Source organism: Ohtaekwangia koreensis, from assembly GCF_900167975.1.
Lineage (GTDB): Bacteria > Bacteroidota > Bacteroidia > Cytophagales > Cyclobacteriaceae > Ohtaekwangia > Ohtaekwangia koreensis.
Genome location: NZ_FUZU01000004.1, coordinates 115,343 through 173,013, shown reverse-complemented (window position 1 = coordinate 173,013; position 57,671 = coordinate 115,343). Strand labels below are relative to the sequence as shown.

The 57,671-nt window shown below is 43.3% G+C and carries 39 protein-coding genes (2 of these 39 running past the window's edge); 30 read left to right on the top strand and 9 right to left on the bottom strand.

Annotated features, from left to right (window positions below):
• Both B5Y40_RS24125 and B5Y40_RS24120 read right to left on the bottom strand, forming a co-directional pair.
• Positions 1-877, bottom strand: the 5' portion of a protein-coding gene (locus B5Y40_RS24125) for a transketolase family protein (RefSeq protein ID WP_079689439.1). 80 nt of this gene lie to the left of the window's left edge; only the first 877 of its 957 coding nucleotides appear in the window; the start codon lies at positions 875-877; the stop codon falls past the left edge of the window.
• A gap of 342 nt (positions 878-1,219) precedes the next feature.
• A complete protein-coding gene (locus tag B5Y40_RS24120; protein WP_079689438.1) occupies positions 1,220-2,620 on the bottom strand; it encodes a vWA domain-containing protein in 1,401 nt (466 codons plus the stop codon).
• Between the two features lie 640 nt (positions 2,621-3,260).
• On the opposite strand from B5Y40_RS24120, the gene B5Y40_RS24115 reads away from it, so the two are divergent.
• The 14 genes from B5Y40_RS24115 (at position 3,261) to B5Y40_RS24050 (ending at position 18,823) form a co-directional block, all read left to right on the top strand.
• Positions 3,261-3,701: a CBS domain-containing protein gene (locus B5Y40_RS24115; protein WP_079689437.1), complete on the top strand. Its 441-nt coding sequence runs from the start codon at positions 3,261-3,263 to the stop codon at positions 3,699-3,701.
• A gap of 166 nt (positions 3,702-3,867) precedes the next feature.
• Entirely contained in the window at positions 3,868-4,242 is a 375-nt protein-coding gene (locus tag B5Y40_RS24110; protein WP_079689436.1) for an NADH-quinone oxidoreductase subunit A, read from the top strand.
• Positions 4,239-4,877: an NADH-quinone oxidoreductase subunit B gene (locus B5Y40_RS24105; RefSeq protein WP_079689435.1), complete on the top strand. Its 639-nt coding sequence runs from the start codon at positions 4,239-4,241 to the stop codon at positions 4,875-4,877. Before B5Y40_RS24110 ends, B5Y40_RS24105 begins: the two co-directional genes overlap by 4 nt.
• A gap of 21 nt (positions 4,878-4,898) precedes the next feature.
• Positions 4,899-6,647: an NADH-quinone oxidoreductase subunit C/D gene (nuoC, locus tag B5Y40_RS24100; protein ID WP_143785923.1), complete on the top strand. Its 1,749-nt coding sequence runs from the start codon at positions 4,899-4,901 to the stop codon at positions 6,645-6,647.
• A gap of 65 nt (positions 6,648-6,712) precedes the next feature.
• On the top strand, positions 6,713-7,177 hold the full coding sequence (nuoE, locus tag B5Y40_RS24095) for an NADH-quinone oxidoreductase subunit NuoE (RefSeq protein WP_079689434.1): 465 nt from the start codon (positions 6,713-6,715) through the stop codon (positions 7,175-7,177).
• Positions 7,178-7,251: 74 nt separating this feature from the next.
• Positions 7,252-8,574 carry an NADH-quinone oxidoreductase subunit NuoF gene (gene nuoF, locus B5Y40_RS24090; RefSeq protein WP_079689433.1) on the top strand — a complete coding sequence of 441 codons (1,323 nt, stop codon included), beginning with the start codon at positions 7,252-7,254 and terminating at the stop codon, positions 8,572-8,574.
• A 48-nt stretch (positions 8,575-8,622) separates the two neighbouring features.
• Positions 8,623-11,361, top strand: a complete 2,739-nt coding sequence (gene nuoG / locus B5Y40_RS24085) for an NADH-quinone oxidoreductase subunit NuoG (RefSeq protein ID WP_079689432.1) — start codon at positions 8,623-8,625, stop codon at positions 11,359-11,361.
• Positions 11,362-11,371: 10 nt separating this feature from the next.
• Positions 11,372-12,319: an NADH-quinone oxidoreductase subunit NuoH gene (gene nuoH / locus B5Y40_RS24080; RefSeq protein ID WP_079689431.1), complete on the top strand. Its 948-nt coding sequence runs from the start codon at positions 11,372-11,374 to the stop codon at positions 12,317-12,319.
• A gap of 61 nt (positions 12,320-12,380) precedes the next feature.
• Entirely contained in the window at positions 12,381-12,896 is a 516-nt protein-coding gene (nuoI, locus tag B5Y40_RS24075; RefSeq protein WP_079689430.1) for an NADH-quinone oxidoreductase subunit NuoI, read from the top strand.
• Between the two features lie 141 nt (positions 12,897-13,037).
• Entirely contained in the window at positions 13,038-13,559 is a 522-nt protein-coding gene (nuoJ, locus tag B5Y40_RS24070; RefSeq protein WP_079689429.1) for an NADH-quinone oxidoreductase subunit J, read from the top strand.
• On the top strand, positions 13,556-13,864 hold the full coding sequence (nuoK, locus tag B5Y40_RS24065; RefSeq protein WP_079689428.1) for an NADH-quinone oxidoreductase subunit NuoK: 309 nt from the start codon (positions 13,556-13,558) through the stop codon (positions 13,862-13,864). Before nuoJ ends, nuoK begins: the two co-directional genes overlap by 4 nt.
• An 86-nt stretch (positions 13,865-13,950) precedes the next feature.
• On the top strand, positions 13,951-15,837 hold the full coding sequence (gene nuoL, locus B5Y40_RS24060) for an NADH-quinone oxidoreductase subunit L (RefSeq protein WP_079689427.1): 1,887 nt from the start codon (positions 13,951-13,953) through the stop codon (positions 15,835-15,837).
• An 11-nt stretch (positions 15,838-15,848) separates the two neighbouring features.
• The gene (gene nuoM, locus B5Y40_RS24055) at positions 15,849-17,396 is read left to right on the top strand and encodes an NADH-quinone oxidoreductase subunit M (protein ID WP_079689426.1); all 1,548 of its coding nucleotides are present in this window, start codon (positions 15,849-15,851) and stop codon (positions 17,394-17,396) included.
• On the top strand, positions 17,393-18,823 hold the full coding sequence (locus B5Y40_RS24050) for an NADH-quinone oxidoreductase subunit N (RefSeq protein ID WP_079689425.1): 1,431 nt from the start codon (positions 17,393-17,395) through the stop codon (positions 18,821-18,823). Before nuoM ends, B5Y40_RS24050 begins: the two co-directional genes overlap by 4 nt.
• A 125-nt stretch (positions 18,824-18,948) precedes the next feature.
• Here the strand turns inward: B5Y40_RS24050 and B5Y40_RS24045 are convergent, their stop codons facing one another.
• Positions 18,949-19,800, bottom strand: coding sequence for a transketolase (locus B5Y40_RS24045; protein ID WP_079689424.1), 852 nt, complete (start codon positions 19,798-19,800; stop codon positions 18,949-18,951).
• 81 nt (positions 19,801-19,881) lie between these two features.
• Positions 19,882-20,559, bottom strand: a complete 678-nt coding sequence (locus B5Y40_RS24040; protein ID WP_079689423.1) for a peptidylprolyl isomerase — start codon at positions 20,557-20,559, stop codon at positions 19,882-19,884.
• Positions 20,560-20,668: 109 nt separating this feature from the next.
• Here B5Y40_RS24040 and B5Y40_RS24035 point away from each other — a divergent pair, with 109 nt between their 5' ends.
• The gene (locus B5Y40_RS24035; RefSeq protein WP_159453804.1) at positions 20,669-21,574 is read left to right on the top strand and encodes an EamA family transporter; all 906 of its coding nucleotides are present in this window, start codon (positions 20,669-20,671) and stop codon (positions 21,572-21,574) included.
• 195 nt (positions 21,575-21,769) lie between these two features.
• On the opposite strand, the gene B5Y40_RS24030 is transcribed toward B5Y40_RS24035, so the two are convergent.
• From B5Y40_RS24030 to B5Y40_RS24020, 3 genes are all read right to left on the bottom strand, one after another.
• Positions 21,770-24,244, bottom strand: coding sequence for a transglycosylase domain-containing protein (locus B5Y40_RS24030; RefSeq protein WP_079689421.1), 2,475 nt, complete (start codon positions 24,242-24,244; stop codon positions 21,770-21,772).
• 668 nt (positions 24,245-24,912) lie between these two features.
• On the bottom strand, positions 24,913-28,431 hold the full coding sequence (locus B5Y40_RS24025; protein ID WP_159453803.1) for an Ig-like domain-containing protein: 3,519 nt from the start codon (positions 28,429-28,431) through the stop codon (positions 24,913-24,915).
• A gap of 22 nt (positions 28,432-28,453) precedes the next feature.
• Positions 28,454-29,995 (bottom strand): hypothetical protein, encoded by a 1,542-nt coding sequence (locus B5Y40_RS24020; RefSeq protein WP_143785922.1) that lies wholly within the window; start codon positions 29,993-29,995, stop codon positions 28,454-28,456.
• Positions 29,996-30,530: 535 nt separating this feature from the next.
• Here B5Y40_RS24020 and B5Y40_RS24015 point away from each other — a divergent pair.
• Together B5Y40_RS24015 and B5Y40_RS24010 are read left to right on the top strand one after the other, a co-directional pair.
• The gene (locus B5Y40_RS24015; RefSeq protein WP_079689418.1) at positions 30,531-31,319 is read left to right on the top strand and encodes an isocitrate lyase/PEP mutase family protein; all 789 of its coding nucleotides are present in this window, start codon (positions 30,531-30,533) and stop codon (positions 31,317-31,319) included.
• 30 nt (positions 31,320-31,349) lie between these two features.
• Complete coding sequence (locus B5Y40_RS24010) at positions 31,350-31,826, top strand: YybH family protein (protein WP_245840745.1); 477 nt, start codon at positions 31,350-31,352, stop codon at positions 31,824-31,826.
• Between the two features lie 195 nt (positions 31,827-32,021).
• Here B5Y40_RS24010 and B5Y40_RS24005 read toward each other — a convergent pair whose 3' ends face one another.
• Together B5Y40_RS24005 and B5Y40_RS24000 are read right to left on the bottom strand one after the other, a co-directional pair.
• Positions 32,022-34,934, bottom strand: coding sequence for a cellulase family glycosylhydrolase (locus tag B5Y40_RS24005; protein ID WP_079689417.1), 2,913 nt, complete (start codon positions 34,932-34,934; stop codon positions 32,022-32,024).
• Between the two features lie 187 nt (positions 34,935-35,121).
• Positions 35,122-39,291 carry a hybrid sensor histidine kinase/response regulator transcription factor gene (locus B5Y40_RS24000; protein WP_159453802.1) on the bottom strand — a complete coding sequence of 1,390 codons (4,170 nt, stop codon included), beginning with the start codon at positions 39,289-39,291 and terminating at the stop codon, positions 35,122-35,124.
• A 499-nt stretch (positions 39,292-39,790) separates the two neighbouring features.
• On the opposite strand from B5Y40_RS24000, the gene B5Y40_RS23995 reads away from it, so the two are divergent.
• The 13 genes from B5Y40_RS23995 to B5Y40_RS23935 form a co-directional block, all read left to right on the top strand.
• Complete coding sequence (locus tag B5Y40_RS23995) at positions 39,791-40,207, top strand: hypothetical protein (protein ID WP_079689415.1); 417 nt, start codon at positions 39,791-39,793, stop codon at positions 40,205-40,207.
• A gap of 189 nt (positions 40,208-40,396) precedes the next feature.
• Positions 40,397-42,817, top strand: a complete 2,421-nt coding sequence (locus B5Y40_RS23990; protein WP_079689414.1) for a glycoside hydrolase family 95 protein — start codon at positions 40,397-40,399, stop codon at positions 42,815-42,817.
• Between the two features lie 26 nt (positions 42,818-42,843).
• The gene (locus B5Y40_RS23985) at positions 42,844-44,235 is read left to right on the top strand and encodes a sialate O-acetylesterase (protein WP_079689413.1); all 1,392 of its coding nucleotides are present in this window, start codon (positions 42,844-42,846) and stop codon (positions 44,233-44,235) included.
• Positions 44,236-44,293: 58 nt separating this feature from the next.
• The gene (locus B5Y40_RS23980; protein ID WP_079689412.1) at positions 44,294-45,634 is read left to right on the top strand and encodes a sigma-54-dependent transcriptional regulator; all 1,341 of its coding nucleotides are present in this window, start codon (positions 44,294-44,296) and stop codon (positions 45,632-45,634) included.
• Between the two features lie 273 nt (positions 45,635-45,907).
• On the top strand, positions 45,908-45,985 hold the full coding sequence (kdpF, locus tag B5Y40_RS30140; RefSeq protein WP_079689988.1) for a K(+)-transporting ATPase subunit F: 78 nt from the start codon (positions 45,908-45,910) through the stop codon (positions 45,983-45,985).
• A gap of 2 nt (positions 45,986-45,987) precedes the next feature.
• On the top strand, positions 45,988-47,682 hold the full coding sequence (gene kdpA / locus B5Y40_RS23970) for a potassium-transporting ATPase subunit KdpA (RefSeq protein WP_079689411.1): 1,695 nt from the start codon (positions 45,988-45,990) through the stop codon (positions 47,680-47,682).
• Between the two features lie 22 nt (positions 47,683-47,704).
• Positions 47,705-49,771: a potassium-transporting ATPase subunit KdpB gene (gene kdpB, locus B5Y40_RS23965; protein ID WP_079689987.1), complete on the top strand. Its 2,067-nt coding sequence runs from the start codon at positions 47,705-47,707 to the stop codon at positions 49,769-49,771.
• A gap of 5 nt (positions 49,772-49,776) precedes the next feature.
• On the top strand, positions 49,777-50,346 hold the full coding sequence (kdpC, locus tag B5Y40_RS23960) for a potassium-transporting ATPase subunit KdpC (protein ID WP_079689410.1): 570 nt from the start codon (positions 49,777-49,779) through the stop codon (positions 50,344-50,346).
• Positions 50,347-50,377: 31 nt separating this feature from the next.
• The gene (locus B5Y40_RS23955) at positions 50,378-51,508 is read left to right on the top strand and encodes a histidine kinase (protein ID WP_079689409.1); all 1,131 of its coding nucleotides are present in this window, start codon (positions 50,378-50,380) and stop codon (positions 51,506-51,508) included.
• The gene (locus tag B5Y40_RS23950; RefSeq protein WP_079689408.1) at positions 51,505-53,211 is read left to right on the top strand and encodes a HAMP domain-containing sensor histidine kinase; all 1,707 of its coding nucleotides are present in this window, start codon (positions 51,505-51,507) and stop codon (positions 53,209-53,211) included. Before B5Y40_RS23955 ends, B5Y40_RS23950 begins: the two co-directional genes overlap by 4 nt.
• Before the next feature lie 117 nt (positions 53,212-53,328).
• Positions 53,329-55,581: a heavy metal translocating P-type ATPase gene (locus B5Y40_RS23945; RefSeq protein ID WP_143785921.1), complete on the top strand. Its 2,253-nt coding sequence runs from the start codon at positions 53,329-53,331 to the stop codon at positions 55,579-55,581.
• 119 nt (positions 55,582-55,700) lie between these two features.
• Positions 55,701-55,907 carry a heavy-metal-associated domain-containing protein gene (locus B5Y40_RS23940; RefSeq protein WP_079689406.1) on the top strand — a complete coding sequence of 69 codons (207 nt, stop codon included), beginning with the start codon at positions 55,701-55,703 and terminating at the stop codon, positions 55,905-55,907.
• Between the two features lie 289 nt (positions 55,908-56,196).
• On the top strand, positions 56,197-57,671 hold the 5' portion of the coding sequence (locus B5Y40_RS23935) for a sensor histidine kinase (RefSeq protein ID WP_079689405.1). It continues 1,672 nt past the right edge of the window; 1,475 of the gene's 3,147 nt are visible here — the first part of the coding sequence; it begins with the start codon at positions 56,197-56,199; its stop codon lies off the right edge, out of view.

Here is a 57,671-nt window from a genome sequence, read left to right as displayed (position 1 = left end):
TTGGCGTTCCGCTTTCACCGAATGAATCATTCACGGCTACCATTTCAATAGGAGATGGGTTGAAACGTGCGAGTACTTGTGCTACACTGTCTCCCAAACCTCCGTTGATCTGGTGCTCTTCACATGTAACAGCACATCCTGTTTTTGCTACCGATGTCAGAATCGCTTCAACATCAAGTGGCTTGATTGTATGGATATTGATTACCTCAGCACTGATTCCTTTTTCAGCAAGTGTAGCTTCGGCTTCAACAACCTGCCAAACCATATGGCCACACGCAAAGATCGTTACATCTTTACCTTCAATAAGTTTATCAGCTTTACCAATGGTAAAAGGTCTGTCAGCAGCCATAAAGATAGGCCAGTTCGGACGACCAAAGCGCAGGTATGCAGGGCCTATGTGAGAACCCAAAGCAATCGTAGCAGCTTTCGTTTGGTTATAGTCACAAGGAACAATTACCGTCATGCCCGGAAGCATTTTCATCATCCCTATATCTTCAAGGATCTGGTGCGTAGCGCCATCTTCACCGAGCGTTAAGCCAGCATGTGAAGCACAGATCTTTACATTCTTGTTTGAGTATGCTATGGATTGTCTGATCTGATCGTATACACGACCTGTAGAAAAATTAGCAAAGGTACCGGTGAATGGAATTTTACCACCGATGGTCATACCTGCAGCAAGACCCATCATGTTTGCTTCAGCAATTCCGATCTGATAGAAACGTTCCGGAAAATCTTTCTTGAAAGCATCCATCTTTAAGGATCCCGTAAGGTCAGCACAAAGTGCTACTACATTCGAGTTGCTTTTGCCAAGCTCATGCAAGCCCACGCCAAAACCTGAGCGTGTATCTTTTTTTTCTGTAAAGGTGAATTTGGTCATATAAATTACGAATACGAATTACAATATTAAGGAGTGCCTCTTCATATCAACACTGCGCGAGCCAGCACGTGAGCACTTTTAACCGGTGCGAAAGTCGTAAATAAATTTGGTTCTTCCAGCACACTCCTCCATAAACTGTTAATGATTTGTTAAAGAATGAAAATACCCCAGAGGCATAAGAACATTCGTTTACCGCGATCCGTAAAGGTGCTTGTTATACATTCCCTATGCACCACCAATCAGCCTCATCATCAGACGAAAAGAAGTCTAATCGAAAACTTGTGTTCTGGTTTATTATAGCGCTATTGCTCGCGCTGCTGCCCTGGATCCTTCTGGCCTAGGTCAGTTAAAGACGTTGACCATTTTCGTTTCGCCCGATGCCAGGTCAAAAGTTTTGAACCCGGTAAACTTGCTGCCGGAAGTATTGCGTACGCGAAACACAATCTTATACCGACCCGGTAACATCGTAAAGGTGAAGTTTGCTTTTTGGTTATCCAGGTTGCAAACCCATTGTTGTGTACCGTCTGCGCGGACCTCGTACAAGCTGCCGTATCCGGAAGATATAGTATTGAAATTTACTATACCGGGCGATGGCAGGTAAATGTTCTGCGTTTTGTTAGCCTGTACATCAACCGTAAATTTTCTTCGCGGAAGCGTAAGTGTTTCTATTTCATATTTACCCGTCAGGTAACGAAACGTTTCATTGCTACGCTGTACATTGATCACATCGGTTTTATCTTTTTCGCGAATGATCGATTCGAGCCCATTATCTTTTCGCCCTTCTTGTTGAATGACTATATTTCCTTGTGGCACCGGTATACGAATGGTATTATGCTTACCGATCTCGATCGCTATATTCTTTTTTACCACCGGTGGTACTGTGTTCACAACCAGATCATAGTCAACCACCGGATCTACTTGTACGGAGTCAGGTTTACCTTGCGCATCACGGTAGTGAACAAAGTCATACATACTGATGCCGGTAAGTGTATTGACGAAGCTCACATTCACATTTGTTTCTGTAGGTTGATTACGTGCGTCCAGCAGTTCAACGCTCACCGTAGTTTTAGAGAAAGCTGTTTGAATCGCTTTGTTTAATTCCTTGTGAAATTCATTGGGAGTTTCAGCACTTATATATTTACCGGCACAGTCTAATGTTTTCTCAGCACGCAATCCCAACCCGATGATATAGGGGCGAAGGAAAACGCCTTTCTTCTGAAGCTCGCGAGAGGTAGCACAAAGATCACCACCACACGACTCGATACCGTCGGTGATCAGGATGACTATATTTCGATATCCTGCACCGGCAGGAAAATCTTTTGCTGCCTGCTCGAGCGAATACGTAATAGGCGTAACTCCTTTCGGTTTTATTTCATTGATCTTTTCAATGATGAGTTTGTGATTCTTAGGCTTGAAAGGAACCTCGAGCCACGTGTCTTTACAATTATTGGCTTCGCGTGGAGAGCGATGTCCATAGATACGGAGTGCTAATTCCAGCTTATCATTTTGCTGAAGTGAATCGACAATCTGTGTGAGTATAGATTTGGCAATGTTGATCTTGTATTGATTTGCTCTTCCCCACGACTCGAGCATACTGCCGGAACCGTCAAACAAAAAAAGTATACGCGTCTTCTCGGGTACTTTTTGCTGAACTTTTTTCTGACCAAAAGATGCAGTGAAACAAAGCAGGGTGATAAAGAGTATGGATGCTGATGCCTTGTATGATATACTTGTAAAATTCATGTGTAGTAATAAACGGTGCAATGTCGGTGAGATTGTTTGATAAAAGAAGATTTTGGATAAAGGTTTTTAGATTAACGAACAGATTTCTTACAATCAGACTTACAGTATCGCACTTTCACTTTATATCTATACTTTTTTCATGTTGTAAAATATAGGGTATATCCAGTAATACGAAAGACAGCGTAACCCTTGACTTACATTTATACTTCGATAGATTAAACCCGGTGGTGGACTTATAAATCTTCTCGTACGTCATGCGTCTGCTAACACATAAGGACAGCCAGTAATGATAAGTTACAATGCTTGTAACACCGCAAGTATAGAAAGCAGGCATTATGGAATTATACCTTTCGCTGCGGTATATGAAAATACGGGTGACTGCTGCAACGGGACAAGTGCGATTGCGGTTCTTTTTTGCCAGAGAAAAGTTAATCAGAGAGAAGGTAATAGTTTGAACATAGATATATTGTGCTATATAAATACAGTATAGCTTTACGTTGAACCGCTAAAAAGTATAAAGCGTGATTGGACGTTATCCAGGCCGTATACTCTAAAAGATTGAAATTTTTATACTTCAATCGCTTGCATTAGTCTGTTGAAAAGTGTTATCTTCAATTACTCCAATCAAACAGACACTCGTATGGGAAAAGTTAGAAACATCCTTCAGGGCAAGGGAAATGTTGTCTTTTCCGTTGCACCCACGGTAACAGTCTATAAGGCTATCGAGCTAATGTCACTCAAAAATATCGGTGGACTTTTGATCACCGATGCGTATGGAAAATTACTTGGCATTTTCACAGAGCGTGACTATGCACGTAAATTAATCCTGAAAGGTAAATCTTCGAAAGACACATTGATAGGAGAGATCATGACGGAAAATCCCGTTACTGTATCTCCTGATAACAGCATCGAAGATTGTATGAAAACAATGACCAATCGTTTCATCCGCCATCTACCGGTAGTAGATGATGGGGAGCTCGTTGGTATGATCTCGATCGGTGACGTTGTTCGTTACATCATGGATGAACAACGGGGAATCATCGAAGACCTGGAATTCTATATCACAGGTCATCATCAGTAAGAATGACATAGCGCGAGTAGTAAATTACTCGCGTTTTCTTTTGCACTTCTTTGTGCTGTTCTTACCGGCATAAAGTAAAGTATTCGGTTTAAGGTTCTTTAAAGCCACTACGTTGGATACTCCAACTGAAAATAGTGTTCCGCTTTGGCCTTTATTCCTATACGGAATGATCGTACTGAGTCTGGTAGGCGTTATGCTCGGACTTTCGTATGTGTTAGGACAACGCCATAACGAGCGTGCCACCAACGAACCATACGAAGGTGGTATACTTAGCGCAGGCTCTGCGCGCATCCGTTTCTCTTCTCAGTTTTATCTAGTAGCCATGCTCTTCGTCATCTTTGATGTCGAGACTGTATTTATTTTCTCCTGGGCTATAGCATTCCGTGAACTGGGCTGGTATGGATATGCCGGTGTCATGGTATTTATTATACTTCTGGTAGTCGTACTTATATATGAGTGGCGTGCCGGTGCATTGGACTTTGGTCCGGACGGAAAGAAAATATTGAAGGCCTATAAACGCATAACCAAACAAACAACATGAACTGGTGGCTCTCGCATACGAATGGTTCCGCTGAAGCCGTAAAGGGAACGAGCTCAATGGAAGAAGCTGTACAACAAAGTGTCATGCTTACAAGTGTGCAGAGTCTGGTGGCATGGGGAAGAAAAAATTCGCTGTGGCCTTTTCACTTTGGCTTGTCGTGTTGCTTTGTAGAGATGGCCACCAGCATGACGCCTAAATATGATGTTGCACGCTTCGGTGCCGAAGTAATTCGTGGTACACCGCGCGAAGCAGACGTCATGATTATAGCAGGAACTGTATTTATAAAGATGGCCCCGGTAATTAAACGCTTGTATGAGCAAATGATGGAACCTCGTTGGGTGATTTCCATGGGATCATGTGCAAATTCAGGAGGCATGTATGATATATATAGTGTTGTACAAGGCGTAGATAAATTTATGCCGGTAGATGTATATGTACCCGGTTGTCCTCCGAGACCAGATGCTTTTATGGAAGGCCTTGTATTGCTTTCGAAAAGTGTAGGTAAAGAACAGCGTCCACTCAGCTGGGTCATCGGCGAGCAAGGTGTGATACGGCCTGAAAAGATTTCAATGAAAGAAACAAAGCGTGAGCAGCGGCAACAAATGGTAACATTTCGCACTCCGGAAGAAATATAGGTCATTGCTATAGCACTAACTATGGAAACAATGCTTGATCCAACAGAACGCCTGAGACAAAAATTCGGCGAATCATCTTTCGTGACTCAGCCTGCAAAAGATGGTATTACGACACTATGGCTGGCATTGAGTAAAGTAAAGGATGTACTGCTATACCTGAAAACTGAAATTGAACATCCCTATATATTATTGTTTGATCTTTCTGCGATTGATGAACGAAGTCGTAAAAAAGATCCGGATTATCCTTCTGATAATTTTACATTGCTATACCACCTTTTTTCATTTGAGCGAAACAGTTTTATCAGACTGAAGATTGCATTGCGTGGAGAATTTCCTACGGTGCCCAGCATTACGAAACTGTGGGCCAATGCAAACTGGTATGAACGTGAAGTGTTCGACATGTTTGGTATTCGCTTCGAAGGACATCCGCACCTGAGAAGAATTTTAATGCCTGAAACATGGCAGGGAAATCCATTACGAAAAGAACACCCGGCACGTGCTACCGAGATGGGGCCATTTCGCTTGTTCGATGAAAAGCAGGATCGGGAGCAAGCAGCGTTACAGTTCCGTCCGGAAGACTGGGGACTGGAAACGCAAAGTGAAGATTCTGATTTTATGTTTCTCAACATTGGTCCGCAGCACCCTGGTACGCATGGCGTATTACGGATCGTGTTGCAGCTTGATGGTGAAGATATAGTCGATGCTGTACCAGATATAGGCTTCCACCATCGCGGAGCAGAAAAGATGGCGGAGCGACAATCGTGGCATACCTATATACCCTATACCGACCGTGTAGATTATTTAGGAGGTGTAAATAATAACCTGGCGTATTTGCTCGCTGTAGAAAAGCTGGCGGGTATAGAAATCCCCGAGCGTGCGAATGTAATTCGCGTGATGATGTGTGAACTATTCCGTATAGCGAGTCACCTGGTGTGGTACGGAACCTTTGCACAAGATATAGGACAGTTATCTCCGGTCTTCTATATGTTTACCGACCGCGAGAAAATATTTGATATAGTAGAGGCGATTTGTGGAGGACGCATGCATCCCAACTGGTTTCGTATAGGGGGTGTGGCACAGGATCTTCCGAAAGGCTGGGATATACTGGTTAAAAATTTTATTGACTATTTTCCAAAGCGATTACGCGAATACGATGCGATGGTAATGAAGAACAGCATCTTCAAAGCGCGTACTGTCGGCATCGGCATTTTTACCAAAGAAGAAGCTATAGAGTGGGGTGTTACCGGGCCCGGACTTCGCGCGTGTGGTTTCGATTGGGACTTCCGGAAAAAACAGCCGTATTCCGGTTATGATAAATTTGATTTTGATATACCAATAGCACACCACGGAGATTGCTACGATAGAGCCGTTGTGCGCGTTGAAGAAATGCGGCAAAGCCTGCGCATCATTGAGCAATGCTGGAAGTATATGCCGGAAGGAGAGTATAAAGCGGACCATCCGCTTACCACGCCTCCTGTGAAGAAACATACCATGCAGGATATCGAAACACTCATCACACATTTTCTCGGTGTGAGTTGGGGACCTGTTATACCTGCCGGTGAGGCCATGAGTTGTGTAGAAGCAACGAAAGGCGCCAATAGTTATTACGCAATTAGTGATGGGAATACATCACCTTATCGCGTACGCGTGCGTACTCCGTCATTTCCCCACATGCAAATGCTGCCCTATATCAGTAAAGGATATACCGTAGCGGATATGCTGAGTATACTGGGAGCGATGGACTATGTCCTTGCAGATATTGACCGATGAGTGCGATGTCGTGCTATAGATCACGGTAATTGAATATACTATATCAAAACGTAAATACATACCAAATGCTTACGCTCGAAGAAGTACATGAAATAGATGAAGCGGTAAAAGTTGTTCCCTATAAAAAAGCAGCTTGCATTGAAGCGCTCAAAATTGTACAGGAACATCGTCGTTGGATTTCGGACGAAAGTCTGAAAGAAATCGCGGCACACCTCGATATGTCTGCAGAAGAGCTCGACTCCGTTGCTACATTCTATAATATGATCTATAGGAAGCCTGTTGGCCGACACATCGTATTGCTGTGTGATAGTATATCATGCTGGGTGATGGGATATGAGAATATCCGCGATGCGGTAATACAACGCCTGGAAATTAATTATGGTGAGACCACTCGAGACAGTCGCTTTACGCTATTACCTAATCCTTGCCTCGGCACTTGCGATCACGCTCCTGCACTCATGATCGACCACGATCTTTACCGTGATGTAACCATTGACCAACTGGATGATATTTTGGATCGATATACATAGCCTCACCCGAAGTCCCTCTCCTCTGGGGAAGGGTTTGGGATGAGGCCAATTAAATATAGTATAAACGGAACTCTATGGAACGCCCACTCACAGAACATATCCGCAAAGACCACCGGCCGTTAACGCTCCGCGAATACGAGCAAACCGGAGGATATCAGTCTGTGAGGAAAGCACTGAAGGAGATGACTACGGCCAGTATCCAGTCCGTTGTAAAGGAATCAAATTTGCGTGGCAGAGGTGGAGCCGGTTTTTCAACCGGATTAAAATGGAGCTTCGTTCCAATGGATGCTCCTAAACCCAAATACCTTATTGTAAATGCCGATGAGATGGAGCCCGGCACTTTCAAGGATCGTTTGTTACTGGAGAGTGCACCACACCAATTAATCGAAGGGATGATTGTATCGGCCTTTGCGCTTCAGGCCGATACCTCCTTTATCTTTTTGCGCTGGGCCTATAAAGAAGCAGCACGCAACATTCGGTTCGCGATGCAGGAAGCTTACGATGCAGGATACCTGGGAGTAAATATACTGGGTTCAGGCTTTGACCTCGAAATGCATTTGCATACGGGAGTAGGACGCTATATGTGTGGTGAAGAAACTGCATTACTGAATTCACTCGAGGGAAAGCGTGCTACACCTCGCGCGAAACCACCGTTTCCGCAAGTGAGTGGTTTGTTCGGTAAACCCACGATCGTAAATAATGTAGAGACGTTGAGCTGTATACCGCACATCATTAATAAAGGTGCAGATTGGTTTCAGAAATTAAGTCGCACGAGTGATGCAGGCACAAAACTCTTTGGTGTAAGTGGTAAAGTAAAGCATCCGGGATTGTGGGAGTTGCCCATGGGTATAACAATGCGTGAACTCCTGGAAGAACATGCCGGTGGTATGCAAGCCGGACTAAAATTCAGAGGTGCATTACCCGGTGGTGCCTCTACAGATTTTCTTGTAACGGAGCACCTTGATGTAAAAATGGATTACGCATCTATAGCAGCAGCCGGAAGTAGATTGGGCACAGGCACCATGATTGTACTCGATGATAAAACTTCTGTTGTTGGTTTTGTTCGGAACCTGATTCAATTCTTTGCACAGGAGTCGTGTGGATTTTGTACACCGTGTCGCGAAGGTTTACCATGGATTGAAAAAATACTGCGATCGCTGGAAGCTGGCGATGGTGAACAAAATGATTTGCAGCTATTGGACTTTCATACTAAATATTTAGGGCCGGGAAATACATTCTGTGCGCTTGCACCCGGTGCAATGGAACCGCTGCAAAGCGCGTTGAAATATTTCCGTTCGGATTTTGAGCAATATATAGCAGCCGAATTGCAGACGCTTGCGCAAGGGCTACCTGCCGAACGAAAGCAACGACTTATAACCGATATATCTAAGTTTTAAATCATCACACGTACACACTGACATGTATATCAACTGACACGTAACTTCATGGCAATCCTATACATCGATAACAAACCTTACGAAATCCCGACTGGTAAAAACCTATTGGAGACTTGTCTTACCCTGGGATTTGACGTTCCATATTTTTGCTGGCACCCTGCAATGGGTTCTGTCGGTGCATGCCGACAATGCGCGGTGAAGGTATATAAAGATGAGAACGACAAGAAAGGCAGGCTGATCATGTCATGTATGGAACCTGTTGCAAACAATCAACGCATCTCGATAAGCGATCCTGATGCAAAGGAATTCAGAGAGCAGGTTATCGGATGGTTGATGACGAATCACCCGCATGATTGTGCCGTATGCGATGAAGGTGGTTCCTGTCATTTGCAGGACATGACTGTGATGACTGGTCACAACTATAGAAAATTCAAGTATAAAAAACGTACCTATAACAATCAATACCTCGGCCCGTTTCTGAATCATGAGATGAACCGTTGCATCCAGTGCTACCGTTGTGTCAGGTTCTATAAAGACTATGCGGGAGGTAAAGATCTGGATGTATTTGCCTCGAAGAACAATGTATACTTTGGCAGAGCAGAAGATGGTGTGTTGGAAAGTGAATTCAGTGGCAACCTCGCGGAAGTTTGTCCTACAGGTGTATTTACCGACAAGACGCTGAAACAGCACTATACACGCAAGTGGGATCTAACGATGGCGCCATCTGTTTGCCAGCATTGTAGTATAGGTTGTAATACAATAGCCGGAGAACGCTATGGTTCTTTGCGCATGATTGCAAACCGGTATCATGGAGAAGTGAACGGTTACTTCCTCTGCGATCGCGGAAGGTTTGGTTATGAATTCGTGAATGCAAAGGATCGTATTCGTAAGCCGATGATACACCATCAGGAAGTAGATCATACGGCGATCATTCATGAACTATCTATACTCTTGAAACAGCCCGGTGTAATTGGTATAGGTTCACCACGTGCTTCGCTGCAATCAAATTTTGCATTGAAGGCATTGGTTGGTGAACATAATTTTTATCATGGTGTTTCAGATAATGAACACGACCTTGCTGAGTTAGCCGTAAAAATTATGAATGAAGGACCTGTACGAACTCCGTCTACAAAAGAAGTTGAAACCGCTGATGCAGTTTTTATTTTAGGAGAAGATTTAACCAATACAGCACCTATACTTGCGCTAGCCGTTCGGCAGTCCGTAAAACAGGAACCATCAGCACAAGCCGTGCAGGTAAATATACCGCTATGGAACGATGCTGCGGTTCGAGGCATCGTACAGGATAGAAAAGGCCCGCTATATATAGCGAGTATACACGCCACAAAACTGGATGAATTAGCAGCCGCTACTTATCGTGCTACTCCCGATGATATTGCACGCCTCGGCTTTGCGGTAGCACATATACTGGATGAATCTTCGCCTGTCGTTGAAAATCTCACTGATGACCAATATCAACTCGCAGAACAGATTGCCCGGGCATTACTGGCAGCGAAGAAGCCGGTGATTATCTCTGGAGCAGGCTGTGAGAGTGATGCTGTGATGAAAGCTGCTGCCAATATATCCTGGGCGTTACAAAAGAGAAACAAACAGACCGGCCTTGTATATACTATGCTTGAGTGTAACTCGATAGGACTTGCCATGATGGGTGGCCATCGTCTTCAGGCTGCCTTCAATGCGGTTTTGAATGGACATGCACATAGCGTAATTGTGATGGAGAACGATTTATACCGGCATGGAAGTAAATCGGATGTTGATGCATTTCTGGCTGCGTGCAAGAATATAATTGTACTGGATCATTCCATGCATGCCACTTCGTCAAAAGCGCACGTCATTATACCGGCTGGTACATTTGCCGAATCCGATGGTACTTTGGTGAACAATGAAGGAAGGGCGCAACGCTTCTTCCAGGTATATGAAGCAAACGAGGTGATCCGCGAAAGCTGGCGCTGGCTGCTAAATATAGGAGCAGGCATTGGCAACATGCGAATGAGCGCTTGGAATAATTTCGAAGATGTAACCCACGCTATAGCCAACGAGGAACTTTTGCTGAAAGGTATAGACAAGGTAACGCCATCGCCTCAATTCAGATTAGCAGGACAACGTATTCCCAGAGAACCACACCGCTATAGCGGTCGTACTTCCATGCATGCGAAAGACAATGTCAGCGAACCTAAACCACCTGAAGATCCTGATTCACCATTGTCCTATACAATGGAAGGCTATCGTGGTGCCGCACCATCATCTATGATCCCATTTTTCTGGTCTCCGGGTTGGAACTCTGTACAGTCTGTGAATAAATATCAGGAAACAGTAGGCGGGCCGTTGCGTGGTGGTGATCCGGGCCTGCGGTTACTGGAGCCGGATGCAACGAAGCCTGTTCTATATTTCCAGGGTATACCCGAAGCCTTTAAGCCATTGGAAGATCATATTTGGATTCTTCCGCTCCACCATATATTTGGATCAGAAGAATTGAGTGCTAAGTCGCCATCGGTCGAAAAACGCATTCCTAGCCCCTATATATTAATCCATGCAGAAGATGCAGCAAATCTGACACTTCATGAAAACGATCCGCTTACATTTTATATAGGACACCATCCCTATAGCTTACCGGTAAAGATAACGACTGCCATTCCGCATGGAGTTGCAGCGGTGCCATACGGCATCAAGGCTATACCTTGCTCCGAACTTCCCGAATGGGCAACCTTAAAAGATGAATCAAAGATCAATGTATATACACACGGACGTGTAAATATTAAACAGACTTAAATAAAAGAACATGTCTCCACTACTGATTGTAATCTGCGTCTTAGGTGGTCTGCTACTGATCGCTCCCGGGTTAATCTGGGTGGAGCGAAGATTACTGGCTGTATGGCAAGATCGCTATGGTCCGAATCGCGCAGGTCCGTTAGGACTGCTGGTAGTCCTGGCCGATACGTTAAAATTATTTTTCAAAGAAGACTGGATACCACCGTTTGCTGACCGAAAAGTTTTTGTGCTGGCACCCGCTATTGTAGTCATCACGGTGTTGATGAGTTTTGTCATTGTCCCGTTTTCACCAGGTATTATAGTCGTTGACCTCAATATAGGTATCCTGTTTTTTCTGGCGATGTCATCTATGGGAGCCTATAGTATAATTCTTGGAGGATGGGCATCCAATAATAAATATTCACTGCTCGGTGCTATGCGGGGTGCAGCGCAAATGATTTCGTATGAAGTGTTCATGGGGCTGTCACTGATGGGAGTAGTATTGATTACCGGATCGTTTAGTCTGCATGATATTGTAGAGGCACAACGAAACATGTGGTTTATTATACCACAGTTTCTGGGCTTTGTTATTTTTCTGATAGCAGGGATTGCCGAAACACATCGCTTGCCTTTTGACATACCAGAAGCGGAGAGTGAACTTATTGCAGGGTTTCATTCCGAATATTCGGGAATGAAGTTCGGAATGTTCTTCGTGGGCGAATATATAGGCATCATGCTCATCTCATGCATGGTAACGTGTTTGTTCTTAGGAGGCTGGCTTGGACCTGCTTTTCTTCCACCCATCGTGTGGTTTGCTTTAAAGATGTTCGCATTCATTGGACTGTTTATTTTACTCCGCGCGTCTCTTCCGCGACCACGCTATGATCAGTTAATGGAATTCGGATGGAAAATATTATTACCACTCTCCATCCTGAACCTGGTAGTAACAGCCGGTATCATTCTTTGGAATGAAAGCTAATAGACTATACTTATATAGTGTATGAAAGTAGATTGGTTAAAGATGTATTAAGTAAAATATCATGATCAGCATCATTCGCACCATGTGGCTTACGTTTCTGCACATGTTTCATAAGCGCGCCACCATTCAGTATCCGGAGGAGAAAGTAAAACTCCCGGCACGATGGCGTGGCCGTATTGTGTTGACGCGTGATCCTGATATGGGCGAGCGATGTGTAGGGTGCTATCTCTGCGCTGCAGCGTGCCCGGTAGATTGCATTTCGCTGCAGGCAACCGAAGATGAGCACGGGAGAAGATACCCAGAATTTTTTCGGATAAATTTCTCGCGGTGTATATTCTGTGGCTACTGTGAAGAGGCTTGTCCAACGTATGCTATACAACTTATACCGGATTTTGAGATGGGAGAGTATAACCGTCAGAATCTCGTGTATGAAAAACAAGACCTGTTGATTAATAGTGAAGGTAAATATCCAGGCTATAACTACTACAACGTAGCTGGTCTTGCTGTTAAAGGTAAAGACAAGGGTGAGGGTGCAAACGAACTGGCACCTGTTGATGTGCACAGCTTGTTGCCGTAGCAGTAAATCCCTTGCACAAAGGGCGCAAAGAAGACACGGAGGTACATATTACAAGACGCTATAGATATTATGAGCTTTGTTTTGCGCTTTAAGGACCACGAGTGACAATTGACAGACATCAATAATAATTAACCAAACAATATGGCATTCTACATCGCATCCGCCATCGCTATACTTGCCACGATCATGGTGATTACCCGGTATAATATGATTCATGCGTTGCTATACCTGGTGGTTTCATTTCTTGCAGTAGCGGTAATTTTCTTTATGTTGGGTGCGCCATTTATGGCTGCGCTGGAAGTAATTATATATGCAGGGGCCATTGTAGTACTTATCATTTTTGTGATCATGATGCTGAACCTGAAAGAAGAATCTGTTGAGCAAGAGCGTAAATGGTTTACCAGGAATATATGGATCGGTCCGGGTATATTGGCGTTTATTTTATTGGGTGAGCTAATTTATATACTGGTCTCCTCCGAAACCGTGCTGCTGAATAATACAGTAGTAGATGCAAAAGAAGTTGGGTTGTCCTTGTACGGTCCCTATATAATTGGTGTAGAGCTGAGCGGACTACTGCTGATGGCGGGCATTGTCGGAGCCTATCATTTAGGAAGACAGAAAAGAAAAGTACTTCATCGTTTCCTTCAAAGTACAGAAGAATGAAAACATTACCCATTGAATCCGGTTTGTTGCTGGCTGGCGTTTTGTTTACGCTGGGCTTGATCAGCGTATTGGTCAGACGCAACATTATATTCATGCTGATCTCTGTGGAGATCATGCTCAATGCCGCAGGTCTTGCATTTATTGTTGCCGGCTCACGCTGGGCGCAAGCCGATGGACAAGTGATGTTCATTTTTATATTGACGATGGCGGCTGCAGAAGTTTCCGTAGGCTTGGCGCTGATTCTTCAGATATACCATCATCTTAAAACATTGGACAGCGATGCTGCCGATCGGATGAACGGGTGAAAAAATTCAAGATAATTATAGTGTATACATACGGTATACAAAGCGAGCTCTTCTCGGTATGTCACACACACTAAACAAAATATAAAATGCTTAATTCACTCTGGCTCATACCAACGTTTCCTTTTCTCGGGGCTTTGATCCTGGTGCTGGTGGGATCGCGTTTATCGCGACAGGTTGCTGCGCGAATAGGTGCAGGCAGTGTAGGCCTCGCTGCTTTATTAACCCTGGCGGTGGGGTATGACTTTTTTAATTCGGGTGTGGGCTCCTATCAATATACAGCCTGGAATTGGTTCGATGTAGCAGGACTGTCAACGTCCTTTGCGTTCTATCTCGACCCGTTGTCATTGATCTTTATCTTCGTGATTACGTTCGTTGGATTTCTGATCCATATATACTCTATCGAGTTCATGAAAGAAGATGCAGGCTTTTCACGTTTCTTCGCATACTTGAACTTGTTTGTCTGCTCCATGTTAATTCTTGTCTTGGCGGATAATCTTGTGCTGCTATATCTGGGATGGGAAGGTGTCGGCTTATGCAGCTACCTGTTGATAGGCTTCTGGTATAGCGAAGCGAAAAACGGTTATGCCGCACGCAAAGCATTTATCATTACCAGGGTAGGAGATACCGCGATGGCAATCGGCTTGTTTATGTTGTTCAGTATTTTTCATACACTGAATATACAGGATATACTAACGCAGGCTCCGCAAGTATGGGTGGCGGGTACATCCACGGCGGTTGTGATTGCATTTTTGTTATTGGGAGGCGCAGTAGGAAAGTCAGCACAGTTACCCTTGCAAACCTGGTTGCCGGATGCTATGGCCGGGCCATCACCTGTAAGTGCATTGATTCATGCTGCTACCATGGTAACAGCAGGCGTATACCTGATCACACGCATGCATACTATATATGAGCTTGCCCCTTTAGCACAGCTCTGGGTCGGTATCATTGGAGCCGTTACATTACTACTTGCAGGCTGTAGCGCGCTTACACAATTTGACTTGAAGCGTGTACTGGCGTATTCAACCATTAGCCAGATCGGGTATATGTTTCTCGCCATGGGTGTTGGTGCGTGGTCGTCAGCTGTATTTCATTTTATGATCCATGCATTCTTCAAGGCACTTTTATTCCTGGCTGCAGGTGCAGTGATCATGGCGTTGCATCATGAGCACGATATGTTCCGCATGGGCGGATTGAAAAATAAATTACCCGTTATATATTGGACGTTCTTAATAGGTGCATCATCCTTGGCTGCATTGCCGTTTATTACTGCGGGGTTCTATAGTAAAGATCAGATTCTCTGGCTGGCATGGGCTGGTGAAAAAGGAAACGTGTGGTTTTTTCTGGCAGCATTAACAGGAGCTTTCATCACCGCTATCTATAGCTTTAGAATGGTATTCATTACGTTCTTTGGGAAAGCCAAAACACAGGTAAGCCATGTTCCCGGAAAGCGCATAACCATACCGTTGGTCGTGTTGTCAATATTGTCAGTGTTCGGTGGATTTATCGAACTGCCTCATACCTTAGGACATTTTACACTGTTCTCAGATTTTCTTTCTCCGCTGCTTCCTTCGGTTTCCTTGCGGGAAGGTGTGGAGAGTAGTGAATGGATTCTGCAAGGTATAGCAGGCTTGCTGGCATTGACCGGAGTATATATGGCTTATATCTTCTACATCCGCTCGCCCCGGATTTCCGATGAGATTAAAAGTTCAACGTATGTCTTGCACCAGTTCTGGTTACGCGGCTGGGATATGGATGCGCTGTATAATTTTCTCTTCGTGCGGCCTTTTGTCTATATATCTACAATTAATAAGAATGATGTAATCGACAAGTTTTATACGATGCTGGTGCGCGTAACAGAATTCTTCAATGGCGTATTTGTAAAAACGCAAAGTGGTATACTACGATGGTATGTGATGGGAATTGTGGTCGGGGCAATCTTGATTATTACCATCAGTTTGTTTGTTCAGCCTTAAACTATATATAGATGCTGCCATTATTGATCATTATACTTTTGACTGGGGGAATCGCTGCCGGAATTATAGCGTACTGGAATCAGGCGGCCTGCAGGTGGTTATCGTTGATCACTGTGGTGGTTGATTTCGCCATCATTCTTTTTATCTGGATGGAAGAAGGACTTTCTATGACGTTGACAGATTCATGGCTTCGTGATTCACATATTCCCTGGATTCCGAGCTTCGGTATAGCCTTTCACCTGGCACTCGATGGACTGAGCTTATTGATGCTGGTGCTTACTTTTTTCCTGGGTATACTCGCTGTATTGATTTCCTGGAAAGAGATTCAATACCGTGTTGGCTTTTTCCACTTTAACTTGCTTTGGGTGTTGGCCGGCATCACAGGTGTATTCCTGACGATGGATCTTTTTCTTTTTTACTTTTTTTGGGAAGTGATGCTTATACCGATGTATTTTCTCATTGGTATATGGGGACACGAGAATAAGCAGTATGCGGCCTATAAGTTTTTTATTTTCACGCAGGCCAGCGGATTGCTGATGTTGCTTGCTATTTTAGGATTATACTTTATCCATGGCGAACAAACGGGAATCTATAGCTTCGATTATTTCGCACTTCTGAATACAACATTATCCCCGGATACAGCACGGTGGCTGATGTTGGGATTTCTCGCTGCATTTATCGTGAAGCTTCCTGTGGTGCCGTTGCATACTTGGCTTCCGGATGCACACACTGAAGCACCTACAGCCGGAAGTTTACTATTGGCAGGACTACTTTTAAAAACAGGAGCCTATGGATTGATCCGGTTCGTGATACCACTTTTTCCATCCGCTGCCCAAAGTATAGCACCGTGGGCAATGTTGCTGGGCGTAGTAGGTATACTATATGGCGCGATCCAGGCATACTCGCAGACTGATTTCAAACGTCTGGTTGCCTATACCAGCGTGAGTCACATGGGATTCATCATGCTTGGAGTTTTCAGCTTCAATGAGCTTGCCACGCAAGGTGTTGTCATGCAGATGATCACACACGGTATCAGCACCGGTGCTTTATTTATACTGGCAGGTATACTATATGAGCGCATTCATACTCGCGACATTACCCAAATGGGAGGGCTCTGGAGCAAAGTTCCTTTCATGGGCGTAATCGCGATGATCTTCGTAATGGCTTCACTGGGTTTACCCGGTCTCGGGAATTTTGTAGCCGAGTTCCTGATACTGATTGGCTCATGGCAAGCGAATCAACCGCTTACCATTCTGGCTACAGCTGGGCTCGTAGTGGCTACTGCGTATTCACTTCGCATCATGCAGAACGTATATTTAGGATCCAGCATGCAAGGGTATATATTGAATGATCTTTCCCTGCGAGAAAAATTGATCCTTGTCCCCATGTGTATTGTGATCATCTGGCTGGGATTATTTCCACAGCAGGTTATCAATACAGCCAGGCCTACCGTTGCAAACACTATGCATGCCGGCAATCATGCAACGATCCATCAAAAGCAAGATCGGGAAGAAGTTCCGAATACATCAGCATTCAACACAGAAAGGAGGGAACCATGACTATATATGATATGATCAGCCTGGCACCCTTGTGGATTTTGTCCAGCGCGGCCATCCTGATATTCTTTTCAATTTCGATAAAACGAAATCATAAAGTAATTTTTGTTATTACTGTGCTTTCGCTGATGGCGGATTTTGCTTTTGTATCAACCTATAGCATTCATCATTTGCATTCCATTGAACCATTACTCGTTATTGATGGGTTTGGTGTATTCAACATCGGCCTTATACTCCTCACAACATTAGTCGTTACACTGATCTCCTATGCATACTTTGAGCAACGTGAAGAACGAAAAGAAGAATACTATATCCTGATGATCCTCGCTGCACTGGGTGCGATCATGCTGGTGATCAGTAAACATTTCGTTTCGCTTTTCCTCGGCCTGGAAATTCTTAGTGTATCGCTATATGCATTGATAGCCTACTTGCGAAAACGCGAGCGCTCGGACGAAGCCGGTATCAAGTATCTGATCCTCGCAGCATTCTCGTCCGCATTCCTGCTGTTCGGCATGGCGCTGGTATATGCCACTACCGGATCGATGGAGTTCGCGGGTATAGCCGCGTGGATCACGCGCGCTCACGAAATGCCCGTGATGGTTATAACCGGCTTCGGTATGATGATCGTAGGTATCGGGTTCAAACTTGGTATAGTGCCTTTTCACATGTGGGCACCGGATGTATACGAAGGTTCTCCTGCACCGGTAACAGCTTTTATTGCCACAGTTTCGAAAGGAGGTATGATCGCATTACTCGTTCGCTTCTTCAATACATTGAATGGCTACCAGTATACTACGTTTATGCTGGTGTTTACCATTCTCGCGATAGCTTCTATGTTTATCGGAAATATACTGGCGCTGCGGCAAAACAATGTCAAGCGATTGCTGGCGTATTCTTCTATAGCGCACCTGGGATATGTATTGGTAGCATTTCTGGCAGGAGAGAAGCTGGGTATGGAAGCGGTGATCTTCTATCTCGTAGCGTATTTTATTACAACGCTTGGCGCCTTTGGTATACTGGCAACACTCTCTGATAAAGATCGCGATGCCGAATTACTCGAAGACTATCGCGGGCTTCTTTGGAAGAGGCCGCTTACAGCGATTGTGTTCAGTGCCATGCTCTTGTCACTTGCCGGTATACCGTTGACAGCAGGCTTTGTCGGGAAATTTTATGTGATCGCAGCCGGTATACATACGCATCGCTGGTTGTTGGTAATTATACTGGTGATCAACAGCGTCATCGGGCTATATTACTATATCAAGCTGATTGCCGTAATGTTCGATCAGAAGCAAGAGCCTCGCCCATTGCAGGATCTTCACCCATTGGTATATATTGTCAGCAGCGTCACGATGGCTATACTGGTGCTTTCCTTATTTTGGATTGGCGTAAATCCCGAAGGAATGATGACGTTGATTCGATCCGTACTTTAAGATATATACCCGTCTCTCAAAGATACTTTGTTAGCCTGTCTGTAGTAAATGGATAATCTGCCCAAAAAGAAAATGCCGGCTATAAATGCCGGCATTTTTCATGATATAGTATATCGGATGTGATGTTAATAGTCACCCAGTGTTTCTTCAAGTTGCGCAAGCGCTTTGCTTAACTCGTCATCATTCGGAGCAACTCCATGCCATTTGTGTGAACCAACCATATAGTCAACACCAAAACCCATTTCAGTTTTCATGAGGTTCATAACAGGTTTACCTTGTTTGGCAAGCTTCTGTGCATTCTCAAGTCCTGCAACAACTTCTTCCATCACGTTGCCATTGAATTCCTGAACGATCCAACCGAATGCTTCCCACTTCGCACGAAGGTTCAGCAACGATAATATTTTATCAACAGGTCCATCGATCTGCTGCCCGTTATAGTCAATAGTAGCAATGAGGTTATCAACTTTATTGTGACCTGCGTACATCGCTGCTTCCCATACTTGTCCTTCCTGCAACTCGCCATCACCCATCAATACATATACAAAGCGATCATCTTTATTTAACTTCTTACTTTGTGCTGCACCAAGAGCAACAGAAAGTCCTTGTCCTAATGAACCGGAAGCTATACGAATACCAGGAAGGTGTTCGTGCGTAGCAGGGTGACCTTGCAAACGGGAATCAAGCTTACGGAATGTGGCAAGCTCCTTTATATCAAAGTAACCTGATCTCGCCAGCGTAGAGTACCATACCGGAGAAATATGACCGTTCGAAAGGAAGAAAAGATCTTCACCGGCACCGAGCATATTAAACTTCGGATCGTGTTTCAATAACTTAAAATACAAGGCAACGAAAAAATCCGTACAACCTAACGATCCACCCGGGTGGCCCGACTGGCAGCTATGTACCATACGAACGATATCCCTGCGGATCTGTGAACTTGTTTTTTTAAGCGTTTGGATGTCTGTGGCTTGGCTCATGAAATGGAAATTTTGTCGCGAAGATGATGTAATTTTTTTAACCTTAAAAGAAAAATGAACGGCATTTCAACAGATCAATGTTTACTTTGATTCTGCAACCCGAATCGTGAACGGAATTTTACGTAACGGATGATCGGTGTTGAAGACTTTTTCGCTTGCAATTTTATCGACAACGTCCTGACCTTCTGTTACCTCTCCGAATACAGTATACCTTCCATCCAACGTCATATAGCCACCTACCGTTCGATAGGCTTCGCGTTGCTCAGGCGTTACGGATATACCCAGATTTTTTGCTTCGATGTCAATATCCTCATCGGAGTAGCGCGTTCCATGTACAATAAAAAACTCAGCTGCCGATGATTCAAGGTTGGGATTGTTATCATCGACCCGTGCCATGGACAGCGCTCCTTTTTTGTGATAATACTTTGGATTGAATTCTGATGGGATGCGATAGTTCAGTTTCTTTTTAAGATCACCACCTTGAATCATAAACTCATATGCGATCCTGTAAAAGTCTGCATCATCATAGTATCCTTCTTTGATCAACTTGATAAAGTTAGCGCGATGAAGTGGTGTATCTTCAAACAATTTCAGCTTGATGTTGCCCATCTTTGTCTCAATGATTACTTCATTTTCAGGATTCTCTTTGCCGTATTGTGTCAATACCTCACGGATGTTTTCAGGCGTGATGACAACCGTTTCTTTCTTGTTACAGGATATGAACAAAACGAACAGCAGTACGATATAAAACCGACTCATAATCTGGTGATAGTTTTAGTAACGAATTTTTAAATGTAAAAACGTTTGCAGTAATGTACAACGATAAAGCATTTTAATGGTATACTTTAATCTTTATATTCGCCTCCTCATGGATAGTAGGAAACATTATTTGTCTGCGATTGCCGCATTTGTAACGTGGGGATTTTTTTCAATTCCGTTACGAGCATTAAAGGAATTCTCCGCAGGAGAGATTCTTTACTTTCGCATTTTATTTTCATCGATCGTTTTACTGATAGTCGTTTTTGGATTCAAGCGTAACGATATCCGGAAAGATCTTGCTTTTCTGAAGTCATTCGCACCCGGTAAAAGAAGAAACGTTATTCTGCTTACACTCGCAGGTGGCGCACTGCTTACCGTGAACTGGCTTACATTTATATATATAGTCAACCACATTAATATCAAGACAGCTTCTTTTTCGTATCTGATCTGTCCGGTGATCACAGCTGTATTAGGGTATGTGTTGATACAGGAAAAGATGACAACACTGCAGTGGATTGCTGTTGTATTGTGTACACTGAGTTGTGTGGTGATGGGAATGAACTCAGCACTTGAATTAGGCTATAGCTTTCTTACGGCCGTCACCTATGCACTATACCTGATCTCGCAACGTAAAAATCAGGGTTTTGACAGAATGATCATTCTTGGAATACAGGTACTGTTCTCATTTGTTATACTAAATATATTCTATAGTCAATTGATCAATCAGATACCTTCATCGGCAAAGTTTTATGGGTTGATCATGGCTATTGCTGTCATATTTACAGTATTGCCGTTGTTTCTGAATTTATTTGCATTGAACCGGATTAACTCTGCAACCATCGGTATACTGATGTATATAAACCCGCTGATTAATTTTACCGTAGCGTTTGTAGTATTTGGTGAAACGGTAAACGCAATTCAGCTTACCGGATATTTTATTATCTTAATCGCCCTTGTCCTCTTTAACTATCCAACGGTGCGGCTGGCCTTTGGTGGTAAAGCAAGAATGGTGTAGGAGAACTGCAACGTTCGAATATAGTTTTGGTAAAATGATCAGGTGAAGTTCTTGCGGATCTGGTACATTATATATATTCACTACAACGATAAGGCCTCACTCAAGTCTCTGAGATGAGTACTTGAGTGAGGCCTGTATACTTCACCGGTTATATTCAGGAATATGACTCATGAATAACAAGTCATTACCCAAAAACTATCCTCCGAGATTCTCCAATCCCTCTACATCATTCGTAGTGCTATCACTGGGTTGGTTGGCTTGCATTTTCTTAAGCTTGCGCTTATATATCTTTTCCATGAATGATTCTTTCAGGTTGGCGAGCGTATCAACCTGGCGTATAGAATCCTGCTTCATTACCATCAGCTTTAGTTCAGCAAGTAATGCATCATCCAGTTCATACAGGTCGCAGTTCAGTCGTTGTTGCAAGTCGTAAGGCAGGCGTGAAAATGTAGCCTCAGATATATCTTCGAAATGTTTGTCTGCATTTACCTGCTTCATGAAGTAACCAAACATCGGCAAAGCCGTGCTGGAACCCTGACCAAGTTCTGTACTTCTGAAGTGTATGCGAGGATCATCAGCACCCACCCACGAGCCTACTACTAATTTCGGTGTCATAGCCATGAACCATCCATCAGCATTAGCTTGTGTCGTTCCGGTTTTCCCTGCTACGTCATTTAATATACCATACTTCCAGCGCAAGCGTGAAGCCGTTCCTTCATGTACAACGGTCTGTAACATTTGTCTTACCAGTAAAGCAGCCTCTTTTGATACTGCACGAATGCCTTTCGTATTCGGCTTGAAGTTGTCATATATATTACCGTATAAATCTTTTATAGCGATGATGTGATACGGTAAAACAGTGAGCCCTTCATTCGCTATGCATGAATATGCCGTTGTCATTTCCGTTAATGATACAGAAGAAGAACCAAGCGCAACAGAAGGCACATGTTTCATTTCACTGATCACGCCCATCTTCCGCGAAAGCGCAATAGTGCTGTCAACACCCGCCATCTCAATTAATTTCACTGACACCGTATTTACCGAGTAAGCAAGTGCTCCACGCATCGAGTATTTTACCTGGTAATCGTTCTGAGTATTGCGGGGGGTCCACTTGTCACCTTCTTCATCTATATAGGTCTTTCTTTCTGCAGAGATAAAATCACAGGGTTCAAACCCTTTTTCAATAGCCATAGCGTAAACGATAGGTTTGAAAGTTGAGCCCACTTGTCGCTTTGTAGAAGTCTTCACGTGATCATACTGAAAGAAGTCATGATCTATACCACCCACCCATGCTTTAATTTTACCGGTTTGAGGTTCCATGGCGAGGAAGCCTGCATTTAAAATCTGTATGTGGTGTTTAATAGAGTCGATCGGACTCATCTTTAAAATCTTTTCACCTTCCCACGAGAATACGCGCATAGGGACAGGTTTCTGTAATGCTGCCAGTATATCTTCTTCTGAAAGACCTTGTTCCTTCATACGCTGATACCGTTGTGAGCGATGTATAGCATCCTGAATGACTTCTTCATTTTTCTGCCATGGATTTTCTTTACGCCAATGATCGAAGAATTGTTTTTGTACTTCCGTCATCTGCTGCGTCACTGCCTTTTCAGCGTACTCTTGCAAACGCGAATCGATCGTAGTATAGATCTTAAGTCCATCAGTATATATATTGTAAGGAGAACCGTCCGGTTTTTTATTCACCCGGCACCAGTTCAATAATTCTGCTTTTACATATTCACGGAAATAAGGAGCGAGTCCCTGGTGATGCGATAATGTATTATACTTTAATTCGAGTGGCAGCCCTTTTAATGAATCCAATTTTTCTTTGGTGAGGTAATTATACTTCACCATCTGCGAGAGCACTACATTTCTCCGCGTCAGCGATCGCTCGGGGAATAATCGCGGATTGTAGGAGTTCGTTGCCTTCAGCATGCCCACCAATACTGCAGCTTGATTTACAGTAAGGTCTTTTGCAGTGCACGAGAAGAAGCGTTTGGAGGCAGCCTCGATCCCGAACGTCTGGTCCGCAAAAGGAATGGTATTCAGATATAGTGTGATGAGGTCTTTCTTCGAGTATATATTTTCAAGACGTTGCGCAGTGATTAACTCGCGCGACTTGTTAATCAACATGGATAAAATCCAATAACGCTTTCGCGGATACAGGTTCTTGGCGAGCTGTTGCGTGATCGTACTTCCGCCACCGGCTGACTCCTCCTGAAGAAGTATAGATTTTATGAATACCCTTCCTAAACTTTCAAAGTCAACACCGCTATGTTCATAATAGCGAACGTCTTCTGTGGCGATGAGCGCATCGATCACCATGGGAGAGATCTCTTCAAATTTTATTTCAGTTCTGTCCTGTATATAGTAACGGCCCAGTAAAACGCTATCGGCACTATATACTTCAGAGGCAACCTGGTTCTGAATATTGCGAAGCGATTTCTTGCTTGGAATTTCAATCCACACAACGATTGCAAGTAGAAGGGGAGGCCCCAGTATAATAGCGCCTATAATAGACCACCTGCGTGCCTTCGGATGTGTCCTGTAGTATTCACGTACCTGGAGGTAGCGTTGTTTGATATACTGAATAGCAGGCTCAGCTTTTTGATACAGTACGGTATAGATGTATCGGAGTTTACCTATCAGTTTATTTAGAAATTCTTGCATAGCTATTCACGTCAAACAAAATCAAAGGAGGTAAGATAATTACCTGTTCATTATATAACAATCAGACCAAGGTATCCCGAGTGCTTATTAATCGCCTGATGTTACGGTAGGAGAGTCTAATAAACTTAAAAGCCTTCAAACCTAACGATTCAAAGGCTTCCAATTTCAAGGGAACAGCCAACGTCCTTTAATTCATAAATACCTTGATATCAATGATTTATATGGAAAATTAAATTGGACAGCCTCTCACTTCTCCCGCCCCATGAAAGGTTTTTAACCGTATCCTGGACCGTTATTGATAAGCGCTGACAAAGATACAAAAACCATTCCTTCAGATTGAAGCCGGGATGAAATATTTAGGACAGGGTGTATGTTTTCGCGCGCATTTCCTTTTACAATCGAAGGCATTGCAAATAAAATGTATGATACCATTTGATAAATATAGGGCGAACCCGAGGCGGGAGTATAGATGTTTTTTTAGTAACTATTATCAGTAAAATTACCGAGGAGCCGCAGGTTTATTTTTGTGACGTATCCACGAACTATTGCAGGGTATGGCTTGTAGCTCCGGTACGATTTCGGTTTAAAAAACAGAGCTTCCAATAAAGTTGGAAGCTCTGTTATAGTGTAGAGATCTGTATCTTCTACACCTTTATACGATCGGAAGCTTATTCCTTTACAATTTTAAATTCTACAACTGAGCTGGCATTGGAGCCTTGTACTATATATACACCGGAAGGGTAATTCTTCATGTCGAAAGTTCCGGTGCGCATATTATTATCCTGGTGCAGATCAATTGTACCGATGGGCTGTCCTACCATATTCAATATTTTGAAAGTAGTAAGGTTGCTGAATGAAGCCGGTATCTCAATGTGTAACTCTCTGGCAACCGGGTTCGGATATATAGCGATGGATGAAGTAGTCAGCTCGGTTCCAGTAATGGTAAGTTCGCGCGTTGCTGTTGTAGTACAACCTTGTAACGAAACTTCTACCTGATACACACCCGACTTCTCTGCTTTAATGGATTGTGTATTTGCACCTGATAATAAGGTCTGGTTCAGATACCATTGATTGCCGGTGGTGTAGTTGCTGATCAGTGAATCGCCACGTTCGGTTATTGAAGCACTCAGTTTTACAATTTCTGCAAGCACAGGCTTTCTGCTGCCTTCACAACCTAATGCGTTCACAGCTGATACATAATATACCTGGGATGCTGACAGCGATGGTGTGGTATAGGTTGAATTTTGTTGATCAGGTATAGGTGTAGTACCGGCTTCAGTAGTATACCAGCGATACGATCCTTTTTCAGGAGCTCCGGTTGCCTGCAGCGTTACAGCGCCTTGTTCGCATTGCTTACCGTTTTCAACCGTTACAATCTCTGCTTTCTTTTCTACGTTGAGCGCAATGCTTTTTACAACGGGCAGGCTACAGTTGTTACCGGCTGCCGTTACCAGGATTGTATCAACTCCTGCCAAAAGAGTTCCGGCAGGAATACGGACTTGTATTTCATCCCCGTTACCAAGAACGGAAGAAGATAGTATACTTGAATTTTTTGCATGTGCAGAATACGCTACATCTGTTTGTGAGTTGCTGATGTTTACAACAGCATCTGATCCTGAGCAAATGTTCTGTGTTGTAATTGAAAATTTATCCTGAACGGTAGGCTGTGAGAAGCTTACCAGGAACCGGCTGGCACCTGTGCTTGCTGCCTGCGCTGTTACAGAAAAACTATAGGATGTAGTTTTACGAACATCGATAACATTGTTTGTAAAATTATCGGTTAACATAATCTCTATACCTTTTGGGAACGATTCATAGCCTGAGAAATCAAGACTATAACTTCCTGCTGCTGCACCCTGTATATTTAGCTTCACCGTACTGCTGCAGTTGAATGGTGCCAGCGAATTGATAGCAAGTTCTTTTCCACCACTCATCAGTGTAGAAAGGTTGAAGGTTGCATTCGCTAACTTTAATGCGTCTGCGTGCGAGTCGTAATTTTCGGTAGCATCTTCTCTGAAGTGTACTATTGTTTCATCGCGGGTTGTCCCTTTCGCCAATGTTATACGGAGAAGATCTGTGGGAGCAGCTTTTTTGAAAAATGTAGTTTGTGTTCCGGCAGCTTTAACATTTTCGTCAGCCTGAAGAACGGGTACACCATTACCATTTGCTTTTACCCAGAAGCCTTGTCCCATGGCGATCGTGCTCGAGCCACCGTTGGTACCTACAACACCATTCCACGCTGCAACCTGTGTATTCACAGAAGCATTATCACGTATATATATAGCGGCATCAACGTTTGTTTTGATCCATCCTTGGGCAGCATTCCAGTCAATCGTAGAAGGGTAAGGGTTTCCGACCAGGTTCCAGCCATCATTGGCAGCCTTGCCGCTTGAAGTATAGTATACCGGAAGTGTAACCGGAGTTACGTTACCGCTGTTGATGATACCACGTACATCCCACAATGCTGACGTGATCTGGTTGCCACGCACAAACATCGCATAGCCTTTACCGGGTGTCAGCGTTTCTGAATTGGATGCTACCGGGAAATTTTCGTAACCGTCATCATAATCGGCTGTGCCGCTTTTGTTTGTATCGGTGATTGCTTTTTCGTTGTAAGCAAACATGGAAGCTGCGGTTCCACAACCACTGCATTTGCTCGTGCCGGTAAATGCTCCCGTTACCGGAATTTCTTTTTGAACATCGGCTACTGTAGCGTTCTGCAACGGTGAGGCTACGTAACGATAGATCCTTCCATTGCTGGGACCTTCAATCGCCATGAAACGTTGAACCGTAACATTTCCGATAACACTTGCTCCACTGGGAAGTACACCGATCGCTGCATCTTTCGTTGGGTTATCCCCTGTTGAGATCAGTGTCAGGATAGCCGAGTTCTGGCTTCCGTCTGCATCAAACACTACATTATTTGCCAAGGTGAGAACACCTGAAAGGTTCTGACTGCTTTCTATACTTGCTGCAGGCGTTGCCGATGTATTTGTTACAACTATATTATTAAATGTATTAACGCGTGAGCTTGTTATAGTTTGTTGTCCATTGCTTCCGGATAAACGCAGTGTACCATTGTTATGCGCAAAAGATCCACTGGTAAGTGAAAAATTATTCTTAAGATTCAGCGCGGCAGAAGGAGCCGTGAACGCAGTACCTGCTATTGTAAACTGACCGTTGACAGTTATATCCGAAGCACCACCTTGAAATATACCACCGCCCAAGGTTGTGGCATTGTTGATGGTCATCGTGTTCGTTCCCTGGCTAATCGTTCCAGTATAGCCGGAGAGAACGTTCATGTTATATACTATAGCATTTACATCTACGGTACAATTTGTTACTCTATTACTTTCAAAAAAGACCGCATCGGCAGCAGTCGGAACACCTGCTCCACCCGCACCACCTGCTGTGGTTGACCAGTTCGATGCATTGTTCCATGTTGAATTTGAAGGCGCTACCCAATGAAGATTCGAGCCAGGATATGTCAATGCCCACCAAGAGTATAAATTGGCGGGATCAAGAGAAGATATAGTAACAGTATTTGCCGTAGCATTCGCTATACCTCCTGAAGTATAGTCATTCCAGCTACTCGCAGAAGCGTTCCACCGTTGTGCCGTCAATCTGCTCTCAAGACTAGTATTGTTCGGAGCATCGTACTCCGTACTCAAATAAGAAAAAGATACATTGGTAAGAGCGGGCTTTACAGTATAGCCTTCTGCGCTGATCTGCCAGAAGCGATCTACCGCGAAAGCGGATACATCTGCTCCGGGAATTCCATTCATGTTCGTAACGCCTGTCGGCAGATTACTGCTGTTATCCCACGTGGTATGATAGGTAGCGAATTTAAAACGTCCGTTGCCAGTACCGGATGCCTTGGTAAAAGTAAGTGGAATATAGTCTGTGTTGCCAAAGCCCCAGGGAACGGTATAGCTGCCGGTAGTTGTACCGGTGTTCCACTGCAGAATATTGTTTTCACCTTCGCTGATGATATGTCCGCTTACACGTGTAATCGCATTGGAAGAAGGATTGTCGAGCACAACGGTTGCCCCATTCGCCAGGGTAACTTTTGCTCCATTCAGTACAACTCTTCCCTGTGCGGGAGCCTCGTATAGTGCCATGGTCAACAGTACCATAACAACCGATGCGGTGCGCGAAGTTATACTATATATCTTTTTGGCGTTCATGGTATAGCAGGTTAACGTTCCTTTATTGAATGATCGTGATGTCGAATGTAACGTTGCCGATGGCACGAGCCGTAACATCGGAGTTAATGAAACCGATGATCACGGTATTGTTATTATTTACACGCGACCAGGCAATGGCGATGCCGGCTGGTAAAGCAGTTCTTGGATTTACAATTACAGTTGCATTGGGTGTAGCACCAGTAACCGTTACAGATACCTGGCGTGTAGAAGTATAGGCAAACGTTGTGTTATCGTTAACCGAAACGCTGGTCTTCATCATGTTCGTCAGCACGGTACCTGTAGTTCCTAATTTATAGGTTCCTGCAACGTCTAGCTTAGCCGTTGGTGTTGTTGTACCAACACCTACATTTCCGCTGCCATCAATGCGCATGCGTTCGTTGGATGCCTGAGATGTACCACCGGTCATGAACACCAGCGCCTTTGCTGCTGTACCTGTACCGATCAAAAAGTTTTGCCCTAAGTTATAGAGGTAAGCATCATTGGAAGATCCCATGACACCACCGGTATAGCTTCCGCTATTGATACCAAGGTCAACATAATTAGAAGTCTCCGTTCCGTTGTTTGCCGTGGCCACTATATCGGATGATGCGTTTGCTCCGGAAGATTGATTCTGAATATTGAATTGTAAATAGTTGTTGATGGATCCTTTTGAACTTAATGCATTCACAGAAGTTGTTGCGCCCGCATCGATTACAAGTTTCTCAGGGTTTGTAGCATCAAATGTTGCAGTACCCAATGCCATTCGCCCGTTTTGCATGCGCATCATTTCGGTAGTAGCATTGTTTTGAAAGTTATAGTTGTTAAAAACGATTGGCTCATTTCCATCATCGCCCACAGTAAATTCCAGCCCACCGTTGTTATTGCTTCCGGTAGCTCCGAATTCAAAGAAGTCAGAGTTAGCAGAACTACCTTTCATACGGAAGTTGCCATTGGCATCTACAAAGAATTTCGGTTTGTAAAAACTTGCAGCCGCTGCCTCGAATTGTAGCGAAGTATGTATATAGCTTACTTTCTCAGTGCCATCCGTGTAGTCAGTATAATTCTGTACTAATCCTAAAGCCTGGCGTGTTCCAAGTTCGAGAAATGATTGATTGTTAGATTTGAAAGTGACTTGCTTATCATCGGTAGTACCAATGAAGTTAGCGGTAGCATCCGTTCCTGCATTACCTTTCAATGACCAACCTCCATTACTGGAAGAGTTTTGCACCATAAAAGGAATCCAAGCAGTGCCACTCCAGTAATAAAATCCGGGTACTACTGCGTTCGGATCTGTGCCGGCTGTGGCAGTATTATATACCAGCAAACTTGTTGCAGGTGATGCTATAGGACCCGCTACGTTAGATGCAGTCAAGGCTACACGAGGGATCAATAGTCCCGAATTCGTAGAAGATATATCTAGCATGGCAGAAGCATTTGGCGTTGCGCCCGTGGCGTTTATCCCAACGTTTTGTGCTTGGATTCGGATCGAAAATCCGAAGGACAGAAGGAAGATAAACAAGATGTTGATGTTTAACTTACTGATGACGTAAACTGGTGTTCTCATTCTTCTCATTGCATTTTACTCCGCATCAGGGTTGACAAGAAATTGACCAAAGCAGTTATAAGTCAATAGAATCAGTAGCTGGCGAGATTTCAGGGAGAAAGAATTACACTGAAAATGTTAACTTTTAATTGTAGAAAGTGCCTAAACGCTTTTGATATCGGCTTCACTTAGGAATTTTACTATGTAACTTTTGCACTTCAAACGAAATGAATTGTAAATTTTTATTACGGTGACCACAAGAGATTATTCCGTTTATAAGATGTTATAAATCAAATTGGGAAAAATTCCAGAATAAGTTAAGACGATTCAGGTGAAGAAAATACTCCACAACAGTCAGGATATGGAAGAAGGTAGCAAGTTATTCTCTATCTACATAGGAGTACGTCTCAGGACGCATACAACGCCTTCCCAGGTTCAACAACCACTTTACTGAATTTTCTTCAGAAAAATAATCCTGTTCGCTTTTTTACAATTACCCGTTTTACTGAATTGGTTTCTTTGCTGAACATTAATTGTAACAGCAAACCCACAGTATATGAATTCCTTCGAAACATTTTCACAACTTCATCATCAGCCAAATCCTTTATTGATTGGAAACATCTGGGATGTAAACAGCGCCAAAACATTTGAGCGTATTGGTTTTAAAGCAATTGGTACCTCGAGCGCAGCCGTAGCAAATTCCTTCGGCTATGACGATGGAGAAAGATTGCCATTTGATATTTTATTGCGGCTTGCCAAACGTGTTGCAGACGAAGTGCATATTCCTTTCTCTGTGGATATGGAAGCCGGCTATAGCCGCACTACGGTTGGCATTATTGAGAATATAGAGAAACTTCACGATGTTGGTGTAGCCGGAATAAATCTGGAAGATACGCTCGCAGATAAGTCGCGTCAGTTGCAGCCGGTTAACGACTTTCAGAAAGCTATTGCCGCTATAACGGAGTATATCATTCAGAAGAATATGAAAATATTTCTGAACATCCGAACGGATGGTTTTTTACTTGGAATGCCCACGGCTCTCACCGAGACGGTGAAACGAATTAAACGTTACGAAGCCGCAGGTGCTAATGGAATTTTTGTCCCCTGCATTACTGCTGAAAGTGATATAAAAGAAGTACTGGACAATACAAGTCTTCCCCTTAACGTAATGTGCATGCCCGACTTGCCCGATTTTGACGTACTGAAGTCATTAGGAGTAAAAAGAATCAGCATGGGCAATTTCGTTCATGGGTATATAAACAAAAAGCTGGAGGATATAGGTACAGCTATATTTCAGGACCAAAGTTTTGCTTCTCTTTTTCAAAATAGCAAAGTATCTAACTAAATATAACATACAACATCACGATATTTCTATATGAACAGAAATAAAATATTTACATTGATTCGAATCATTATTGCTGCAGCGTTTCTCTATAACTGTAGTGCGACTTCAACGGAACAATCCAACCTGGAAGAAGCCAGGAAAGCTATCGAGGCGAGCAATGAAGTTTACTTTACATCTTTTGCGAAAGGCGACTCCTCTATATTTATAGACCGCTATGCAAAAGATTGCTGTATTCTGGCGCCCAATGCACCTGCCCTTTGTGGAGAGAGTGCACCGCTTCATTTTTTCAAAATTGCCCACGATGAGATTGGACTTCGAAATGGCAAGTTTATAATAACACAGATATATGGTGATAGTAAGGAGTTCGTGACGGAAGAAGGCGTGTGGCAGTCATTTGATAAGAACAATGTGATGTTTGATCAGGGTAAATATCTTGTGTTGTGGAAGAAGACACCAGAAGGATGGAAGATGTTTCGCGATTCATTTAGTAGTGATAAAGCACTTTGATAATTGTGATCATTTCTATATATAATTATCTGCTTATTAATAATTCGGCAAAAGTTATTAACACTAGCTGGCAGTTAGTGATATAAAATAATTTGCTGCGTGAGCTTTAGTGATTAAAAGAGTATTGCAATTTATTTTGCAATACTCTTTTCTTCTATTGTACAGTTTGTATTATGGTACGTTGTTTACACCATATCATTCTTTCTGGAAACTGGTGCTGTATACCTGTGTGCCGGATTCTATGCGGATGATGTGCAGCCCTGGTTTTAATTTTTGAATGTCGATGGATATACTTCGGTCTTGTGAATCGAGGGTCATCCATACATGGCCCATCCGGTCGTGGATGGTGATCTTTGAATTTACAGGAAGTCCGTTGAGCATCAAGGATGCATTTGCCGGGTTCGGGTATACTTGTATCGCAGGGTCAGTTACTTTATCGTATGGTGTTGTCGCTGCGATTCGTGCACCTGCAGTAGTTGAAAGCTTAATATAGTCTTGCGTAAGCTGATATCCGGAGCTGCTTGCGTTTTTACCAGACACGGTAAAGCGAATCTTCTGATCTCCGGTATAAAATGTAAGGCTCCCGATCTGTACTTCTTTGAATTCTGTTGTGGTACTGTATAGATCGATGGCAGATCCAATAGGCGCGCCATCTTTATAGAGTTGACAGGTTCCCTGATCAGGTCCGGCCCGGAAACCCAGGGAAAGTATATAGCTTACAGTACCGGTATGCGGTATAGTATATTCTATAAAATCTCCGACACCATCGGAAGTAAGCCGCACAAAATTTCCTGCGCTGGCGCCAGCATTGCTCGTAACGGAATTGGTGGCACCATTAGACCATCGGCTTGTGTTTTCCGCTTCGTAACTGGTAGCGGTGCCCGTACTGGCACTGGCTTCATTTGATATACCGGATTGATTTCCAGTATTATCAACTGCGGTCACAATATAATAGTAAGTTGTAGCGCCTGATATACCGGTATCAGAATATAGACTTGAATTTATCCCAGTGGCAATTTGAGTATACGGGCCGCCTGCGGCTGTGGAGCGCTTCACAATATAATGTGAAAAATCGGACTCCGTGTTGTCATTCCAATTAAGGTTGATCTGTGAAGAACCGCTGGCAACAGCCATTAGGCCGGCAGGTGCTGCCGGTGGTGTAGTATCAACAACGGGCGCAGCATGAACGATGTCTATAGGAACGTTGGAAGCACGATTCGTACCGGCAGTCCAGATCACCGATACTGTCCAATCGCCTTCCACGGATAAAGTAAGAGTATAGGTTACAGATTTACTTCCCTTCCCTGTATTTCCGTCATGCTTGTAATTTGACCCTATATATCCCGCATTAGAAGTACTTGTAGTCCAGCTTCCCGATATATTTATACCGGCTGTATTTTCGCTGTCAAGTATAATATCCGGCTGGCCACTTTTTGAAAACTTCACGGCATCACTAATGACATAACCATTGGTAGCATCCGTTCGAATTTTTACAGAACCTGAAGAACCCGCTGAAAAAGGAAATGTTCCAATGGCATTCCATACGTTCCCATTTTGTTGTTGATTGACTACAACCGTAGAGGTGGTAGCACCCGAAGCACTAAATTCAACGTGGTTCAGATTGAAGCCACCAACGCCAAACTCCAGGCGAAGTACTTTGTTCGTGCCACCGGTGATATTTATACCACTCAATGTCAGAGTCTCCCATGTTTCCCATCCACCCGTATTCGTTGGACTCACCGTGCCTAGCGTTACGCCATCCAGTTTGGCAGTTATACTTTTACCGGTCTGTGTACTGGTGCTGGCTGTTCGAAAGGATATAGTATATGTACCGCTGGCAACATTGGAAAGTGTATACTCAAGCCATTCACCATTCACAATATAGCCGATAGTATGTCCACCACCAACGTCCGTGGTAGTACCAATGTCTACGTCCGATGTACGATATGTATTTCCATTGTTGCCCAGATCAGTGTCATGATAGGCGACATCCTGGTTACCATTGTCAAAATCTTCTGCCTGAATTTTGCCGGGTATAGTCTGCGCTACAAAGGGCGTTTGGGTACCCGTGCCACCGCTGCCCCCTGGTTGATTATGATTTTGCATATCAAAGAACCAGTTCTGCATAAATTTCCCCTGGTTCTCACCAGCCATCAAATTCCAGTTCCAGTCGAAGTACTGCGGTTTCCAGAAGTTATCAAAGATCCAACCTTGCCAGCTGATCCACGGATGTGCATCTATATAGTTACGAAACGGTGTACCCCAACCTCCGGTGGTTCCATACGTAACACCATCCGAATAATTGGGATCCTGGTTCCATCCGAATTCTGTAAGCATCACGGGTATAGTATTAGCAGCATTGCCAAATTTAGCATTGAGATTGGTGGCAGTGGCAGCGCCCTGGTTTGGGTATATATGATATACATATACCAGGTTGCTTCCAAGTATAGGATCCGTCACAGCATTATTCACCCGTGTACTCCATTGTGGACTCCCCACTAATATCAGGTTGTTCGGAGCGACTGCACGAATTGCGTTGATCACCGGCTGTATATAGTTTTTCCACGATGTCCAATTGTCGGGATTTACCGGTTCATTAAATACTTCAAAGATCACGTTGGGCGTATTGGCGTACCGTGGTGCCACATAATTCCAGAAGTCCAACACGAATTGCTGCTTTACACCGCCTGAACCATTCACATCATAATTACTCACCAAATGCAGATCAACGATCACGTATTGATTGAGTGCGATCGCCTGCTGAACAAACGGATCTATATGTGTAGCAAAGCTTGTGGCCGGATCTTTTACCTTGGCTGTTGTTACCGGAAGTCGCAGTACGCGCGAATACCATCCGCGGCTTGCATCTGACTGCCACGCTATCATTTCACTCAGCGGCTTGTTGTTGCAGGTAGTACATTCATTCTGATGCTCGCTGGGAAGAACGGAGACACCGCGCAAGGTGACGGGATTACCTGCGGGGTCCTTGATCTGATTTCCATCTACATGCAGCCATGGCTTTTGTGCGTGTACAAGCGTGAGTGTTACTAAAAAGAAGATAAGGAAAAGACAATGTTTCAGAGGCGCGTATAATCGTCTGGTTTTCATAAAAATGAATTTTGGTTGAACAAAGAATTGTGCACGTATAGGCTTGCGACTACGATCAAAGACTTATCAATCGGGCCTATAGCATGTGATTAAATGTAGGAGCGGATGTTAAAAACGAGGGAGTAAAAACCTGCATAAAAGGAGGAAAATCCTTCCAAACTGGTTGCAGATGAAGATTCTGAAATTTTTAATGAAGGATTTTTTTCTCGGAGAGGCTATACGCAGAGGGCAGCACACCGAATTGTTTTTTGAAAGACTTACTGAAGTACTTCGCGTCAGCGAAACCAACCTTGCCTGCAATTTCATGTACAGGGTATTGTCCTTGCGATAGAAGCTGCAGCGCTCTTTTCATCCGGATATCTTTGATGAACTGATTGCCGGAAATCCCCAGCAGGCTTTGAAGTTTGCGATATAAATTCGTCTGGCTCATGCCCAGGTCTCTGCAGAATTTTTCAACGTTGTAATCGGGGTCGTCTATGTTTGTCTCCACGGCTTCCACTGCTTTTTTAAGGAACGTTTCATTCAGGGAAGGCGTGGACGCAGTTGGAGCTGAAGGCGTCATCATACAATCACGGTAGTATTTCTTTTTAAGATTTTCGCGCAACTCCAGGATATTGCAAAGTTTAGCCAACAGTATATTTGCGCTAAAGGGTTTAGCGATATAGTCATCTGCCAGCGCAATTTTAAACGCATTTAATTGAAAATCCTCATCTACTCTTGCGGTGAGCAGCACCACCGGTATATGGTTTGTACGAATGTCGTTTTTTAGTTGTGAACACATTTCCACACCGTCTTGTACCGGCATCATTACATCACTGAGAATTATATCAGGAATAAGATCACATGCTTTTTTAAATCCGTCCTCACCATTCTCCGCTTCTGTTATTTGAAACGTTGAATCAAAATTTAGTTTTAAAAACTGGCGGATGTCGTGATTATCATCCACCACGAGTAATACAGGTCGGGCATCATTTTCATTGGGAACAGGTTCCATCGTAATTTTACTCTCAAGGATACCGTAAGTTGTTTGCGAATCCTGTAACCTGTTTTCAAAATCATACTCCGTTATAGAGATCTCATCTTTATCGAATGCTTCCTTACCAACCGGGAGCCATACCGAAAATTTACATCCTTGTCTAATGGTACTCTCCAGGAGTATATCTCCGTAATGTACAATCGCTAGCTGACGCGCCAGCGCCAGCCCTATACCGGTTCCTTCTTTTGACTGCTGCTCTTTCTCCACCCGGAAGAAGGGATCAAAAACTTTATCGTGATATAGTGTAGAGATTCCGGCTCCGTTATCGGCAACCTGAATGCATACAAATGATTTGACATACTTTTTCTTTTTAAGAATATGCGCAGGAACTTCCGCTATATCTTCATGGAAGGAAAGTTTGATGGTGATTGCTCCGTGATCAGGTGTATACTTGAATGCATTTGAGATCAGGTTCAGTAATATTTTTTCCAACTTGTCAGGATCGAAATAACACTCGGTATTCTGTATAGGGGAGATAAGCTGATATTGAATGTTTCGTTTTTCAGCCGTGAATTGAAATGTTTCCTTGATGCCTTTCGTAAAAGTTACCAGGTTACTTTTCATCACCTTGAGTTTCATAAAGCCGGCATCGAGTTCATAGATGTGCATCAACTGGTTGATAAGCTTTAAAAGATTCTCGCCATTCCGGTGCATCAGTTGTATCAGTTGTTGCTCTTTCGCATTGAAAGTGGTGGACGAAGTGGTAAGGTGATTTAACGGGCCCAGTATAAGCGTAAGTGGTGTGCGGAACTCGTGCGAAATGTTTGCATAGAAACGAAGTTTGATCTCATCCATCTCAAGGCGATTCCGGACTTTCATCCGCTGCACCAGCACCTGCCGGAGAAAGAAAAGAAAAGCCAGCAGTATAATGATATAGGTAACTTTTGCCCACCATGTTTTCCAGAATGGTGGCGTAATGATGATGCGGAGTGTATTACCCTGGTCATTCCACACGCCATCGTTGTTGGATGCTTTAACCCGAAGTATATAACTGCCGGGATCAAGGTTGGTATAGGTTGCCTTGCGTTGTGTGCCCACATAGTTCCAGTCGTCATCAAATCCTTCCAGCTTATAAGCATATTGATTTTTTTCAGGCAATGAATAATTGAGTGCGACAAACTCAAGCGAGAACACGGATTGCTTGTAAGACAAAATTACTTCTTTAGCTTCCGATATAGGTTGAGAGAGGGGAGATCCTTCATCACGGAAGTTAACGGGTTTATTAAACACTTGAAGTTCCGTAAAGTATACGGGAGGTGTAAAGTCATTGTCCTGTATACTATCAGGGTGAAAGTAAGTTAAGCCGTTGACGCCTCCAAAGTATATATCACCGTTGTCATTTTTAAAAGACGATTGGCGGTTAAAGGAATTGCTTTGCGACCCATCGGTAATTTCATAATTTCTGAAAGTTTTTTTTTGAGGATTAAATTTTGAAATGCCTTTATTCGTGCTCAACCACAAGTTTCCTTTGCCGTCTTCCGTGATAGCCTGAATCACATTGTTAGGAAGCCCATCGCTGATGGTATAGTGTATAAAACTTTTTGTGGAAGGCGTATATAAATTCAATCCACCATTGGTGCCGATCCAGAGATTGCCATGCCGGTCTTCATAGATCGTATTGACAATATTGCTGCTAATGCTGTGGCGATTTTCGGTGTTCGATTGAAACCGGATGAAATTATTTTTTTCTCGGTTGTATAGATTAAGCCCGCCACCTTCTGTGCCAATCCAAAGTTGTCCGGCCCGGTCCTGGTATATACAGAATATAATACTGCTACTGATAGTATGTGGATTGGTTAGGTCAGGTATATATTTACTGAACTTGCCAGTGTCCTTATCGTATACCACCAAACCATCTCCCCAGGTTCCCATCCATATTTTCCCGCTAACGGTATCTTCACAAATCGAAGAGACATGTTTAATATCGGTATCAGATAATATGGTATGAAACCTGTTCGAGTGCCGATCAAAAATGGCAGCCTTGCCATAAAAGCATCCAATCCATAGATTTTTGTTATGGTCTTCATACATGCAAAGCGGATAATTACTGCGGATACTATTTTTATCACGCGGATCATGAAGCAAGTGTGCAAACCGCTTTTGGCGCTTGTTGTACATATTCAATCCACCGCCATCCGTTCCTAAGTATATATTTCCAGACGCGTCTTCATAAATGGAAAGTACATTTTCATTGTTCAGTCCATCGCGTGTTCCGTCATTGGTAAAATGCCGGAACTTGGGTGGAGCACTATCCAGAAAATTAACACCACCACTGAAGGTACCTGCCCACATATTCCCTTGGCGATCACGATACAGTGAGTATACGGAACCATTGTTTAGGCCTTCCGGATATTTTTCATCCTGTGTTATATACGAGAAGGTCCTGTTTTTTCGATCCAAGATATTAATGCCACCGTTTTGTGTTCCGATCCACAGATTTCCGTGTGCGTCCTCGGTGATGGATAATACATCGTTGTTGCTAAGTCCATTCGGGTTTCCAGGAGTATATCTATACTGTATAAATGTATTGCTTCGCCGATCATACCGGTTTAGCCCGCCCTCTGTGGTGCCGATCCATAGGTTTTGATCTGAATCGATAAAAAGCATTTTAAGAAAATCGGAGCTGAGTGTATGATATGCATGCGGGGTTGCCCTATACCGGCTAAATTTTCCAAGTGCAGGATTGAATGAATTTAGTCCGGCATTCCAGGTGGCGATCCAAAGATTGCCTTTCGAATCTTCCAGAATGTCCTCGATGTCATTTCCACTAATGGAATGTTTATCAGCCACAGCATGCCGATAGCACCTGAATGTATTCTTGGCGGGATCAAAACGATTTAATCCACCACCACCGGTTCCAATCCAAAGTATACCGTGGGAATCTTCTGCAATCGCTTTTACTTTATTGGAGCTTATACTCGCAGTATCATGCGGGTTATGCATGTAATTGGAGAAGTCATCACGTTCACGATTATAGAGACTCATGCCCCCGTCTTCAGTGCCCACCCACAGCCTATGTTTGCTATCTTCATACAACGCACGGATATAGTTGTGACTAATGCTCCCTGGATTCGAAGGGTCGTTCCGATATATAGTGATCTTATATCCGTCATACTTATTCAATCCATCCCTTGTTCCGAACCACATAAAGCCGTCTCTGTCCTGTATAATGCACGTGACATTACTTTGCGACAGACCATCGTTTCGGGTAATGTGTCGGAATCTATAGTCATGTACTTGCGACCACGAACAAAATGAAGACAAAACGATATATAGTATACCGATCGATTTGTAAATGGCGGGAGAAAAAGAAATGTTCATTACTTCACGATACATTTATACCACTTCGGCATGAAACCTGATAAATGAAGAAAGTTTTCCGTTGTGAATGGTTTACTTGCGTGATCGTGGTTACTGAATATATCGGCCTTCCATAAATCACCTGCGAGCAGCCGGAATGTCTTCAACGCATACATTTTTCAACAGGGAAGTAAATGAATTTATTTCATAAATCCATATTTCAATCGATTGAATTGCGGTAAAAACGGGGTATTTAAAGAAGCTATTAGCCGCTTATCCCAAATTTTAATGCAGGAATTAATCGTGTGTCTTCTTGCCAAAATAATTGAACAGCGGCATAATGTTTTACAGCGTTGTAGGCGTAAAGAAACCTGCAGACAGATTCAACAATATTTTGGTATACATGTTATAACATGGCGGTTTTATATTCTTCTCTATAGATGTTGTGCGTTATTGGAGTACCGTTAAGATGTTCCTTTATTAATGTTTAGCAAGCCTGAACCGAAAATGTGAGGATGTTATGAAAAAAGAATTTTACAGAGATAAGCGGAAGGGAGTTTATCTGACGTTGACATTAGAACAGTCGAACGGTCTGATTAGTGTAGATTGGAGTGGCTTCCTTTCGTTAGCGGAGATCATGAATGGTTCTGAGGAGACATTGTTGTTAATCCAGGAATTCAAGTGCACAAAATTATTGGTTGATAATCGAAAAGTTTCTGGCCCGTGGCAACATGCCAATCGTTGGTATGAAGAGGACTGGAACCCGCGCGCGGCACAAGCCGGGTTGAGTGCGTTAGCGTTTATTATGCCATCGGATCTTTTTACTCAGCTCTCGCTGGAAGGTTATGTGAAAGTAGTGAATGGTCTTTTTGCGACAGCTATTTTTAAAACAGAAGAAGATGCCAGGAGTTGGCTTAGCGAACAAACATCCGCTTAAGGTACCGATCCTTGTCAATCGATATCATTATATTCTTTATAAATCGTTGATAAAAAATTTACGTCATCAATTTTATACCGATACTTATTACTTAGTTTTAGGTCGCTTTGTAAACTAGCTATATCCGATCTTTGATATAGCAACGAGAACAGGGCAAAGCGAATATAATTTTTTATCCCGTACGCTTTTATGAACAAATTTTTTCGGATCCTTCTTTCAATCTCCTTGTTGTTTTCTTTTTCATCACATGCGCAGCAACAAATGCTTCGCTTGTGGTATGAGCAGCCAGCATCGCGCTGGGAAGAATGTGTAGCGCTTGGTAATGGCAGGCTGGGAGCAATGCCTGATGGTGGGGTGTTGAAGGAGAATATAACGTTGAATGATATTACACTCTGGTCGGGAGGCAAACAGGATGCAGATTCTCCGGAAGCTGCTAAATATCTCCCCGCCATACGTCAGTTGTTATTTGAAGGTAAGAATGATGAAGCACAGGACTTGATGTACAAGTCGTTTGTTTGTAAAGGTGCTGGTTCGGGACAAGGGAATGGTGCGAAGGTGCCGTATGGATCGTATGAAGTACTCGGTAATTTACACCTCGATTATAATTATGGCGTTGATGCCGTATCCGCGAAGCCATCAAAGTATATGCGTGAATTTTCGCTGGAGGAAGCTATTGCCAGGACTTCCTATACTTTAGACGGTACGGTATATACCCGTGAATACTTTACAAGTTTTGATACCGATGTTCTGATCATCCGGCTTACTGCCGATAAACTTAAAAAGATAAATATAGCGCTGTCGATTGATCGTCCCGAGCAATTTAAAACAGCGTTGGTGGGGGATGAACTTCAAATGAGCGGACAGCTTGAGAATGGCACCAATGGAAAGGGAATGCAGTATATCACGCGCATCAAAATAAAATCAGAAGGAGGAAAACTTACTGCAGGTAAGGGTACGCTGCAAGTGAAGGATGCGAACGCGGTAACTATATATCTCGCGGCTTCTACCGATTACCGGAATTCGGATTTTATGAATCAATCCACGAAAAATCTGGCTTCGGCTATGCGTCGGAAATATAGTGCAGCGAAACTTGCTCATGTACAGAAGTATCAGCAGCTTTTTAATCGCGCGAAGCTTTCTCTGGGAAGTGACGACAAAAAATCACTGCCAACCGATAAGCGTCTGGTGGCATTTACTGCCGATTCGAATGACCCTGGGTTGGCTGCACTATATTATCAGTTTGGAAGGTATCTTTTGATTTGTAGTACACGTCCGGGGCTGCTTCCTCCGAATCTTCAGGGCTTGTGGGCCAACACGATTAACACTCCCTGGAACGGAGACTATCATCTCAATATTAATATACAGATGAATCACTGGCCGCTGAACGTAACCAACCTGCCCATGCTCAATGAGCCTTTCTATTCGCTGGTAGCAAATATAGTGGAACCCGGTACGAAAACAGCGAAGGTATATTACAATGCAGAAGGTTGGGTAGCACACGTGATCACAAATGTATGGGGCTATACTTCTCCGGGAGAACATCCGTCCTGGGGATCATTCAACACTGGCTCCGCCTGGCTTTGTCAGATGTTGTGGACGCACTATATATATACTCAGGATAAAACGTACTTGTCGAAGATCTATACCATCCTGAAAGGTTCCGCCGAATTTTACCTGGCTACTTTGGTAAAAGATCCGGATACCGGTTGGCTTGTAACAGCACCTTCCAACTCACCGGAGAATACTTTCATTCTTCCCTCAGGAAAAATGGCAAATGTATGCGTAGCACCAACCATGGATAACCAGCTCATCCGCGCATTGTTTGGTTATGTGATACAAGCATCAGGCGAGCTGAATACTGATGAAGCTTTGCGGAAAAAATTACAAGAAGCTGTTCAAAAACTTCCTCCGAATCAAATTGGTAAAGACGGGCGTTTAATGGAGTGGCTGCAAGAGTATACCGAACCTGATCCAGAACACAGGCATGTGTCACACTTGTGGGCACTATATCCCGGCAATGAGATTACACCTGAGAAAACTCCAGACTTGGCAAAGGCTGCACGCGCAAGCCTTGAAAAGAGAGGCGACCAGGGCACCGGATGGTCGCTCGCATGGAAGATAAATTTATGGGCAAGATTGCATGATGGTGAACGTGCCTATAAAACCTTACAGCGTTTTTTCCGACCTACAAGTGTACAAGGGTTCGATATGCAGAGTGGGGGCGGTACCTATGCTAATTTATTCTGTGCGCATCCACCATTTCAGATTGACGGTAACTTTGGTACAACGGCCGGTATATCCGAAATGCTTCTGCAAAGTCATAATGGCTATGTTGAATTTTTACCGGCAACACCTTCATTGTGGAAAGATGGTAGCTTCTCTGGATGGTGTGTGCCCGGAGCGGAAGTATCTGCTGTGTGGCATAACATGATTGTGAGCCAGGTAAATATATATGCTGTTGCGGATACAAAGCTTACTATTAAGATGCCCGCACAGGTTTCAAAAGCTGAAGTGCTTCAGAAGGGTAAGTATGTCCCGGTTCAGACGTCCGGAGATTTTTTCAACATTACTCTCAAAAAAGGCGAAACAACAACAATACGTTTTCAATAGAATATATATTTATAACCGGGTATATCATGAAGGTAGCTATTTCAACACTCGTTTTGCTTTTGCAGTTGCAATTGGGTATGGCGAACGTAAAGCCAGGCAGTCTTTTCAGTGATCATGTTGTTTTACAAAAAGGTGTTGTCGTGCCCGTATGGGGAACCGCGGAAGAAGGCGAGGTAGTAACAGTTCAATTCAATGGTCAGGTTGTTTCTGTAAAGACCATACAGGGCAAGTGGACTGTAAGACTTCAGCCGTTACCCTATATTACTACGCCTTCGGTGATGACGATCATGGGACATGATACTGTTACCATTCGTGATATACTTGTGGGGGAAGTATGGTTGTGTAGTGGTCAGTCGAACATGGAGCGTCAGTTAGGGCCGCGTCCACCGCAGCCGCTCATTACGAATTGGGAGAAAGAAAGAGATGCTGCGAACTATCCGCTCATTCGGGAATACTATGTGCCTTTGAAATATTCTGCCGATAAGATTCAGGATGTAAACAGCCAATGGAAAGTATGCTCGCCTCAGACAGTCTCTGATTTTTCTGCAGTCGGTTATTTCTTTGCCAGGAATTTGCACACCGGTATAAATGTACCGATCGGTATATTATTCTCTGCCTTCGGAGGCACACCTGCAGAAGACTGGACCAGTCGCGAAGCGCTGGAAGGAAATCCTGCGCTGGCCGAGCTTGTAAAGAACTATGATCGAATAGAGGGATATAGACCGGCAGGTAAAGTAATGAGCGGACTCTATAATGGAATGATCTTCCCTTTGATACCGTATGCAATAAAAGGTGTAGTGTGGTATCAGGGTGAAGCGAATAATGACCGCGCGAAAGAATATCAGACTATATTGCCGAACATGATTAAAAACTGGCGTGATGATTTTAGACAAGGCGATCTTCCGTTTCTGATTGTACAAATCGCTCCATTCAAAGACATGCGCCCCGAGATCCGCGAAGCACAATTCCTGGTAACGCAAAAAGTAAAGCAAACTGCGTTGGTTGTAACCACTGATTGCGGCGATGCGAATGATATACACCCTTCACACAAGCAACCGGTCGGGGAGAGGCTTTCACTCGCGGCTCGTGGATTGGCGTATGGGCACTCCGTGGAATATGCCGGACCAACCTATCAATCCTTCACTATAAAAGGCAACAAGGTAATTTTACACTTTAGCCATACAGGGCGAGGACTTGTAGCCAGCGATAAGAATGCACTTGTCGGATTTACAATAGCAGGGCAGGATAAAAAATTTGTCCCTGCGCAAGCGGTTATCAAAGGTAAATCTGTAATTGTTTCCAATAAAAGTATAGCTAAACCAGTGGCAGTTCGCTATGGCTGGGAAAATGTACCGATTGTTAATTTACAAAATGCTGATGGTTTGCCAGCGTGTCCGTTCAGGACTGATGTTGAGTGAGACATGTATAAATTATACTACATCATATACCATAACACTTGAAAAATAAGACAGTATTTTGAACAACACCAACATTCTCATAATCGATGACGAAGAAAATCTTCGGAAGCTCCTGGCCCGTGTTATCGAGCTCGAAGGTCATCGTGTATATCAGGCTGCCACCATACACGAAGGTATGCGGTTATTGGCCAAGGAGAATGTGCACATTGTTGTATCGGATGTTAAGCTTCCCGACGGTAATGGAGTCGACCTGGTGAGCCGGATTAAACAAGAGTATCCTGCGATCGAGATTATTGTGTTAACGGCTTATGGTACAATACAGGATGGCGTAAAGGCGATCAAGAATGGTGCATTTGATTATCTTACAAAAGGTGAGCATCAGGAAAAGATACTGCCGTTGTTAAGCAAGGCAGCTGAGAAAGCATTGCTACAGCATAAGATATATATACTTGAATCCAAACTGCAAAATCGTTTTGGTTTTGAAAATATATTAGGAGAAAACAAAATGCTGCTCGAGCGCGTTGCGCTGGCCAGAAAGGTTGCTGCAACGAGTACAACGGTATTGCTATTGGGCGAGACCGGCACCGGCAAGGAAGTATTTGCGCAGGCTATACATTATGAAGGTCCGCGTAAGACAAAACCATTTATAGCGGTTAACTGCAGTGCGTTTCCAAAAGATCTTCTCGAAAGTGAATTGTTCGGGCATGCAGAAGGAGCGTTCACAGGTGCTACAAAATCAAAGAAGGGCTATCTCGAAGAAGCCCATGAAGGTACATTGTTCCTCGATGAGATCGGCGAAATGAATATAGATCTCCAGGCAAAGTTACTTCGGGTGTTAGAGAGTGGAGAATTCTATCGTGTAGGTGAGAGTAAAGTACGGCATGTGAATGTGCGATTTATAGCAGCCACCAATCGTAACCTGGAGAAAGAATCGGAAGCCGGAAACTTTCGGCAGGACCTTTTCTATAGGCTCTCCGTATTTGCAATCTCACTTCCATCGTTACGCGAACGCAAAGATGATATAAAGACACTGGCCGATTACTTCATCAATCAATTTGCACGTAAGACTAACAAACCTGTTGCAATGATGTCGCCAGCATTCTTAAATGCATTGCAGCAACACGCCTGGAAGGGAAACATCCGTGAGCTAAAAAATATAATAGAACGATGTGTGATCCTCAATGACCAACCTGTATTGGAAGCAGATGTACTACCGTATGACTTCAACTTGCATGATGATACTTTGACCGATGGAAATTTTGATCTCGCTTCCGCGGAAAAGAGACATATTCAAAAAATACTCGCCTATACGAAAGGAAACAAAACTCAAACCGCAAAATTATTGAGCATTGGGTTAACTACACTGTACCAGAAGATCAAGGACTATAATCTCTCGTAACCCAAAACATTCTATTTCAGTCTTCCATTTTTAAAATACCCTTCGGATTCCGAAGGGTATTTTTTTATGCCTTATACCGTAAGTCGCTGATTCAAAGTGCTGTTGCTAAAAGGGCATAGGACTTGTCAAGGGTGGTGTAAACATACAAAGCCATGATCCATCCATCGACAACAAAACTATATCTATGATTACATGCATTCTAATTGCCGCAGGGCTGGTATGCTTCGCGCTATTCTTTAAAGTCATTGAATACTTCGAAAATATCTGACCTATATGATTGTACTCCTCATTCTTTCCACGGCAGTGTTTATATACCTGCTATATGTGCTTGTAAAACCTGAAAAATTCTAATTATGAATACTGAAATTATCAGTGTTATCCTTATCCTCCTGATTACACTTGCGTTGGCTATACCGCTGGGTAAATATATAGCCCGGGTTTATGCCGGTGAAAACACATTCATGGATGTTGTTTTCAATCCGATTGAAAAATTATTTTACAAGGTCAGTCGCATTGACAGCGCGCAGCAAATGAACTGGAAGCAGCACCTTGTTGCACTGCTTACTATAAATATAGTGTGGTTCTTCCTGGGAATGTTGGTGTTGATGAACCAGGGATGGCTTCCGCTGAACCCGGACGGAAATCCCTCCATGTCACCTGATCTTGCGTTTAACACCACCATAAGTTTCATCACCAATACAAACCTGCAGCATTATTCAGGCGAGTCAGCACTCTCGTATTTTGGACAGTTAACGTTGATGTTTTATCAATTCGTGAGTGCAGGTGCAGGGATGGCGGTAGCGGCTGTTTTGTTCAGTGCGCTTCGTGAACGTACCAGCGATAAACTCGGTAATTTCTACGAGTACTTTCTGAAATCCTGTACCCGTATTTTATTACCAATATCATTTATAGTGGCAGTTATACTTGTATTCAGTGGTACACCGATGACCTTCGATGGAAAGGATGCCATCACTTCACTACAAGGTGACACCGTACAGGTATCGCGCGGGCCTGCAGCTGCTATGATCGCTATCAAACAAGTAGGTACAAATGGCGGTGGATACTTTGGTGTAAACTCCGCGCATCCGTTGGAGAATCCTGACTTCATTACCAATGCTGTTGAGACCATTACTATTCCGCTCATCTCAATCGCGTTGGTGTTTGCACTGGGTTATTATCTCAAGCGTAAAAAACTTGCGTGGATGATTTTTGCTGTGATGACCGTTGGATTCCTGGTATGCCTTATTCCAACTATATACCTTGAGATGAACGGCAATCCGGCTATATCCCGCATGGGAATTGATCAGGCCGCTGGTAGTATGGAAGGGAAGGAAGTGCGCTTTGGTAGTGCAGCCTCTGCGCTGTGGGCTATACTTACCACCTGTACTTCCAATGGTTCGATAAATTCCATGCACGACAGCCTCACTCCACTCTCCGGTATGTTTACCATGTTGGGGATGCAGATCAATGCTTTTTACGGAGGTAAAGGTGTAGGGCTTCTGAATTTTTATATTTTCATTATTATCGCCGTATTTATTTCAGGGCTGATGGTAGGACGAACACCGGAGTTTCTCGGGAAGAAAATTGAAGTGCGTGAAATGAAGATCGCCATGCTGGTATTCCTGCTACATCCTTTTCTCATTCTTGCTGGCACGGCAATGTCTTCCTATTTGATATATGTACATCCCGACTATGCATGGTTGAATAATCCAGGGTATCACGGATTTTCAGAAATGCTATACGAATATACTTCCGCTTCGGCTAACAATGGAAGTGGCTTTGAAGGATTGGGTGACAACACACCTTGGTGGAATATATCCTGTGGCATCATTATGCTGCTTGCAAGGTTTATCCCCATCATTGGCCCTATAGCAATTGCCGGAATCCTCGCTGAAAAGAAATATATACCGGAAAGTGCAGGTACCCTTAAAGCTGATACTGCAACGTTCGGTGTAATGGTGCTCGCAGTCATCGCCATTCTTGTCGCCTTGTCATTCTTTACAGCCCTGGCCCTTGGACCCATTGCTGAATATTTCAGCATTGCCTGATTATTTTAAAAATACTATATATATGTCTACACGAGAAAGAAAGACACCACTGTTTCAGAGAGCGCTTGTAAATGAAGCGTTGAGGCAGTCAATCATAAAATTGAATCCACGAATTTTAGTTAAGAACCCGGTGATGTTCACTGTAGAAATCGGGACAGCGGTAATGCTGGTGGTTTGCATCTGGGTGCTTGCAGGTGAAAACTCCCAAGGTAGCTTTGCATATAACTTTGCGATCTTTTTGATTCTGCTACTCACCGTCCTGTTTGCAAATTTTGCCGAAGCTATAGCGGAAGCACGTGGTAAAGCACAAGCTGACTCACTTCGCAAGACGCGTGAAGAAACACCCGCGAAGGTCATTGACGACAATGGTATCATCACCACACGATCATCCAGTCAGTTGAAAAAAGGTGATGTGTTCATTTGTGAGGTTGGTGATACTATACCTGCCGATGGCGAGATTATAGAAGGTATAGCAACGATAGATGAAAGCGCGATCACGGGGGAATCTGCGCCCGTCATTCGTGAATCCGGTGGTGATAAATCTTCCGTGACCGGAGGTACAAAAGTATTGTCTGATCGGATTAAAGTAATTGTGACGTCTAAGCCTGGTGAGAGCTTTCTTGATAAGATGATCTCTTTGGTAGAAAATGCGTCACGCCAAAAGACACCGAACGAAACGGCATTAACAATTTTACTGGCAGGCTTTACGCTCATCTTCATCATCGTATGTGTAACCCTCCAGCCTTTTTCACTCTATGCGAATACTCCCATTACGATAGCGGCTTTTATTTCGTTGTTTGTTTGCCTGATTCCAACTACTATAGGCGGACTGCTCTCCGCTATAGGTATAGCAGGTATGGATCGTGCGCTACGCGCAAATGTGATAACGAAATCTGGTAAAGCAGTAGAGACCGCCGGTGACCTCGATACCATTTTGCTTGACAAGACAGGGACGATAACCATTGGTAATCGCAAGGCAACAAACTTTTATCCTGCAGAAGGTATATCTGAAGATGACCTGATTGAATGTGCCACCATTGCTTCACTGTCCGATGAAACCCCGGAAGGTAAATCGATCATTGAGCTTGCCGCCATTAAAGGATTCCGCCATCCGGCCATGTTGGGAAGTACTGCCGATCTGACGTTGGGGCTGCCGCAATCGCGCATTATAAAATTTTCTGCGGAGACGCGTACTTCCGGTATAGATTTGGAGGACCGCAGTATTCGTAAAGGTGCTTATGATGCAATTAAGAAACTGGTTGAGATAGCAAACAATACTTTTCCCGCCGATATAAAGAATATAGTGGAGAAGATATCATCCAATGGCGGTACGCCACTCGTGGTGTCTCAAAATAATAGCGTTGCAGGCGCAATTGAATTACAAGATATAGTCAAGCCCGGTATTCGTGAACGATTCGAACGCTTGCGCAAGATGGGAGTGAAGACTGTTATGGTAACGGGCGACAATCCGTTAACTGCTAAATACATAGCGGAAAAAGCTGGCGTAGACGATTTTATAGCGGAAGCCAAGCCTGAAGACAAAATGGAGTATATTAAAAAAGAGCAGGCAAGTGGAAAGCTGGTGGCGATGATGGGCGATGGAACCAACGATGCTCCGGCACTAGCGCAAGCGGATGTGGGTGTAGCTATGAACAGCGGTACAGCAGCAGCCAAGGAGGCCGGTAATATGGTTGACCTCGATAATGATCCTACCAAACTTATTGAAGTAGTAGAGATCGGCAAACAGTTGCTGATGACACGAGGAACACTCACCACCTTTAGTATAGCGAATGATGTCGCAAAATATTTTGCTATAGTACCCGCACTCTTTATTACTTCTATACCAGCTTTGCAGAGCATGAATATCATGCAGTTGAACAGTCCGCAGAGCGCAATTCTTTCTGCGATAATTTTCAACGCTATTATTATTCCGTTGCTGATACCCCTGGCGTTACGAGGTGTGTCGTATAAACCTATAGGAGCCGCGGCATTGCTTCGCAGAAATCTTCTCATCTATGGATTGGGTGGAATTATAGTCCCTTTCCTGGGAATAAAGCTTATTGATGTATTGATATCAACAATCCTCTAACGAATATGAAAAATCAAAATTTCCCCGCTATACTGTTAAGCCTTTGCTGTCTTGTTTTCTTTTGCGGTATATATACAGCTGCAGTGTGGGCTGTTGCGCAAGTTGCTCCGAATCAAGGTAAAGGTAAAATAATATTCTATGGTGGTAACTCGCAGCAGTATGGATTTGCAAATATAGGGCAAGCCTTTACAGTCGATAAATATTTCTGGTCGCGTCCTTCTGCCGTAAACTATAATGCAGCAGGTTCAGGTGGTAGCAACAAAGGTGCTGGCAATCCGGAATATCTTCTACAGGTTCAGGCGCGCATAGACACTTTCCTGTTACACAATCCTGCTGTAAAAAGAGACCAGATTCCAACAGAGCTGGTAACTGCTTCGGGCAGCGGACTCGATCCTCATCTCTCTCCGGGCGCTGCCCATATACAGGTAGAGCGCATTGCAAAGATCAGAGGTATACCTAAAGAAAGACTAAATACCCTGTTGCATAAATATACTCATAGGCCATGGTTCGGTGTGTTTGGAATAGAAACTGTAAACGTTCTTGAACTAAACATTGCACTCGATCAAATGAAATAGCTATATTTTAGTACTTGCTTTTATAAGATCTATGAAAGACCAGGAGAAAGAAAAGTCGGTTGAGCATTTTCTTAATCTTATCCGCAAATCAAAGCGTGGCAAGTTTAAAGTATACATTGGCATGAGTGCCGGTGTAGGCAAAACATATCGGATGCTGCAGGAAGCGCACAGTCTTTTAAAGAACCGCGTGAATGTAAAGATCGGGTATATAGAAACGCATAACCGTGCCGAGACCGCAGCGTTGGCAGAAGGGCTTCCCTGTATAGAACGAAAAAAGGTTTTCTATAAGGGCAAGGAGTTGGAAGAGATGGATGTTCAATCCATCCTGAGTCAGCACCCTGAAGTTGTTATTGTAGATGAGCTGGCACATTCTAACATTCCCGGGGGAAAGAACGAAAAGCGCTGGCAGGATGTCATCGATATACTGGAATCAGGCATCAACGTGATCAGTGCCTTGAATATCCAGCATATTGAAAGTATAAATGAGGAAGTTCACAAAATTACCGGTATACAAGTAAGCGAACGTGTTCCGGATAAAGTATTGCAAATGGCCGATGAGGTTGTAAATATAGACCTCACAGCAGACGAATTGATTGCAAGACTAAAGGAAGGCAAAATATACCATCCTGATAAAGTAGAGGTGGCACTCCGGAATTTCTTTAAGCCTGAAAAGATACTTCAACTTCGTGAGCTTGCACTAAAAGAAGTTGCTTCACAAGTAGAGCGAAAGGTTGATACGGAAGTAGCGATCGACATCAGACTCCGGCATGAGCGCTTTCTCGCTTGCATCAGCAGTAATCATGAAACTGCGCGGATGATCATTCGTAAAACAGCACGACTGGCGAGCTACTATAATTCGAAATGGTATGTACTCTATGTGCAGGTGCCCCGAGAGGATGCCAATCGTATTAAGCTTTCGGTACAGCGGCACCTGATCAATAATTTAAAATTAGCAACGGAGCTTGGTGCAGAAGTGCTACAGGTAAGGAGTAAAAATATACCGGCAACCATGGTAAAGATTGTTGATGAAAAGCAGATCACGACTGTGTGCATCGGCAAACCACACTTTCATCTTTGGCAAGTAATTTTGAAAACCAATACATTTAACCAACTTTTGAACAAACTTTCCAATTCGGATACCGATCTAATCATTCTGTCATGAGTATAAAAACCAAGGTGGCGCTGGGTGTAGCATTTCTGTTTGCAGCGATTCTTACAATCGGTGGTATAGGTTTACACTACTTGCATGAGTTGGCGGGGGACACACAAAATATCATTCGCAATAATTATGAAACACTTCAGTATACCAAGCGGATTCTTGCACTGACCAATGGCAGCAAAGCTTTCTCGGTTGATTCAATTGAACAAAACATTTTACGGCAGGAATCAAACATTACAGAGCCCGGAGAACGGGAGTTGACTATAAAGCTGCGGAGCATTTTCGAGAAATACAGAGTGGCGGAAAATGATAGTATAGTGCTGGAACAATTGCGTGCCACGGCATTGGCTATACAGGATATAAACCTGAGCGCGATCATCCGTAAAAATGAAGTTGCCCAAGCTACAGCATCGCGTGCGTCTACCTATGTCGTTATAATCCTTTCCGTGTTTGCTATTCTGGCGTTCACCTTCATTGTGAACTTTCCGGGATATGTAGCCAATCCCATTATACAACTTACCAACAGTATAAAATCCATCGCTGATAAAAATTATGAGGAGCGATTGCATTTTGATCGGAAGGATGAATTTGAGGAACTCGCACAGGCTTTCAACCGAATGGCGGAGAAGCTTGATGAGTATGAGCACAGTAACCTGGCGCGTGTAATTTTTGAAAAGAGACGTATCGAGGCGATCATTAACCGTATGACTGATCCTGTGCTTGGACTGGATGAACGAAAGAAAATTGTTTTTGCAAATGACCAAGCGCTGGCATTTTTAAATATACCAAAGGAACAACTCGTGGGACGTTACGCTCCGGATGTTGCCGTTGAGAATGATCTGCTTCGAAATCTGATTCGCGAAGGACCAACAAAAGATACTGAAAGTAATATTATCAAGATCGTTTTGGACGGAAAGGAAAATTATTTTTCGAAAGAGAACATCACGGTGCAATATATACCTACCGGTGAAAAGAATGTCGCGATTATAGGACAGGTGTTGCTTCTGAAAAATGTTACACCGTACAAGGAGCTTGATCTTGCCAAGACTAATTTTATCGCAACTATATCTCACGAATTGAAAACTCCTATCGCTTCACTGCAAATGTGTACGAAGTTGTTGCGTGATAAACGGGTTGGAGAGCTGAACAGTGAACAGGGAAGTATCACTGAGACTATGTTGGATGAGATTAACCGGCTATCTAAAATTACGCATGAGTTGCTTGACCTGGCGCAAGTCGAAACGGGAAATATAAAGCTTAATATCCGGTCGGTGAGTCCACGGGAGATTATTGAATATGCGCAGGCGGCAATAAAATTTCAAGCGGAACGAAAGCGTGTAGCCATCACGGTAGACATTGCCGAGAGTGTTGATAATGTTCATGCAGATATGGACAAGACTACATGGGTACTTATAAATTTACTAACCAATGCCATTCGCTATAGCCCGGAAGGCGGAGAGATCATTCTCCGATGCCATCGTCAGCAGAATGCTATAGTGTTCTCTGTTCAGGATTTCGGTTCGGGTATAGAAGCAAAGTTTAAAAACCGTTTATTCGAAAAGTTTTTTCAAGTACCGGGTACGCCATCCGGTACGGGACTTGGCCTGTCAATCTCGAAAGAGTTTATTGAATCGCAAGGTGGAAAGATCACAGTGGAGAGTGATCTTGGGAAAGGATCGTTGTTTGCATTTGAGTTATCTGTATAAGCATGGTCTCTTCGATATGAAATGATATAAATCAAAGCTGTTATTGTATAAAACTTAACAGAGCTGCACACAGTATATTTGTTGTGTAGCAAATGTTGATTTAAAGTATTTGAAATCATGTCAGTCGATAGTCTTACAATTAAAAATAAAAACGCAAAGGTCGTCCGCAACACATTTCCGGTTTTGGAAATGACATGCGCGGCTTGTGCCGTGAGTGTAGAGTCGATGTTGAAATCGGCCCCGGGTGTACAAAATGCAGGAGTAAATTTCGCGAATCAATCTGCGTGGGTTGAATACGATGAACACCTCGCCAAACCTGTAGATCTTCAAAATGCAGTGCGGTCTATTGGTTATGACCTGGTGGTAGATGTTGAAGATCCACAGGCTGTAAAGGAAGAAGCACAACGAAAGCATTATGAAGAAATAAAGAATCGTACAATCTGGTCATCTATACTTGCATTTCCTGTTGTGATTCTTGGAATGTTCTTCATGGATCTTCCATATGCAACCTATATATCGATGATCCTGTCGGCTCCAGTGGTTTTTTACCTGGGAAGAAATTTTTTTATCAATGCCTGGAAGCAAGCTAAACATGGTAAAGCGAATATGGATACACTGGTTGCTTTATCGACCGGTATTGCATTTTTATTCAGCGCGTTTAATACTTTTTTTCCGGAGTTTTGGCACGCACGTGGTTTGCATGCACATGTATACTATGAAGCAGCTGCGGTTGTAATAGCGTTTATATCGCTTGGAAAATTACTTGAAGAACGAGCAAAATCCAATACATCGTCTGCTATAAAAAAGCTGATGGGACTGCAACCGAAAACAGTTCGCGTAATTGTAGATGGACATGAACAGGAATTATCGATATCCCAGGTGAAGGTCGGTAATACGCTCATTGTTCGACCTGGTGAAAGAATTCCGGTTGATGGCATGGTTACTTCAGGTTCTTCCTTTGTAGATGAGAGTATGATTTCCGGAGAACCTATACCGGTAGAGAAAAAGAGCGGTGATAGGATTTTTGCTGGCACCGTAAATCAGAAGGGAAGTTTTCAGTTCGAGGCGAAGAAAGTAGGAGGCGATACAATCCTGGCACACATTATTAAGATGGTGCAGGAAGCACAAGGCAGCAAGGCCCCTGTACAAAAACTAGTCGATAAGATTGCCGGTATATTTGTACCGGTTGTGATCGGTATTGCCATCGTTACCTTTATTACCTGGATGATTGCTGGTGGCGGCAATGCTTTCACACATGCATTACTCACTTCAGTTACCGTCCTGGTCATTGCGTGTCCTTGTGCATTGGGGCTGGCAACTCCTACTGCGATCATGGTAGGCGTTGGTAAAGGTGCAGAAAATAATATACTCATCAAGGATGCAGAAAGTCTTGAGCTGGCGCACCGTGTAAACGCGATCATCCTCGATAAGACCGGCACGATCACCGAGGGGAAACCAATTGTAACAGATATAGTATGGAAAGTGGAAAGCGAGGATCAAAGTATATATAAGAAAATCCTGTTCGCATTGGAAGCAAAATCAGAACACCCTTTAGCCGATGCAGTAGTTAATAAACTAAAGGAGGAAAATATACAGAGTATAGTAATTGAAAAATTTGAAAGCCTTACAGCGCGTGGAGTCAAAGGAAGTCATCTGAATACAACGTATTTTATTGGCAATCGGAAATTGATGGATGAAAATGGAATCAACGTCAGTGCGGCGATCGCTGATTCAGCTTCGAAGTTCCAGGCTGAGGCGAAGACGGTAGTATATTTTTCTGATGATAAAAATATATTGGCTATAGTAGCAATCGCGGATAAAGTAAAAGTGACGTCAGCCGCTGCCATACGGTCCCTTCAGGAGAAAGGCGTTGATGTATATATGTTAACAGGTGATAACGAACAAACCGCTAAAGCCGTTGCAGCGCAAGTAGGAGTGAAGCAGTATCGCGCGGAGGTTCTTCCCAATGATAAAGCTTCCTTTGTAAAACAACTTCAGCAAAATGGAAAGATTGTAGCGATGGTAGGCGATGGTATAAACGACTCGCAAGCATTAGCGCAGGCTGACGTGAGTATCGCTATGGGCAAGGGCTCGGATATAGCCATGGATGTAGCCAAGATGACGCTGATCACTTCAGACCTGCAATTGATTACGAAAGCATTGAATCTATCCATTAAAACGGTACGGGGTATAAGGCAAAATTTATTCTGGGCTTTTATCTATAACGTGATCGGTATACCTTTAGCCGCGGGTGTTCTTTATCCTGTGAACGGTTTTTTACTGGATCCAATGATCGCTGGTGCAGCCATGGCGCTAAGCTCCGTAAGCGTTGTGGGAAACAGTTTGCGGCTTAAAGCTGTAAAACTTTAAATGGTGGAGAGTATTGGACATCGGTTCATAAATTATATAAACCTTTCTTAGGATAATATAAATCGAAAACCATTGTATTTCGTTTCTTGTATGTATAGAAGTTTAAAATTAAAATCGATATGGAAGCAATTAAATTCAAAACCAACATAAAATGTTCCGGCTGTGTGGAAAAAGTCACACCACATTTAGATGCCGCAGTTGGTGAACAGAACTGGGAAGTAGATCTGAACGATCCTGCCAAGGTACTAACGGTGACAGCAGATACGAACGAAGCCAAGGTCAAAGAAGCTTTGGAAAAAGCTGGCTATAAAGCCGAGAAAGTATAGTATATAACGTATATTTTTGTTACTGAAAGCTGATCTTACCGGTCGGCTTTTTTTATTTCATTTCAGCTGGATTGTCCAAACGGTCGTTCAAGAAGAGTAAAAAGTCTATCTATATAGTTGTTTTGACCGAATCTAAGTAAAAATACGGATACGGATGTGCATGATTAAACGTAATCCTAAAGTGTAGGGAATTTAAGTTATTTGTTGTCAGATAAACGCACCTCGTCTTACATGCTTAAAGACTGAATATAAAGTCACATCAATTCATAGAGTTCCTAATAGCCAGAAAGTGAATAAATTTCTTATCGGAGTAACGGGCTTGTTGTTTTGCCTGCTGCATTTGAATGTATGTGGGCAACAGCTATTCATTCGCAGATATGTTGCTGATGAATATAAAGCTGGAATGACTTATGGGATGACGCAAGGTGAGTATGGTGTATTATATGTCGCAAATGGCGATGGCGTACTTCGTTACGATGGGCATGAATGGCAAACTATCATACTGCCAAACCATGAGTCTCCTGTAGGGCTATCTGTTGACTCTGTAGGACGTATATATGTATCTGTTCCTGGTGATTTTGGATATATGCAAAAGAATGATTCCGGTAGCTACAAATACCAATCGTTAGTGCCGCTGCTTCCGTTAAAATACCAACATGTATCAACCGTAAATAATATAGTTCAGGTAGGTGAATATATTCTCTTTCTGAGCGAGGATCATCTATACGTCTATACAAACGGAAAAATTAAAGTCATGGATTTAAGTTTAGGCTATCCAGGAATTATTAAAATACACAATCATGTATATATTTTAAGAGAAGACGCACTCTATATTTTTAAGGATGGTGATTTTGAGCTTTCCCATTTTCAAATTGGCAACAAAAGTGATATCAGGTCTATATCAGGCTTCTCGCACAACCGATTCCTTGTTCTTGATTTCAATGATCGACTTTGGATTGTTGATCCAGCTGCGGATAAGACTGCCAATAAACGGCTGCTGTTGGATAATATCGGCACTTATGTAAAGGGTGCAGAACTATACGATGTTACATTCCTTGACAACGGTTTGATTGCTATCGTTGCGGAAGGTAACATCGTTTTTTTTCGGGAAGATGGCTCCGTGGCACATCATATCGGACCTGACGTTTTACGTTATATATATCTTGGCGAATTTTTCGAAGATGACGCGCATAACATGTGGTTCGCATGTGGAAGAGAGATGTTACAGATTTGTACAAGTTCACCTTTATCTTATTACAATGATCTAAATGGGATACATCATAAAATTTTTTCGTTAGGGGAGACTGGCAATTTTCAATATGTAGGATCAGGATGGGGATATTATTATAGGGAAAAAGGGACAACGCAATTTTTGCCTTTTCATGGAGTGGACGGTGCCGGTTGGAGTCTATATAATATTCATAACAAACTTTATGCTGCGCACGAGACAGGGGTTTGGGAAGTACAAGGTAAAACAGCAGTACGGCTACGAGATGATCAGGATGGTGTTTCGTCAATATGTGGCTTCAAAAATAAACCGGGTCGATTGATCTACGCTATAAGTTATACACCCGGTATTTTTTTAATGGAGAAGAAAGGAGATCGCTGGAGTAAGAAAAAAGTAAAAGGATTTGAAGCTAATTGCAACACCGTCACGGCAGATGATGAACGCGGATATATATGGACAAGTCATCCTAATAAAGGAATCTATAAACTCCGTCTTAACGAGGCGATGGATTCTGTAATTGAATCAAAATTTTTCGA

Coding starts and splice junctions, on each gene's coding strand:
- B5Y40_RS24120 (WP_079689438.1), bottom strand. CDS start 2,620: ATGAATTTTACAAGTATATCATACAAGGCATCAGCATCCATACTCTTT.
- B5Y40_RS24115 (WP_079689437.1), top strand. CDS start 3,261: ATGGGAAAAGTTAGAAACATCCTTCAGGGCAAGGGAAATGTTGTCTTT.
- B5Y40_RS24110 (WP_079689436.1), top strand. CDS start 3,868: ATGATCGTACTGAGTCTGGTAGGCGTTATGCTCGGACTTTCGTATGTG.
- B5Y40_RS24105 (WP_079689435.1), top strand. CDS start 4,239: ATGAACTGGTGGCTCTCGCATACGAATGGTTCCGCTGAAGCCGTAAAG.
- nuoC (WP_143785923.1), top strand. CDS start 4,899: ATGGAAACAATGCTTGATCCAACAGAACGCCTGAGACAAAAATTCGGC.
- nuoE (WP_079689434.1), top strand. CDS start 6,713: ATGCTTACGCTCGAAGAAGTACATGAAATAGATGAAGCGGTAAAAGTT.
- nuoF (WP_079689433.1), top strand. CDS start 7,252: ATGGAACGCCCACTCACAGAACATATCCGCAAAGACCACCGGCCGTTA.
- nuoG (WP_079689432.1), top strand. CDS start 8,623: ATGGCAATCCTATACATCGATAACAAACCTTACGAAATCCCGACTGGT.
- nuoH (WP_079689431.1), top strand. CDS start 11,372: ATGTCTCCACTACTGATTGTAATCTGCGTCTTAGGTGGTCTGCTACTG.
- nuoI (WP_079689430.1), top strand. CDS start 12,381: ATGATCAGCATCATTCGCACCATGTGGCTTACGTTTCTGCACATGTTT.
- nuoJ (WP_079689429.1), top strand. CDS start 13,038: ATGGCATTCTACATCGCATCCGCCATCGCTATACTTGCCACGATCATG.
- nuoK (WP_079689428.1), top strand. CDS start 13,556: ATGAAAACATTACCCATTGAATCCGGTTTGTTGCTGGCTGGCGTTTTG.
- nuoL (WP_079689427.1), top strand. CDS start 13,951: ATGCTTAATTCACTCTGGCTCATACCAACGTTTCCTTTTCTCGGGGCT.
- nuoM (WP_079689426.1), top strand. CDS start 15,849: ATGCTGCCATTATTGATCATTATACTTTTGACTGGGGGAATCGCTGCC.
- B5Y40_RS24050 (WP_079689425.1), top strand. CDS start 17,393: ATGACTATATATGATATGATCAGCCTGGCACCCTTGTGGATTTTGTCC.
- B5Y40_RS24045 (WP_079689424.1), bottom strand. CDS start 19,800: ATGAGCCAAGCCACAGACATCCAAACGCTTAAAAAAACAAGTTCACAG.
- B5Y40_RS24040 (WP_079689423.1), bottom strand. CDS start 20,559: ATGAGTCGGTTTTATATCGTACTGCTGTTCGTTTTGTTCATATCCTGT.
- B5Y40_RS24035 (WP_159453804.1), top strand. CDS start 20,669: ATGGATAGTAGGAAACATTATTTGTCTGCGATTGCCGCATTTGTAACG.
- B5Y40_RS24030 (WP_079689421.1), bottom strand. CDS start 24,244: ATGCAAGAATTTCTAAATAAACTGATAGGTAAACTCCGATACATCTAT.
- B5Y40_RS24025 (WP_159453803.1), bottom strand. CDS start 28,431: ATGAACGCCAAAAAGATATATAGTATAACTTCGCGCACCGCATCGGTT.
- B5Y40_RS24020 (WP_143785922.1), bottom strand. CDS start 29,995: ATGAGAACACCAGTTTACGTCATCAGTAAGTTAAACATCAACATCTTG.
- B5Y40_RS24015 (WP_079689418.1), top strand. CDS start 30,531: ATGAATTCCTTCGAAACATTTTCACAACTTCATCATCAGCCAAATCCT.
- B5Y40_RS24010 (WP_245840745.1), top strand. CDS start 31,350: ATGAACAGAAATAAAATATTTACATTGATTCGAATCATTATTGCTGCA.
- B5Y40_RS24005 (WP_079689417.1), bottom strand. CDS start 34,934: ATGAAAACCAGACGATTATACGCGCCTCTGAAACATTGTCTTTTCCTT.
- B5Y40_RS24000 (WP_159453802.1), bottom strand. CDS start 39,291: ATGAACATTTCTTTTTCTCCCGCCATTTACAAATCGATCGGTATACTA.
- B5Y40_RS23995 (WP_079689415.1), top strand. CDS start 39,791: ATGAAAAAAGAATTTTACAGAGATAAGCGGAAGGGAGTTTATCTGACG.
- B5Y40_RS23990 (WP_079689414.1), top strand. CDS start 40,397: ATGAACAAATTTTTTCGGATCCTTCTTTCAATCTCCTTGTTGTTTTCT.
- B5Y40_RS23985 (WP_079689413.1), top strand. CDS start 42,844: ATGAAGGTAGCTATTTCAACACTCGTTTTGCTTTTGCAGTTGCAATTG.
- kdpF (WP_079689988.1), top strand. CDS start 45,908: ATGATTGTACTCCTCATTCTTTCCACGGCAGTGTTTATATACCTGCTA.
- kdpA (WP_079689411.1), top strand. CDS start 45,988: ATGAATACTGAAATTATCAGTGTTATCCTTATCCTCCTGATTACACTT.
- kdpB (WP_079689987.1), top strand. CDS start 47,705: ATGTCTACACGAGAAAGAAAGACACCACTGTTTCAGAGAGCGCTTGTA.
- kdpC (WP_079689410.1), top strand. CDS start 49,777: ATGAAAAATCAAAATTTCCCCGCTATACTGTTAAGCCTTTGCTGTCTT.
- B5Y40_RS23955 (WP_079689409.1), top strand. CDS start 50,378: ATGAAAGACCAGGAGAAAGAAAAGTCGGTTGAGCATTTTCTTAATCTT.
- B5Y40_RS23950 (WP_079689408.1), top strand. CDS start 51,505: ATGAGTATAAAAACCAAGGTGGCGCTGGGTGTAGCATTTCTGTTTGCA.
- B5Y40_RS23945 (WP_143785921.1), top strand. CDS start 53,329: ATGTCAGTCGATAGTCTTACAATTAAAAATAAAAACGCAAAGGTCGTC.
- B5Y40_RS23940 (WP_079689406.1), top strand. CDS start 55,701: ATGGAAGCAATTAAATTCAAAACCAACATAAAATGTTCCGGCTGTGTG.